We start from the raw sequence: 54,348 nt of genomic DNA on the forward strand, positions 1-54,348 counted from the left end.
CGCGCCGCAGCCGATCGCGCCGCAGCCCGCCGCGCCGCAGTCGTTCGCGCCCCCGGTCGTTCCCGTCGAGCCTCCGGTGGCGTCGACCGGTCCGCAGCCGCCGGCGCCGCAACAGGGAGAGCCGCCCGCATTCCCGCCGCCCCCGCCCGCGCCGCAGCAGCCGACACCGTGAGCCTCGCGCTCGAGCTGGGCGAACTCGCGGCCGAGATCGCCCGCGAGGCGGGGGAGCTCGCACGCACGAGGCGGCAGGAGGGAGTGCGCCTCGCGGCGACCAAGTCGAGCCTCGCCGACATCGTGACGGAGGCCGACCGTGAGGTCGAGGCGCTCATCCGCGAGCGACTGCGCGCCTCGCGTGCCGACGACGGATTCCTCGGGGAGGAGTCGGGTGCCGAGGGCGGTGCCAGCGGGATCACCTGGGTCGTCGATCCCATCGACGGCACCGTGAACTACGCGTACGGGATCCCCGCATACAACGTGAGCATCGCCGCTGTCCGAGGCGAACCGGATCCCGAGTCCTGGGAGGCGCTCGCCGCCGCGGTCAACGCGCCCGCACTCGGCGAGATCTTCACCGCGGCCCGAGGACACGGGGCGTGGTCGGACGGCATCCGCCTCGCGGTCACCGAGGAGACGCCGGCCGGGGCGCTCCTCGCGACCGGCTTCGGGTACGACCCCGCCACGCACGACGGCGACCTGGCGACGGTGGGGCGCGTCATGCCGATGGCCCGCGATCTGCGGCGGATGGGCTCTGCCGCGCTCGATCTGGCGTACGTCGCCGCGGGGCGACTCGACGGCTACTTCGAACGCGGACTGAAGCCGTGGGATCACGCGGCGGGAGCGCTCCTGGTCGCCGAAGCGGGCGGCATCGTCTCGAGGATCGACGTCGATTCCCCGCGTCCCATGCTGATCGCCGGGGGGCCCGACGTCCACGCTCGACTGCGCGTGATCCTCGATGCAAAACACTGACCGATCCATGGCATTCCCAGGCTGATCAGGGTAGGGTTTTACGCGATCGTCACTTTCCCCACCCGAAGGTGGAAGGTGAGTTTGCGCCCCCGAGCTTGACGCACGACCGAGAGAAACGCTTTGCCCTTCGAGAATCCCCAGGCTGCCTCTGCGCCCACGCGCCGGTCCAGCCGACTCCGCATCGCGGCCTCCGAGGCCCCCGCGGCGGGAACGACGGCACCCATCTCCGCCGCTGAGTCCGCTCTGGCCCTCGCCGCGGTCGCACCTCTTTCCCGACGTGCTGCTCGCGAGCGGAAGGCTTCCGACGCCCCCGTCGTCGAGGCGCCGCTCGTGCCCTTCATCGCTGAGAGCCCGGCGCCGGTCGTCACCGACGTCCCGGCCGTGCCGGTCGCCACCGAGACCGACGTCGTCGAGGAACTCATCGAGGTCGCAGCGGCCACGGAGGTCCCCGCCGTCTCGGACGTATCCGACTTCCACGACATCACCGAGCCCGTCGATGCTGCGGCATCGTCCGACGCGCCCGCACGAGATCTTCCGGCCGACGACGACGTCGATGCCTTCGAGCGCGCCTCCCGCGCCTTCCGCGACACGGGATCGGTCTCGACCGTCTCCGCTTTCGTGCGGACGGCCCCGGCCGCCGAGTCCGTCGAGGTCGACGCGCCCACGCACGTCGCTCCCCGTCGTCGCCGCAACATCCGCAAGATCGTGGCCGTAGGTGCGACCGTCGGCGTGATGAGCCTCGCCGGCCTCCTCGCGGTGTCCATGACGCTTCCCGCCGAGGCTGTGGCCGCGGTCCAGGGCGGCAAGGCAGCCTCCGCGATGTCGCTGGTCACCGCCGGTGCAGCCGACGCCAAGGGGACGGCCGCCGACGAGATCCAGGCCTTCGTCGCACCCTCCGGCGTCGAGAACGAGTCCCTCGCCCGTGCCGACGACTTCAGCACCGTGTCGCTGGTCGAGGTCGCCGCCGAGCAGGGCATCAACTACTCGGGGGAGATCTTCACGAACGACCCCGAGGCCGCGATCCAGTGGCCGTTCCTCGTCGGCGTCGGCATGAGCTACGGGTACGGCATGCGCAGCGGTCGTCTGCACGAGGGCATCGACTTCGTCCCCGGTAACGGCGCACCCGTCCAGGCCATCGCCGACGGAACCGTGCGCATCGCCACCGAGCAGGGCGGCGCCTACGGCGTCACCGTGTACATCGATCACGTCATCGACGGTTCGGTCATCACGAGCCACTACTCGCACATGCAGTACGGTTCGCTGCAGGTCAAGGCCGGCGACACCGTCAAGGTCGGAACCATCGTCGGAAAGACCGGAAACACGGGTCGTTCCTACGGTGCGCACATGCACTTCGAGCTCATCGTCAACGGATCGACCATCGACCCGATGCCGTGGCTCAAGGAGAACGCCGGTCGCACGTCGTACTGATCGGCTCGATTTCATGAGGACGCCACAGTGATGGTATTCTCGTACGGTTGCCCCGCGAGGGGCAGCACGCCCCGATAGCTCAGTGGCAGAGCACTTCCATGGTAAGGAAGGGGTCGTCAGTTCAATCCTGACTCGGGGCTCGCAGCATTCTTCTCACGCGGACGGATGCCTCGCGGCAGGGTAGCTCAGCTGGTTAGAGCGCACGACTCATAATCGTGAGGTCGCGGGTTCAAGCCCCGCTCCTGCTACAGATGAAAACCCCCGGACCTCCGGGGGTTTTGTCGTATCCGGGAGTCGTGCGGCTCCGGGCAGGGCGAGCTCGCCGATGGCGCTGGGACGCCGCGTCAGTCGACGACGCGCATGAGCCGGTCGCGGGACCGTTCGATGTGGGCGCGCATCGTCGCGGACGCCTCGTCGGGGTCGCCGGCGGTGATGGCGCGGACGATCGCCTCGTGCTCGTCGACGGTATCGGCGACATACGCGCCGGTGTAGGCCAGGCGGAACGTGTGCAGGTGGCAGTGGGTGCGGGCGTACGCCTGGCGGACCGTCTCGTTCTGCGCCGAGCGGAACACCAGGTCGTGCAGTCGCACGTCGTGCCGGGAGAGCAGACGGTAGGCGTCCGCTTCCCCGATCGCGGATCGGCCGGCCTCGACCTCCTGGGCGAGGTCGTCGACGTCGGTCGCGGATCGGCGGGCGGCGGCGCTGGCCGCGCTGCCCGGTTCGAGTAGGAGACGCAGTTCGAACAACTCCGTCAGCCGCGTGCGATCGAGGAGGTCCGTCGTGCGGTATCCGCGGAGGGGGAGCTTCTCGACGAGCCCATCGGACTCCAGGCGGGCGAGCGCTTCGCGCACCGGCGTCGGCGACACCTCGAACTGCCGCGCGAGTTCGCCGGCATTGATGCGGGCGTCCGGCGGGAACGTACCGTCGAGGATCGACTGCTGAAGCGCCCCGTACACCTCGTCGCCCAGCATCATGCGCGCGCCGGGGGAGAAGGAGGGCAGTTGACCGAGTGTAGACATCCGACCTTTCCCTTGACAGACTCGCTGAGTCCCGCAATCATATCCTTTGAAAGATCAAATACGATATTTCAAAACTTCTCCCTGGAGGCTCAAAGATGCGCATCAGAAAGAACGTGCGGCTCGGCGCCGTCGTCGCGGCCGCCGCCGCTCTCACCCTCGCGCTCGGCGCGTGTACCCCGCAGAACGCCGAGCCCGGCGCCGGCGGCGAATCCGACGGCGGTGACCTCTCCTCGGTCCGCGTCGCCCTCGTCCCCGGCGGTGCGCACCCGTACTTCCAGCCGTGGATCGCGGCGGGGGAGAAGGCCGCGAAGGACTTCGGCCTCGGCGAGGTCACCTTCAACGAGACCTCCGAGTGGGATCAGACCAAGCAGAACGACGTGATCAACTCCCTCGTCGCCAACGGCTACAACGCCTTCGGCATCTTCGGCGTCTCCCCGACGGACATCAACTCCACCTTCAAGAAGCTCACCGATGCCGGCGTCGCGGTCGGATCGATCGCCTCCTGCCCGGCCGGTGACGAGAACCTCGCCGCGTTCTGCCTCTCCACCGACACCGAGGAGGCCGCGTACCAGGCCGCCGCCGCGGCGATCGAGGCGATCGGCGGCAAGGGCACGATCGTCCACATGACCGGCAACAACGTCGACTCGAACACGCAGCGCCGCATCGAGGGCGTCAAGCGGGCGATCGACGAGACCGACGGCGCCGTCACCCTGCTGCAGACGATCACCGACGTCGACACCGACCTGGCCACCGCGCAGAAGGCCGCCTCGGATCTCCTGGCTGCCAGCGGCTCGGAGATCAGCGCGATCGTCACGACCGCGTACAACCCGGCGGTCGCGAGCGCCGAGGCCATCGCGGAATCCGGCCTCGACATCCAGCTCATCGCGATCGACGACGACCCGACCATCCTCGACGGCATCCGCGACGGCTCGATCTACGGCACCGTCGCCCAGAACCCGACCGGACAGGCCTACGTGGGCAGCTGGGTGCTCGGCCAGCTCGCGAGCGGCGCCTGCGAGATGGCGGACCCCGGCGTGATCGTCGACTCCGGATCGTTCGTCGTCACCAAGGACAACGTCGAGACCTACGGCGACGAGCAGAGCGCCTTCGCCGACAAGGTGAAGAAGCAGTTCGAAGACGAACTGCTCACCTGCAAGTGATCTGACCCCCACCCAGGAGATGTACCCGATGGCCAGTACGATCACCGATGCTCGCGCGTTCCTCGTGGACGTCGCCGTGGAGACCGAACGCACGGATGCCGTGCAGAGCTTCGTGTCCCAGGAGACGATCTTCGTCGAGCTCACCACGAGCGATGGCCTGCACGGCCTCGGATACTCCTACACGATCGGGACAGGGGGTCGCGCGGTGCTCTCGATGCTGCGCGACCACCTGCTCCCGATCCTGGTCGGGCAGGAGGCCGACCGCATCGAAGCGGTCTGGTTCCGCCTGTTCGCCTCGACCCGCGCCACGACGACCGGCGCCATCACCTCGCTGGCCCTCGCGGCCGTCGACACGGCGCTGTGGGACATCGCCTCCCGCCGTGCCGGTCTGCCGCTCTGGCGCCTCGCCGGCGGCTTCCGTCGCGACATCCCCCTCTACGACACGGAGGGCGGCTGGCTGCACCTGAGCACCGACGACCTGGTGGCGGGTGCCCTCGCCTCGAAGGATGCGGGGCTCAAGGGCGTCAAGGTGAAGATCGGGAAACCGAGCGGCCAGGAGGACCGTGAACGGCTGACCGCGGTCCGCGAGGCCGTCGGCTCGCACTTCGACATCATGGTCGACGCCAACCAGTCGATGACCGGTGCCGAGGCGATCCGCCGCGCCCGCCTGTTCGACGGCCTCGACCTCGGCTGGATCGAGGAGCCGCTGCCCGCGGACGACATCGAGGGCCACGCGCGGCTCGTCGCCTCCACCTCCACGCCCATCGCGGTCGGCGAATCGATGTACTCGATCGCGCAGTTCCGCGAGTACCTCGACCGCGGGGCCGCGGGGATCGTCCAGGTCGACGTCGCCCGCATCGGCGGCATCACGCCCTGGCTCAAGGTCGCGCACCTCGCGGAGTCGTTCAACGTGCACGTGTGCCCGCATTTCCTGATGGAGCTGCACGTGAGTCTCGTCGCCGCTGTGCCGAACGGCCGCTACGTCGAGCACATCCCGCAGCTGCGCGCGATCACCCGCACCGGGATGGCCATCGAGGATGGTCGTGCCCTCGCCCCCGAGACCCTCGGGCTCGGCATCGACTGGGACCGCGACGCCATGGACGACAGGATCGTCCTCTGATGTCCCGTCTGCGTCACGCCGCCCGCGCCGAGATCCGCTCGCCCCGCGCGCTCCTCGTCATCCTCATCGTCGTCCTGGTCACGACCCTCGCGATCCTCAAGCCGGCTTTCCTCAACGGGCCCTTCGTCATCGCGCCGCTGCTCACGACGATCGCGATCTTCACCGTGGTCGGCCTCGCCCAGATGGTGGTGCTCTCGATCGGGCACATGAACCTCGCCGTCGGGCAGCTCGCCGGGGTGGGCGCTCTCGTCATGGGGGCGGCCTTCGAGAACCTCGGGATGCCGCTCCTCGTCGGCCTCGCCCTCGGCGTCCTCGCCAGCACGGCACTCGGTGCCCTCGCGGGGTGGATCATCGCCAAGACCGGGGTCAACTCCTTCATCGTCACCCTGGCCATGAGCTTCACGCTCCTCGGATTGATCCCCACGCTGTACAAGTCGTGGAGCACGGGCCAGGCCTTCACCGTCTCACCCGCGGGTTTCGAGACCATCGGCCGCGGCACCTTCGCCGACGTGTGCATGTTCGGCTACTGCGGATCGAACGCGGTTCCGCTCATGGTGCTCCCGGCCCTCGGATGCATGGCCGTCATCTGGTACTTCTACACCTGCACACGCAGCGGACGCGAGGTCCTGATGACCGGCAGCAGCGTGAAGGCGGCCGAGCTCTCCGGTATCCCGACCGCACGCCGGACCATCCTCGCCCACGCGCTGTCCGGGCTGCTCGCCGCGATCGCCGGGTTCCTCCTGGCCGCGAGCACGGGCTCGTTCACCCCCGCGATCGGGAGCGAGTTCATGCTGTCGTCGTTCCTCGGACCGATCCTCGGCGGGACCCTTCTCGCCGGAGGACTCGTGTCGATCGTGGGCACCGCGCTCGGGATCACCCTGACCTCGGTCATCCGCAAGGGACTGGAGCTGTTCGGCGTCGGGCTCGAGACGCTCAACGTCCTGCTCGGCTGCATCCTCCTCGCGGCGCTCGCCACGGATCGTCTGCGGCTGGTCTTCGCCCGGCGCCGCCCGGCCAAGGCGACGGAGTCCGCAGCGACCCTCGCCGTCGAACTGGATGAGGCGGAGGCCCACCGATGAAACGCATCATCAGCGCGAACAACCTCCTGCTGGTCGGGATCGTCGTCGTCGGCGCAGTCATCCTGGGCCTGGCGACCTCCGGCCAGTTCTTCGGTCCGGTCTCGATGACGAGCTTCTTCCGGTTCGTCAGCGTGCCGATCCTCATCGGTCTGGCGCAGATGATCACCCTCTGCGTGGGTCAGCTCAACCTGGCGGTCGGTGCCATCGGCGGTGTGGCCGCGTGCTTCACCGGAGTGATCGTCACGTCCTGGGGCGTCCCGCCGTGGATCGGTGCGCTCGTCGCCGTGCTCACGGGCGCGGTGCTCGGCCTGGCGAACGGCCTGCTGGTCGTCGGCACCCGGATCAACGGCTTCATCGTGACCCTCGCGATGTCGCAGATCCTGATCGGCGTGCAGTACGCCCTCGTCGGCACCCGCACCATCGAGCGGAAGGCGTGGCCGGAGCTCGCCGCCTTCGGCCGGTCCGACATCCTGGGCATCCCGACCATCTTCCTGATGACGCTGGTGGTCGCGGTGATCGTCGCCCTCTACTTCGCGCAGACGGTGTCCGGACGCAAGCTCCTCGCCAGCGGCGGCAACGCCTCGGCCGCGCAGCTCGCGGGCATCTCGACCGACCGGGCGCTGATCGTCGCGCACACCCTCTCCGGACTCCTCTGCGGCGTCGCGGCGATGGTGAGCATCTCGTTCCTGCCCGGCGTGAACACCACGGTCGGCGGGGACTGGCTCCTGCCGAGCTTCGCGGCACCGATCATCGGCGGCGTCGCCCTCGCCGGCGGCACGGTGGCCGTGCTGGGCACGGTGCTCGCAGCGATGGTCGTGCGCCTCGTCGACGCGGCCAGCCCGATCTTCCGGTTCGATGCCGAGGTCGTGAACTTCGTGGTCGGCGCGGTCGTGTTGGGCACGGTGGCGCTCGGCAAGCTGCGCGAGGTGCAGGCGTCGCGGCATGCCAGCAGGATCAGATCGTTGCGCGCGGAAGCCGCACTGGCGGAGGTGAAGCGATGACCGTCGCACTCGAAGTCCGGAACCTGCGCAAGACGTTCCCCGGCGTCACCGCGCTCGCCGATGCGAACCTCACCCTGGAAGCGGGCTCCGTGCACGCGCTGATGGGCGAGAACGGCGCCGGGAAGTCCACGCTCATCAAGATCGTCACGGGGGTGCAGGGCGCTGACTCCGGCAGCCTGATCCTCGACGGCGAGGAGGTCTCGTTCGCGAATCCCCTGGAGGCCATGGCCGCCGGCATCGGCGTCGTGCACCAGGAGCGCAACGTCGTCCGCGAGTTCACGGTGGGGGAGAACATCGCCCTGTCCGCCGTGCCGAGACGCGCGGGCACCGTCGACTGGCGCCGGGTGTGGCGGGAGTCCCAGCGCTGCCTGGACATGCTCGACCTCGACATCGATCCGCGCACCCCCATGCGCGAGCTGTCGGCCGCCCAGATCCAGCTCGTCGAGATCGCGCGCGGCCTGTACCGGAGCGCGAAGGTGCTGCTCCTCGACGAACCGACCGCGTCTCTCAGCAACGACGAGGCCGAGCGGCTCTACAAGGTCGTCCACCAGCTGAGCGCCGAGGGCACCGCCATCGTGCTCGTGAGCCACAAGCTCGACGAGGTCTTCGCGCACTGCGACGCGATCACGGTGCTCCGCGACGGCAGCACCGTGATGCCCTCGCAGCCGATCGCGGACACGACGCACGACGAGGTGGTCGCCCGGATGGTCGGGCGCACGCTCGCCGACCTCGAGGTCGAGGAGCGCGAGGTCGACCGGACGGTCACCCCCGCACTCGAACTGACCGACGTGAGCACCGCCGCCGGGCATCGGCGCATCTCGCTCGCCGTCCACCCGGGGGAGGTGCTCGGCATGTACGGCCTCGTCGGCGCCGGTCGCACCGAGCTCGCCCGAGCCATCCTCGGGCTGGACCGCGTCATCGGGGGCGACGTGAGGGTCGAGGGGAACGCCGTGCGGATCCGCTCCGTGCGCGACGCGCTGCGGCGCTTCCGCATCGGCTACGTCACGGAGAACCGCAAGGAGGAGGGGGTCTTCCTCCTCCAGTCGATCACGCGCAACGTGGCCGTCACCGTGTGGTCCGAGATCTCCAAAGTGCTGGGCTTCGTGCCCGGCCGCGCGGAGCGGAGCGCGGTGCAGGCGCAGATCGAGGCCCTCGACATCAAGATCTCCTCGCAGGACCAGCTCGCCGGGCAGCTGTCCGGCGGCAACCAGCAGAAGGTCTCGCTGGCCAAGTGGCTCGCCGCCCGGACCAAGGTGCTGATCATCGATGAGCCCACCGTCGGGATCGACGTCCGCACCAAGCGCGCCTTCTACGAACTCATCTGGCGCCTCGCCGACGACGGGATGGCGATCCTGCTGATCTCCAGCGACCTCGCCGAGATGGTGACACTCGCTGACAGGATCGTCGTCATGGACCAGTTCATCGTGCGCGGCGTCGTGGAGAACACGCACGACTATCAGCCGATGAGCGCCGCAGTGATGAGCCACATCCACGGATCAGCGGTGGAGGCGTCATGATCCCCGTCCGGACGCACCGCGGTCTCGATCTCACCGTGCTCGGGATGGGATGCGCCCAGCTCGGCAACCTCGGCACCCGGATGACGGACGAGGAGGCGGAGGCGACGGTCCACGCGGCCTGGGACGCCGGCATCCGCTTCTTCGACACGGCTCCGCACTACGGGCTCGGGCTCTCGGAGCGGAGGCTCGGGCGCGCGCTCGCCGCGTATCCTCGGGACGAGTACGTGGTCTCCACGAAGGTCGGCCGTCTGCTCGTGCCGAGTCCGGAGACGGCTCACCAACGGGACACGGACAACCTCTTCGACGTGCCGTCCGACCACCGGCGCGTGTACGACCTCAGCCACGACGGTGTGCTGCGGTCGCTCGAGGCGAGCCTGGAGCGACTCGGACTCGATCGGATCGACGTCGTCTACATGCATGACCCCGACGACCATGCCGAGGCCGCGCGGACGACCGGCGCGCAGACGCTGTCGGCTCTCCGCGAAGAAGGCGTCATCCGCGGATTCGGTGCGGGGATGAACCAGGCGGGGATGCTCGCCGATCTCATCGAGCAGACCGACGTCGACATCGTGATGTGCGCCGGCCGGCTGACGCTGCTGGAGCAGGAGAGCAGCCGGCGGATGCTGAGGCTCGCCGGGGAGCGCGGCGTCGCGGTGGTCGCCGCAGCCGTGTACAACTCGGGGCTCCTCGCCCGTGACGCGGTGCCCGACCGGGTGACCTACGACTATGCCGACGCGCCGACGGAGATCCTGGAGCGGGCGCGCGAGATCGAACGCCTGTGCCGCGCGCACGGGACGACGCTCCCCGCCGCCGCCGTGCAGTATCCCCTGCGATTCCCGCCGGTGGTCTCGGCCGTCGTCGGGATGCGGGGACCGACGCAGGTCGCGGAGGCCGTCCAGCGGATGGCGGCGCCGATCCCGGACGAGCTGTGGGATGCCCTCGAGGAGTCCGGGTTCATCATCTCGCCGGATTCCGTCTGACCGAGCCCGAACCGCGAAGGAGAGCCATGCGCATCGCCCTGCACTCGATCATCGTCGAGGGCGCGGTCGACGATTACCGCTCGCACCACGCCCGCGTCCCCGACGGGCTCCGCGACCTGTTCGCCGACGCCGGCATCCGAGACTGGACCATCTGGCGCTCGGGCCGCGATCTGTTCCACCTCGTGGAGTGCGACGACTTCGATGCCGCGATGCGCATCGTCGACGCCTCCGCGATCAACGATGCCTGGCAGGCGGACATCGGTCGCTTCGTCGAGGGATTCCGCGGCCCGGACGGCGACGACGGCTTCACGCCCATCGGGCAGGTGTGGGCGCTCTCGGCGCAGCGCCGCGCCGAGCTCTGAGCGCGCCCCGCCGTCAGGGCTTCGCGTCCGGAGCCGCTCCGAGCGGTGCGGTGCTCTCCCGGGGACCGCGGAGCACGAACCACACGACCGCCAGCCCGAGGACGCCCGCGAGCAGGTACACCAGGTTGGCGATGGAGGCGATGCTGCTCGCGGTGCCGACCCCCGTGGCGAAGACCGAGAAGTCCCACACGCCGTGCAGCACCATCGCCCAGATCAGCGATCCGGTGACCCGACGCAGGATGTAGAACGCGGTTCCGCCGAGGAACGCCGCGCCGACCTGGCTCGCGGTGCCCGCGACGGGCGAGCCGAGCAGGATGTTGACGAAGTGCATCAGCGCGAACAGAGCCGATGTGAGGAACCACACCCAGACCTCGGAGAGCCGCGACCGCAGCGCCGTGAGCAGCAGTCCGCGGTGGACCAGCTCCTCCGTGAAGCCGACGAGGAGCAGGGCGAGGGACGCTCCGAGGAAGGCGCCGCTGTACGCGCTCCAGTCCGTCGCGGAGAGGTTCAGCGCGGCCGCGACGGCGATCAGGATCGGGACGAAGATCGGCCACTTGTGATGGCTGCGCTGCGCGTCGAAGAGCGCGGGGCGCCACCAGCCCAGCAGGCTCGTGGTGATCGCGAGGAGCACGGTCGCGACGATGAGTGAGAGTCCGGCCCCGAGGAAGAGGTTCTCGGCGGTGTCGCCCCAGTCGGCGTAGGGGATCCCGGTCGACTTCTGGATCGCGAACACCACGACGATGTACCCGACCCAGATGGCGAGTCCGATCCAGATGCGCGGTGTGACGCGGAGCGTGGTCTCGGTCATGCGGAGCGCGTCTCCGGGTAGGTCGGCTCGGTGTCGGCACCGGCGACGCGCCCGCGGATGAAGAAGATCATCACGAGGCCGGCCACGATCACGGCAATGTTCCCGAAGGCGGCGAACGGCGTGAGCGCGCCTGCGGACGGGTACGCGGTGAGCAGGAAGATGCTCGGGTCGGTGCTCGCGTGGAGCAGGATCGGCGCGAGGATCGTGCCCGTGACGCGGAGCGCGAGATACATCAGGATGCCGAACGCGAACGTGTACAGGAGCTGGATCATCGTCGGCAGCAGCTCCTGCCCGGAGAGCAGGTTGCCGGCGTGCAGGAGAGAGAAGAGCGCAGCGGAGACCAGCGCGACGGCGATCTCCCGGTGGCCCGCCTTGCGCATCAGGTTCACCACGAGACCGCGGGTGAGGACCTCTTCGGAGAACCCGATGAGGAGGCCGGTCAGCAGCCAGGTGAGGACCACATCGACGCCGACCTTGTCGTAGTCGATCGCCACGAACCGGAGGACGTTGAACAGCAGCACGACGACGATCGCGATCCACATCCACCCGCGGCCGCGGATGGGCTGCCGCCCGAAGACCTCGCGCCACCAGCCGACGGACAGGGTGAACGCCGCCAGCAGTGCCGCGCCGATGAGCTCGGGCAGGAGGTAGAACACCGCGACCCCGGCCGTGCCGTCCGGATCGGTGACCTGCACGGCCAGCGGGGTGAGCAGCAGCGAGAGCAGCTGGAACAGCGCGAAGTAGACCGCGGTGAGCAGGAGGGCCCGCCACCAGCCTCCCTGTTCCCAGAACCTCTTCCACAACGAGGGGGCGGTCGCGGGTGCGGACATGGGGGCTCCAGACGGATGGGGGACGGCCGACTGTTCGTCAGTTTGACGTATCCCGGCTCGTCACGTCCACCTCGGCGTCTCGGCGGGTCAGCGCGGCGCGGACCTGCCCCGGTCCGGATTCCGCGGTGGCGGACGATGCGGGATGGGGATCGGTCGGGTGGCGCGGGACGCGTCCTGGAACGTCTGCACCGCGCGGAGCACATCCTCGGCGGTGGAATAGCGCAGCGCCAGTGGGAGGTCGCGCCGCCAGAGGACCTCGACCTCGGTCGGCGCGTCCTCGAAGACCGTGCACACGATCCGGCGGTGGTCGCGCTCCGGGTAGTGCAGATCGTGGATCGCCCAGTCGGTCGTGCCGACCTGTACCAGCACGAACCTCTGGTCCGGGTCCTGCTCCATCATTCTCCTGACTGTCCCCAGCTTGAAGAATGCGCGATCACGCCGTGGAACGAGAGCCCCTTGACAGGAAGAGGCCCCCGCCCCAGAGAGGGAGCGGGGGCCACCTGCGGGTCAGCGCGACACGGGAGTGGAACCGGTGTCCGCCCGCTCGGTGTCCGTGACGGCGACCGCGTGCCCGACGCCGCGCTGCTCGGCCTCCAGGCGCTCCGCCTCCTCGCCGCTGATGGCTTCCCCGCGGGCGACGAGACCGGCCTGGTCGGAGAGCGGGATCTGCTTGAGGAACAGCGAGAGGAGCAGGGCGATCGCGATGAACGGCACGAGGTACCAGAACACCGGGGCCAGGGCGTCCGCATACGCCGTGACGATGCCCTCGCGCACCTCGTCCGGCAGCGAGCTGAGCGTCGACGGGTCGATCGTCGATGCAGCCTGGGACGCGGCGTCGGGAGAGGCGCCGGCACCCGCGAACACGCCGAGCAGGTTCTCGGTCAGCCGGGTGGTGAAGATCGTCCCGAACACCGCGGTGCCCAGAGACGCACCCACCTCCCGGAAGTAGTTGTTCGTGCTGGTCGCGGTGCCGATCTCGTTCGCGGGGACCGCGTTCTGCACCACGAGGACGACGACCTGCATGATGAGGCCGAGCCCGGCGCCGAACACGAACAGGAAGACGCAGATCAACCAGATCGGGGTCGCGGCGGAGAGCGTGGTCATGGAGACCATCGCGACGCCGGTGATGATCGTGCCGAGGATCGGGTAGATCTTGTACTTGCCCGTCTTCGAGATCGCGATGCCCGAGAAGATCGACGTTCCCATCAGGCCGACCATCATGGGGATCATCAGCAGACCCGATTCGGCTGCCGAGGTGCCCGACGACATCTGCAGGAACGTGGGCACGAAGCCGATCGCGGCGAACATCCCGATGCCGAGCACGAGACCGATCGCGGTGGCGTTGATGAAGATCGGGTTCCGGAACAGGCTGAGCGGGATGATCGGGTCCTGCGCCCGCGACTCGGTGATGACGAACGCGGTGGCCGCGACGAGGAGTCCGGCACCCCAGGCCCAGGTCGCGAGCGAGTCCCACCCGAACTCCTTGTCGCCGCCGAAGTCAGTGAAGAAGATCAGGCACGTCGTCGCGATCGACAGGAAGATGACGCCGAAGATGTCGATCGGCTTCTCGGCCTTCTTGCTCGGCAGCTTGAGCGCGACCAGGGCGATGATGAAGGCGGCGATGCCGACCGGGATGTTGATGTAGAACGCCCACTGCCACGTCAGGTGATCGACGAAGTAGCCGCCGAGCAGCGGACCGGCGACGGCGGACAGGCCGAAGACGGCGCCGAGCGGGCCCATGTACTTGCCGCGCTCGTTGGCGGGGACGATGTCGGCGATGATCGCCTGCGACAGGATCATCAGACCGCCGCCGCCGAGACCCTGCAGGGCGCGGAAGATGACGAACATCCAGAAGTCGGAGGCGAACGCGCAGCCGACCGAGGCGAGCGTGAACAGCGCGATCGCGACGAGGAACAGGTTGCGACGGCCCAGCACGTCGCCGAACTTGCCGTAGATCGGCATCACGATGGTGGTCGCGAGGAGATACGCGGTGGTGATCCAGACCTGATGGTCGACGCCGCCGAGCTGTCCGACGATGGTCGGCATGGCGGTGGAGACGATGGTCTGGTCGAGGCTGGAGAGCAGCATGCCCGCGATGAGGGCGCTGAAGATGATCCAGATGCGGCGCTTCGTGAGCAGGAAGGGCGCATCCTTCGTGGCGGTGGCGGACATTCAGTGGTCTTTCTGTGACGGTGCGTAGAGGGAGCGGGCGAGGCCGAGGCGTCGCGTGATGAGGTCGCCGAAGGGCTCGGTGGACTGGTGGTGCAGGAGCTGGTCCATGCTCATGCGGACGAGGGCGCCGACCGTGTGCACGACGACCTCGGCGCGGAGCTCGGCATCGGGCGCATCCTCGATGCGGCGCAGGATGAGGCCCACATCGCGCCGCTCGTTCTTCGCGATCTGCTCGAATGCGGCCTTGATCAGCCGCGGCTCCTGCTCGATCACCGCGAACAGGGCGGGGGCGTCGTCGACCGGGTTGAACAGCTCGAAGCGGCGGATCGTGAGCTGGATGAAGTCGTCGAGCAGGTCCCCGTGCTGCGCGGTGAAGTCCTCCTCGAGCGCCTCCTGGCGGGAGTCGATCGTCGCGAATCCGAAGACCGCGTTCTCCTTGCTCTCGAAGTAGTTGAAGAAGGTGCGGCGGGAGACGCCCACATCGGCGCACAGCTCCTCGATGGTGAATCCGGCGAAGCCCCGCTCCGTCGTCATCCGGCGGGCCGCATCCGTGAGTCCCCGGGAGGTCTCGCGCTTGCGCTGCTCTCGCAGGGAATCTGCACTGTCGCTCATGAAGTGCAATCTTGCACTCTGTTCCTTGGAGTGCACTGTGAGTGCGTGTGCACGCGGCGGAGGAATTTCTTCCGACGGATCTGTGACGTTCTTCCCTCGGCATCCGTCCTAGTGGTGTCGCTGAACTGCGGCCCGCGCTCCACACCGGAGGCGGAGACACGGATGAAGGAGCTCACAATGGCGAACGTGACTGGTGGCACCCAGCCCAAGGCTCAGATCGTCGCACCGCAGCTGGGGACCGCTGCGGGCAAGACCACGATCGAGGATGCGGTGGTGGCGAAGATCGCCGGCATCGCGGCTCGTGAGGTCGACGGTGTCTATGCGCTCGGCGGGGGCGCCGCGCGCATGGTGGGGGCGATCCGCGACGCGCTCAACACGACCGACCTCTCGCAGGGGATCAGCGTCGAGGTCGGCGAGACGCAGGTCGCGGTCGACGTGACGATCGTCGCGGAGTATCCGGTCTCGCTGCAGAAGGTGGCGGACGAGGTCCGCGCCGCGATCCACCGCGCCATGGTGGAACTGGTCGGCATGGACGTCGCCGAGGTCAACGTGACGGTCAACGATGTGCACATCCCCTCCGACGACGAGGGCGACGGCACGCAGGAGACGCGAGTCCAGTGAACACCTCGGTGATCGGTGCGGCGGTCGCGGCGGTGCTGGCGTTGACCTGGGTCGTCCTGGGCTTCTGGGCATTCCTGCTCGTGGCGCTGGCGATGTTGATCGGCGCGGTCGCCGGCCGCATCATCGATGGACGACTCGACGTCCGCGCGCTCGCCGAGGTCTTCCGAGGCCGGCGCTCCTCGTCATGAGCGGCGATCGGGGCGCCGACGCGGTGGGGGGCGACGTCGTGGGGACGACGACCTTCACCGCTCGAGCGCTGCAGAGACTGGCGGTCGGCATCGCACATGATGCCGCTCACGTCGCGGTCCGCGACGTCGGGGTGCAGCTGTCCGACGAGCGGGGCACGCTGCGGATCACCGTCACGGTTCCGGCGGCTGTCGCCACGGGAGCCGGGACGAACCTGATCGACAGCGGTGAAGAGCTCCGGCGCGGACTCATCGAGGGGATGCGGCGACTGGCGGGCCGCGAGGTCGGCACGGTGGACGTCCGGTACTCGGGCATCCACCGGAAGAGGGAGAAGAGGGTGCGATGACGAACGAACGGGTGATGTACCGACGCCTCCTGCGTCGCGAGACCCACGCGCCGCGCACGGTTCCGGCCGTGGTGGTCGCGTCGATCGGCGCCGTGCTCCTTCTCGCGCTGCTGGCGGGCGGGGTGTGGTGGCTCGTCGACGAGGCGTTCCGCACCGAGGCGATGCGCCGGATCGACGACGTCGCCGTGCTGGGGCAACAGCAGGCTCTGCCCTGGGGCGTCGGCGCCGGACTCGCGCTCGTCGCGCTGGTGCTCGTCGCCCTCGCCGTCCTCCCGGGGAGACGGGCTCGTCGTGCGCGGATGACCGATCGGACCGCGCTGCTCGTGGACGACGGGGTGCTCGCGGATTCGGTCGCGGCCTCCGTGGCCCGTCGCACCGGCGTCGATCGCGGCCGCGTGTCCGTGATCGTCGGGCGCCTTAGCGTCACGGTGCGGATCACGCCGACCAGCGGCGTCCCGGTGGATCCCGCGGCGGCGGAGTCGGCGGTGGTCGAGACCCTGGCGGGGATCGGCTTCACCGCGGAACCACGCGTCGTCATCGACACGAACGGGGTGGTCGCATGAACGCCACCAACAGGGGCATGAACCGCGTCCTGCTCTTCTGCACCGGTGCGGTCCTGCTGATCGCGGGCGCGGCGGCGCTCGCCGCGGGAGCCCTCTCGACCGGTGCGGCGCCGACCTGGCTGCGGGGGACGGCATCGGCAGCCGCCGACGTCTGGTCCTCCATCGCCGGCCTGACCTGGGAGATCACGGGCATCGGCAGCGTGTCGGTGCTGATCCTGATCGCCGTGGCGGCGCTCGTGCTCCTCACGCTCGTGCTCATCGCCTTCCTCAGCAGCCGCACGCGGGGGCGCTCGAAGACGGTCCTCGAGGTCGACACCCCGGGTGGGCGGACGGTCGTCGATCGAAGCGTCGCCGACGCGGTGCTCACCGCGGCCCTGAGCAGTCGTCCGGATGTGCTCTCCGCACGTGCCGACGCCTATCGCGTCCGGGGGACGCGCGCGCTCGAGCTCGCCGTCGTCGTGCAGCCCGGAGCCTCGCTGGGCGCGGTCGTCGCAGCGGCCGAAGGCGCGATCCGCGAGTGGGATGCGCTCCTGGGGGCGCGCATCCCGATCCTGCTGCACCTGTCCGACCGACGCTGGCGCGATGCGCTCCGGTCGACGACGAGAGTCCGCTAGACGATGCGCGGACACACGAGACGAACGCGCGGAATCCTCCGCGTGTGAACTCGGCCCCGAGAGCCGGGGCTGTGACGAAAGGAGACGCCATGGGCGCTGACGACAAGATCAAGGCCGCTGCGGAAAAGCTCGCCGGTAAGGCGAAGGAGACCGCGGGCAAGGTCGTCGGAGACGACAAGCTCGTCGCCGAGGGCAAGACCGAGCAGGCCAAGGGCGAGGTCCGGGATGCCGCGGAGAACGTCAAGGACGCTTTCAAGAAGTGACGGTGCGGGGAGGGGCTCGAACGAGTCCCTCCCCGATCCCTTTCAGGTCGGTGAGAGAGGATCCGATCCGGTGGGGCGTCCGTTCCGAATCTCTTCGGGGATCGGAACGAGGAGTGGGGGACATGGAAGAGCAACGCTTTCGAAGGGCGCTCGAGCATGCGGATGACGGCATCGTCGCCGGGCGCGCGATGGACGGGGACGTCGAGGCGTTCGCCGTCCTCGTGCGCCGGTACACGCCGATGATGCGCGCATACACGCAGCGGATGCTGAACGCCTCGGCCGACGTCGATGACATCGTGCAGGAGTCGTTCGTCACCGCCTGGCAGCGGTTCGGCGAACTCGAGGACCCGTCGAAGGTCAAGAGCTGGCTGATGCGGATCGTGAGTCGCAAGGCTGTGGACCGCATCCGCGCCATCCGCCCGGCGGTGGACATCGACTCGATCGACCGCCCGGCTCCGCTGCACGCCTCGCCGTCCGCGGTGGTCGAGGTGCGGGCGGGAGTCGCAGCCCTGGGCGCCGCGCTGCGGGAGCTCCCCGATGCGCAGCGCGAGTGCTGGGTCCTGCGGGAGATCGGCGGGTACTCGTACGACGAGATCTCCGAGGAGCTCGACATCCCGGTTTCGACCGCACGCGGACTGCTCGCACGGGCACGGAAATACATGATCGTACGGATGGAGGAGTGGCGATGACCGAAGAGGAGAACCCCGAAGTCCGCCGACTCGGCCTGGACCCGACCGATCTCGACGGGCACACGCTCGACGAGCTCACCGACTACCTCGAGGCGGGCCGGCAGCCCGCCGACCGCTCGATCGACGAGTCGCCCGGATGCCAGCTGGCACTGGACGCCCTGGAGCGGCTCCACGGGCTCGGAGCGGAGCTGATGGATGCGGAGACCGCGGCGGAGCCGGATGTCGACCAGAACTGGGTCGACCGGATCCTCAGCGGGATCGCGTTGGATGCGCGCTCCGGACGACGCATCCCCTTCGAGTCGGCCGACCCGGGGGTGGAGCTGGCGATCACCGAGGGCGCCGTCCGCGGCCTGGTGCGTGCGGCGGAGAGCGCGGTGCCGGGACTGCTCATCGGCCGCTGCCGACTCACCGGCGATGTGACGATCGCGGGGGCGCCGATCACCGTGGAGATCGACGCGAGCGCCCTCCACGGTGAGCCGATCCCGCTGATCGCCGATCGGCTGCGGGCCGAGATCGATCTCGGTCTGCGTCGGCACACCGAGCTGAACGTCGTCGCGATCGACATCGCGATCCGAGACCTGCGGGAGGTGTCCTCATGGACGGACGAGATCTGACGGACGAGGGAGCGCCGGACGACCTCGCCGCCGCGATCGAGGCGGCGGTCCGCGCCACTCCGGGCGTGCGGAACGTCTACCGTTCCGGCTCCCTGATCTCCCACCTGCTGCGGGTGGGAGCGGCGGCCATCGGGGTGCGTGCGGACGATGCTCCGATCGTCTCGGTCGTGCGGGCGGAAGACGGCGCCGCCGTGGAGGTGTCGATCGGCGTCGACGCGGACGCGAGATCGGCGGAGGTCCTGAGCGCCGTACGTGCGGCGATCGACGGGCTGTTCGCGGCGCGGGGGCTCCGGCGGACCGGCCTCACTCTCACCGTCGTGCACGTGCCGTCTCGGGAGGCGGCCTGATCCCGCGGTGAGACCGCAGCGCACCGCTCTCCGAGGAGGCGGTGCTCTGCGGTCCGGGACGGTCAGACGGCCGCGCGCAGCCCGTCGACGAGCGGGGTGGTCGGACGCCCGATCAGGCGCGAGAGGGTCCCGTCGGTGTCGGCGAGGGCACCGTCCTTGATGCCGGCGTCCAGCGCGGCGACGAATCCGGCGGTCCCCTCATCGAGTCCGGCCTCGACGAGAGCGGCCACCTGGTCGTCGAACGCGACCGGCACGTACGAGACCTCGCGTCCGGTGATCTCGGAGAACGCGGCGGCCAGGTCGCGGTAGGTCCAGGCGACGTCGCCGCCCAACTCGTAGACCTCGCCGAGGTGTCCGTCCTCGAGCGCGACGACAGCCGCGGCATCCGCGAAGTCCTTGCGACTGGCCGAGGCGACGCGGCCGTCACCGGTGCCGGCGGCGAGCACGCCGGTCTCGGCGGCGCGGGTGAGGTCGGCGGCGTAGTTCTCGGTGTACCAGTTGTTGCGCAGGATTACCGCCGGCAGCCCGGACGCGGCGATGAGCTCTTCGGTCGCCTTGTGCTCGGGGGCGAGGACGAGGTCGCTCGTGGTCGCCTTCGGGGCGCTGGTGTAGACGAGCTTCGAGACGCCGGCGGCCTTCGAGGCGTCGATGACCGCCCGGTGCTGGGCCACGCGCTGGCCGACCTCGGATCCCGAGACGAGGACGACGGTGTCGACACCCGCGACGGCGGCCGCGACGGAGGCGGGATCCGTGTAGTCGAGGTGCACGACGGGGACACCCAGGTCGGCGCCCTTGGCGGTGTCGCGAGCTCCGGCGACGATCGACTGCGGATCGGCGCCGCGCTCGATCAGGGCGGCGATGATCAGGCGGCCGAGGTTGCCGGTCGCACCGGTGACGAGAATGGTCATGAGGGTCCTTTCGTAGGTGACACCCTCGACAACCGGCCGAGGGGTCTCATGCATTCCAGTCCGCAGGTACCCACTTTGAAGTAAGGTACCCACATGACGGTTAGTTTCGCGCAGATAAAGGAATCCGTACCGTTCGCCTTCGATCAGAACTGCGGCACGCGGGTGGTGCTCGACCACATCATGAGCAAGTGGGGCGTGCTGGTGCTCTCGTGTCTGTCGGACGGCACGCGCCGCTGGGGCGAGCTGCGCCGGGAGGTCGACGGCATCAGCGAGAAGATGCTCGCCTCGACCCTGCGCACCCTCGCCGAGGACGGTCTCGTGCACCGGGAATCGCTCCCGACCGTGCCGCCGCACGTGGAGTACAGCCTCACACCGCTGGGTCGCGATCTGATGGAGCGGATGCTGCCGCTGATGGAGTGGGTCGCCGACCATGCCGACAGCATGCTCGGAAGGGCCTGAAACGACGGATTCCGTCGAACGTCACCGTGCGAAGCTGCGGATTCAATCGGTCGAAGAAACCCGTTGACGCGATAACCGTTGTGGCTCTACTGTTCTGAACATGGCTACGACGCCCATTCACCTTGAACGACCCGACGGCAAGGGACTGGCCGCAGGCACCCTGGGCCTGTGGGGATCCACCGTCATCGGTCTCGCCTCCACGGCGCCCGTGTACTCGCTGGTCGCGACGCTCGGCTTCGTCGTCATGGCCGTCGGCGCGCAGGCCCCCATCGCGTTCATCATCGCGTTCGTCCCGATGCTCCTGATCGCCTTCGCGTACCGGGAGCTCAACAACGCCGTGCCCGACTGCGGCACGACCTTCACCTGGGGGACGAAGGCGTTCGGACCGTGGGTCGGTTGGATGGGCGGATGGGGCGTGGCCGTCGCCGGCATGGTCGTGCTCGCCAACCTCGCGCAGATCGCCTCGGTCTACTTCTGGTCGCTGATCGGCCAGGACCTCGAGAACGACGACTGGCGGGTCGTCGTGGTCGCGGTCGTGTTCATCGCCGCTATGACCTGGGTGAGCTGGCGCGGGGTCGAGATCGGCGAGCGGATCCAGAACATCCTCCTCGGGATCCAGTACCTCGCCCTCGCGATCTTCGTCGTCGCCGCGCTGTGGCAGTTCTTCGCCGGCACGGCTCCGAACCCCACCCCCTTCGACTGGGAGTGGATGAACCCGTTCGCGTTCACCGACTGGTCGGGCTTCACCGAGGCCATCCTGCTCGCGCTCTTCATCTACTGGGGCTGGGACACCTGCCTCGCCCTCAACGAGGAGACGAAAGACCCGAAGCGCATCCCGGGCCGCGCCGCGCTGCTGACCACCGTGATCCTGCTGTTCACCTATGTCGCCGTGACCATCGCGGCCATGATGTACGCGGGGCTGGGGGAGAGCGGCACCGGCCTCGGCAACGAGAAGAATGCGGACGACTTCTTCCTCGCCATCAAGGACGGCCTGCTCGGCCCGTTCGGCTGGGTGCTCGTGGTGTCGGTGATCATCTCGGCGATCTCGTCGACGCAGACCACCATCCTGCCGACCGCCCGCGGCACGCTCGCGATGGGCGTCTACCGCGCCCTGCCCGCGAAGTTCAAAGAGGTGCACCCCACCTACAAGACGCCGTCGTTCTCGACGATCGTCATGGGCGTCGTCGCCTCCGTCTACTACATCGGCATGACGCTGATCAGCGACAACATCCTCCAGGACTCGATCCTGTCGCTCGGCCTGGCGATCGCGTTCTACTACGCCATCACCGGCTTCGCGTGCGTCTGGTACTTCCGCAAGGACCTGACCGCCTCGCCGCGGGAGTTCTTCTTCAAGGGACTCTTCCCGCTGCTGGGCGGGCTCATGCTGACCTGGGCCTTCATCCAGTCCGCGATCGACATGTGGGCCGTCGACTACGGCTACACGGAGCTGTTCGGCATCGGCGGCACGTTCGTGATCGGCGTCGGCTCGCTGGCGTTCGGCCTGGTGCTGATGTTCGTCTGGTACGCGTTCCCGCGGTCGAAGCGGTTCTTCCGCGGCGAGAGCCTGAACCGCGACACCGAGGTGATGGTGCCCGACGAGCCGAACGTGACGATCCGGTCGATCGACGGCGGCATCTGACGATGCCGGTCTCCACGGCCGACCTGTACGACGAACTCGAAGAGGCCATCCAGTCGCTGTCGCTGCCGTTGCGCTCATTCGGGGCGCGGTCGGCGTTCGACGGTCCGATCCGCACGGTGCGCTGCTTCGAGGACAACGCGCTGGTGAAGGCGGTGCTGGCGACGCCCGGCGACGGTGCCGTGCTCGTCGTCGACGGCGGCGGCTCGCTGGAGCGCGCGCTCATGGGCGACCTGATCGCCGCCTCGGCGGTGGCGAACGGCTGGGCGGGAGTCGTGATCCACGGGGCGATCCGCGACCGTGTCGCGATCGACGGGCTCGACCTCGGCGTCAAGGCCCTCGGAACCAACCCCCGCAAGAGCGTGAAGCTCGGCGCGGGAGAGGTCGACGCGATCCTCGAGTTCGGAGGAGTGGTGTTCCGGCCCGGCGCACGTCTCTACAGCGATGAGGACGGCATCCTCGTCGAGCGCTGAGGGTCGCCGGGGCGCGGCGGCGAGGTGTCCTAGGCTTGCTCCGTGCGCATCCGGCTCGACATCGCCTACGACGGCACCCACTTCCGCGGGTGGGCGAAGCAGCCGACGCTCCGCACGGTGCAGGGCACGCTGGAGGCCGCTCTCGCCCGGATCGTCGGCTCCGACGTGCAGTTCGTGGTGGCCGGCCGCACCGACGCCGGCGTGCACGCGAGCGGCCAGGTCGCACACGTCGATCTCGACGAGAGGCAGTGGGCGCGCATCGAGGCCCGGCAGGGGCGTACGCCGCAGGACCCGGTCGAGGCCATCGCCGGGCGCATGCGCGGCGTGCTCGGGGCCTACTCCGACGTGACGGTCACCCGCTCGTCGATCGCGCCCGAAGGGTTCGACGCCCGGTTCTCCGCGGTGTGGCGCCGCTACCGGTACCGTCTCGCCGACGGGCAGACCGGATTCGACCCGCTGCGTCGCCACGACACGACCACCGTCCGCGGGCGCCTCGACGAGCGGGCGATGGATGCCGCCGCCCGAACCCTCATCGGGCTGCACGACTTCGCGGCGTACTGCAAGCCTCGTGACGAGGCGACGACGATCCGCACCCTGCTCGACTACCGCTGGGATCGCGACGCCGAGGGTGTGCTCGTCGCGGAGGTCAAGGCCGACGCGTTCTGCCACAGCATGGTGCGCGCGCTGGTCGGCGCCTGTGTCGCGGTGGGGGAGGGACGCCTCGATGTGGACGACCTCGTGGTGCTGCGCGATGCGCTGACCCGGACGAGCGAGTTCAAGGTGCTGGCGGCCCGCGGACTGATCCTCACCGAGGTCGGGTATCCGGCCGACGAGCTGCTCTCCGCCCGGGCGGAGCAGACGCGGGCACGACGCGACGGCACCAGCGGCGGCGACTGACCGCGTCAGGGTCCTCTTCCCTGCACCGCTCTTCCCGACACCCTCTGCCTTCGATGGGGAGTTGTCCCCATCGAAGGACGCGCATCCGGCGTTCTATTGTGGGGGAGGTCGACGCGACGGGGGAGGACACGATGGCCGGCGAAGGTGTGAAGATCCCGCTGACATCCATGGCGGAGCTCAGCGATGCTCTGGCGGCGATCATCGCCGAGTACTCGGACGCCGCAGGGCGCACCGCGGAACTCGAGGGTGCGATCGGTTCGCCGCAGGGCGACAGCAGCCTTCGGGGCGCGGCCTCGGCGTTCGAGGCGGAGTGGGACGACAAGCGCGAGACGCAGCGCCGCCACCTCGAGGAGATGAAGAAGCGCATCGACGACACCCGTCAGGCATGGGAAGACGTCGACCGAGAGCTGACGAAGATGATGGAGCCGAAGGCATGACGGAGAACTCCTACCTCTTCGCCCGGGACCAGATGCCCCGCACGCCCGGGTCCCGCGAGGTGATCAAGATCGTCGGCGATCCCTCGACCATCACGCGCCGGGGCACCGACATCGTCGAGCTCGGCGACATGATGAGTCGTGCCGCACGCACGCTCGAACTCTTCGCGAACGGCACCATCGGCAAGGGCGAGTCCTTCGATTCCGTACGCGATCAGGCGTCGGAGGTGCACGGGGATCTCGCGACCGCGGCCAAGCGCTACGGGCCGAGCGGCGATGCGCTGGTCGCCTACGCGTCGGCGCTGTCGACGGTGCAGGCCGCCACGGACGCCCTCGTGGATCAGGCCGCGGCTGCATGGTCCGAGGTGAACGAGGCCTCGCACGCTCTCGGGCAGGCCTCGAGCGCGCAGAGCACCTACGATTTCGAGGCGAACCACGACCAGGACCCCGCGGGCGACCGCCCGTCGACCGCGGCGCAGCAGCAGGCGTTCGATACCCGCGTCGGCGACTTCCAGTCCTACCTGAATCAGTACGACGCGCCCGTCGAGGTGTGGGAGAGCGCCTACGACACCGCGCTGCAGAAGCTCGAGAAGACCACGGCCGACGGCATCAGCGACGGCTTCTGGGACAACGCGATGCCGTTCATCGAGGGGCTGCTGAAGGTGCTCACCGTGGTGTGCGTGATCCTCATCATCGCGGCGTTCGTCCTGACGGGGCCGCTGGCCGCCATCGCGGCCGCCCTCGCCGTCGTCGTGGGCGTCGTCTCGCTCCTGGGAGAGCTCGCGCGTCTGCACACCGGGCGCGGCAGCTGGGGCGAGGTCGCCCTCGCGGCGATCGGCGTCTTCCCGTTCGGAAAGCTCGCGAAGCTGGGCAACCTCGCGGACTTCGCGGCCGTCGGATCGAAGTTCCCGCGCCTCACCGGCAGCATCCGTCTGATCGGCTCCGAGTTCAGCGACGCCCGGGCGGGCTTCAAGGCCTTGGACGGACTCCTCGAGCAGAAGCTCAACCTGCGTCTGTTCGACTACGGGCTCAACACCCGCAACATGCTCCGCGGCCTCTACGGTCCGAGCCTGGCATGGGAGGCGAAGGCGTTCACGGGCAGCCTCGGCAACGGGTGGCGGGCGCTGGCCGGCTTCGCGCCGGGGTCGATGCCGCAGACGCTCGGCCAAGCCTTCGCCGGCTCTGCGCAGGCGTACGCCCAGGGCCTCGTCGGCCTCATGGGCATCAAGAGCATCGCGGGCTGGGGCGGCGTGGGCTAGTAGGCTCAGGCCCCGTGCCCGGACGATCGAGGAAGCAACACCATGTCACTTCGCGCTGAGCTGATCGCGCCCACCGAACTCATTCCCGGATTCGCGATCCTCCTTCCCGAGGGGTGGGGTTCGTTCGACGGTGATCAGGGAGCCTTGCGCGGACGGCTGACGGAAGCGCTGGCCGCACTCACACCGGCGCAGCGCCCACTGCTGGCCCCACGGCTCGAGGAGCTGGTCACGACCGCCGCAGAGAACGCCGAGTCCGGAAAGGTGATCCGCACCTTCGCGCAGCAGTCCACACCCGCCGACGCCTTCCTGCCGCTCTCGCTCGTGGCCTCGCGGCTGGAGGCTCCGGTCGGCAGCACGATCGCCGCGCTCGGCGCGCAGCTCATCGCCGCCAACGGTGCCGCACCCCTCGACGAGACCGGGACGATCCTCCGCTGGAGCACGACGTCGCAGACCCGGGTGGATGATGCGGCGATCGCCATCGAGACCGTCAACTACCTGCTCCCGGTGCCGGAGCGCCCCACCCGAGGGCTGCTCTTCCAGGCGGGCATCCTGCGCGGAGCCGACGGTGCGGCCGTGGATGAAGACGGCATCACCGCGATGAGCGCTCTCTGCGACGCGATCGTGTCGACCGTGCGTTGGCGACGCGATGCCTGAGCTCTCCGTCTCACCCGATCCGTCGGTCTGGTCGCTCGTCCCGCAACGCGACGACGCCCCCGCGTGGATCCACGCGCTCACCCGGGACCTGCCGGATGCGCAGAAGGTCCAGGTCGCCGGGGCCGCAGAGCTGGCGCTGCAGACGCGGGAAGCGGTCGGAGAAGGGATGGTGCTGCTGCTCAGCGAACCCACGTCCGGGCTCGCTGCCGCACTCACTCTCCTCGTCACGGCCGCGCCCGCCGTCACCGACGTCGCCCGCGCGACCGAGCTCGCGCTCGCGGTCTCGCCGTCGGCCTGGACGCCGGCGGTCGCGCCGTTCGAACTCAACGACATGCCGGGCTGGCGGGTGAGCGTGCTCGGCACCCGGTCCGGGGTCGAGGACGCCGCCGACCCCGTCACCCTCCTCGACGAGGCGCGGGTCACCTATGTGTTCGCCCTCTCGGACAGGCTGTCCATCGCGCAGCTGTCCCCTCTCGCCCCCGCAGCCGCCGCCGTGGCGATGGCGCTCACCGAGCAGATGCTCCCGACGCTGGAAGTGACCGACCGTGACTGACCGCACGCCCGACGACCTCAACGCCATCGCCCTCGTCCGCCAGGACCTCGGCGCCCAGTCCCCCCGGGACGCGAGCGCGGCCCGGATCGATGACACGGTGCTGCGGATCCATGGGCTGAAGGAACTCGGCAGCAGCCTCTGGGCGGAGGCGTCGAAGGTGAGCGATCGCGCGAAGGCGGCTGTCACCGCACGCGTCAAAGCCGAATACGGCGTGCGGAGCCCCCGGAACGGCCTCATCCCGACCCTGGTGCTGATCCTCACGTTCGCGGGCGCGATCCCGATCGGATTCCTCAACGCGATACGCCTCGGCTCGGCGGGCGGCGAGATCATCGCCGCCGTGCTCACCGCGGGAATCGGCATCGCCCAGCTGGTCCTGTCGCTCAGCACCGGGATCCGCCCGGTCGCCCGACCCACGGTCTTCCAGTCCCGGATCTCGGTCGTCGTGCTGCTGGTGTCGGTCGTGATCGGCTTCGTCCTCACCGACGGCGTACCCCGCATCCTCTTCATCGTCGGCGCCCTCGGCACCCTGTGCGCCGCGATCATCTACACGATGGGACGGGCACGCGACCCCGAGGCCACCGAGCGGATCGACGACGCGGAGCGTCGGGCGCGCATCGAAGTGACCCGTGACGTCGATGCCGAGCGGCGACGCATGCGGGCAGAGCTCGAGAGCGCGCTGGCAGGACGTGATGACCTCGACACGATGCGGCGCACGCGCTCGCTCGCGATCGCGGCCTTCCGGGAGGAGGGCGGGAAGGCGGAAGACGCCGATCCGACGGCTCTCCCCGGCGAGTACATCATCCGCGACAACACGAATCGGTGGCTGCCGCTGACCGAGCAGGGGCTCTGGCCGCCGTCCGGTCGATGACCCCGCGACGACGAAGAGGGCCGACCGTGATGGTCGACCCTCTTCGTGAAAGCGTGCGGCGTGTCAGCTGCCGGCGAGCTGCTGGTCCAGGTCCTGGATCGCGCGCATCATGCCGAGCAGCGACTCGGACATGTCGTTGATGCCGTCGACCGCGGTCTTCAGACCCGTCGTCAGCTCCGTGTAGCCCTCACCGAACTTCCCCGACGCGTGCTGCGTCTTGAAGTCCTCACCCAGCAGGGTGTCCACCTGACCCTTCAGCGTGTCCAGCTGACCCTGAATGTCATCACGAGCCTGCGACAGCGACGACGCCACCTGCTCCATCTCTGCATAAGACGCACCGAAATCGGCCATCGTCCACACCTCCGGAAATCGAGAGAACCGGACCCCTCCGGCCCGAATACACCCCACACTACGGAACCCCACCCCACACCGTCGATGGGGACAACTCCCCATCGAGCGGAGAACGGCCCTCGCGAGAGCTCCGCCCGATCGGTCAGAGCTTCCCTCGGCTGTTCTTCCGCTGCGCCAGGAGTCGGGGCGTTCGCGTCAGCGCCGGACGAAGGCCGAACGGATCCGCACCCACAGCGGGTCGGCCTCGGAAAGACCGGAGACGAGATGCATCACGCCGCCGATCTGGCCGATCCCGGCCACCAGGGCGATCAGGCCGACGACGGCCGACGCCGCCGTCATCGAGGTGACCTGCTCGTTCAGATCGCGGACGAACAGCGCGATGCCGCCGACGGCGATCAGCAGCGCGAGGGCCGCGGAGACGAGGCGCACGAAGACCCGCGGCTCGAAATTCACCGTGCGCGCCCCGAGCCACCCGCCCGCGCGGCGCTGCCGGCCTCCTGTCGTGTACGGCACGCGGAGCCACCACGACGCGGCGGACAGGAGCCGTCGCCCGCTCCACCACAGCGCGACCAGGAGACCAGCGCCGGCGAGCCCGACGATCGCCGCGACCACGATCACCACCAGATCGACCGCAGCCGGCGACCCCCCGAGCATCCGCACGGCTTCGATCATTCCCGCCACGACGAAGGCGCCGCCGATCGCCAGCACGAAGCCGAGCAGGCCGAGGCCCCATCGCGACCAGCGCTCGAAGTCGGAGCGCAGCGCGGCGGCGGCGCGATCCGCGTCCAGGGGCCGGGCGTCCGGCGTGCGGGCCGCATCGATGAAGGGACGCGACTCGGGTCGGATCAGCGCAAATGCCATGGACTCAGGTTATTCGCCGTCCAGGGGCGCCTCGAACCGTGCGCCCTCGGGGAGCTGCGGTTCGACGCCCTCGGGCAGGTACTGCGTCATCGAGAGCGCGAAGGCGGTCAGCACCGCGAGCTCCTGACGCTGTTCGGCATCCGAGCACATCCCCATGATGAGCACCGTGCCGGCATCGTCGGGGAGCCGGATCTCGCCGACGGTCATGACCGCATCGACGCCGCCCTGCGACAGGGCCCCGCTCGAGACCGTGCCGACCCGACCGTCCGGCGAGGTGAACGTCTCGGCGGTGCTGTCCTCGCCGAACCGTCCCAGCGGGAGGAGCCGATGCAGTGCCACGGAGTCCGCCACCTCGTCGGCTGTCGTGGCCACGACGTGCGTGCAGAGGAACGACACGGCCGGACGTTCGCCGAGGACGATCGAGACCCCGGCGAAGTCGAACGGGACGTCGGAGAACGTGCGCACCCCGGCGTGGAAACCCTCGGTGATCGCCGCGCGCGCCTCGTCGGGGAGCCAGCCCTCGCCGCTCTCCAGATAGCGTTCGATCCACTCGTCCGGCGACCGGTCGCCGAGGGCGCGGAACTCGATCCAGCCCTGCGGCATCCGCTGCCACACCCGATGCCGGGTCTGCGATGCGGCGGTCACAGCTCGTCGTCCGTCTTCGGGCCTTCGCCGCGGATCGTGTTCGAGGCCCGCTCGGCGAGGTTCTGCCAGGGACCGCCGAGGCTCTCGACGAAGCTCTGACCGTTGTCGTGCGCATCCTTCGCGGACGACATCATCCAGTAGGTGTTCGCCACCATGTTGCTCATGTTGATGTTGAGAGTGACGGCCAGCGTTCCCGCGGCGGTGCCACCACCGGCGAGTGCCGGCGTCATGCGCTGGATCGAGGGGATCAGCACCGCACCACCCGGGCCGATCAGCGACTTCGCGGCGGCACCGAGCGCGCCACCCGCGAGCAGTCCGAGCGCACCGACCGCGAAGTCCGTCCAGGACCCCCGGCCGGTGAGTGCCTGGAGGCCGTCGATGGCGACGAGGGCGATCGACATGATCAGAGCGACCGTGCCGAGGACGGGGAAGAAGATCGAGAGGATCGCGATGATCGGGAGCGCCGCCCGGAGGATGTCCTCCAGGATCGGCACGACGTTGTCCATGAGCCACTCGCCGGCGTCCGCCAGCCAGTTGCCCGCTCCTTCGAGGAAGTTGGAGAACGCGTTGCCCTTGTAGGCGCTGAGCGTCTCGCTCGCGCCGACCAGCTGCTCCGCGGCGACGGCCGCATCCGAGTCGACCTCGCTCTTGAGCCGGTGGGCCGCGGCGATGACGTCGTCGAGGTCGCCCTGTGCGGTCGCGAGCGCGGTCGTCGCCGCCGAGAGCGCATCCGGGTCGGCGTCGTCGGCGTCGGCCGCATCGGCGGCCTTCGACTTCGCGGTGGCCTTGCTGTTGACCGTCGCGGCGGCAGCGGCCGCCTGCTCCTCGAGGGCGCGCGCCCGCGTCTGGTAGCCGGAGAGCTGAGTGGCCCAGGTGCCGAGGGCGTCCCGGGAGGTGCGCAGCGCCGATCCCGTGTCGATCAGGTGGGGGCGGAAGTCCTCACTCATCGCCGAGCGGAAGGCGACGGCCGCCTCACCGGTCCAGGCGGCGTCATCGTCGCCGTTGAGCATCGCCAGCGCGTCTTCGACGCTGTCACAGCCGGACGAGAGCCCGGTGACGAACTCCTCGAGCTGCCCGACGTCGCCGGGTGCCGGGTCGAAACCCAGAGCGGGGAAGGCGCTCACGATGCTCCCCCTTCCGGTTCCATGCTCGCGGCGAGCTCGGAGTCGAGTCCGCGGAACGCCTCGAGGATGCCCTGCAGCCCCTTGCCGGCGTCTTCCGCGTAACGCCCGAGCTTGTCGAGACCGCCGCCCCAGGAGTCGTGCAGATCGTCGAGACGCCGACGCAGCTCCTCCTGCGGCACCGCGGCACCGGAGACGGAACCGAGTCCGCTCGTCGCCGCGTCCAGAGACGAGCGCATGTTCGCGTACGCGGTCCGGCTCGCCTCCATGGCGGCGTAGTCGATACTCACATCAGGCATGGTTCCCCCCTCAGTCGGGTCGAGAGGGACGACGGCTCTCGGCCGTCGTCCCTCTCGATACTGCGTGTCAGCTGCCGGCGAGCTGCTGGTCCAGGTCCTGGATCGCGCGCATCATGCCGAGCAGCGACTCGGACATGTCGTTGATGCCGTCGACCGCGGTCTTCAGACCCGTCGTCAGCTCCGTGTAGCCCTCACCGAACTTCCCCGACGCGTGCTGCGTCTTGAAGTCCTCACCCAGCAGGGTGTCCACCTGACCCTTCAGCGTGTCCAGCTGACCCTGAATGTCATCACGAGCCTGCGACAGCGACGACGCCACCTGCTCCATCTCTGCATAAGACGCACCGAAATCGGCCATCGTCCACACCTCCGGAAATCGAGAGAACCGGACCCCTCCGGCCCGAATACACCCCACACTACGGAACCCCACCCCACACCGTCGATGGGGACAACTCCCCATCGAGCGTCGACCGATGACGGGTGCGGTGTCGGCGTCGCGAACGTGCCCAGGACACGCCGTCGACGGGCCGCGCGAAGCCCACGCACAGCGGCCGGGAGTAGCGTGGGGACGATCATGAAGGTCATCTCGTACAACCTCCAGAAGCACCGGGCGGCCGGCGAACTCGCGGCCCTGGTGCGCGAACACGACCCCGACATCCTGTGCCTGCAGGAGTGCGACGTGCCGGAGCTCCCGCGCGAGATCGGCGATCTCGCGCTCGCGGATGCGACGCAGGGCAACCGCCTGGGACTCGCGCTCTTCTACCGGTCGAGCACCTATCACCTGCAGGCGTTCCGTGCGCTCGGACTGAAGAAGTCGCTGCACGACCGCATCGCGAAGCCGGCCCACGAGCGCGTGCTGGGCGCCCGGCTGCGCGACATCGACGACGGACAGGACTTCATCGTCGCGTCGTTCCACGCCGCACCGCTGACCGCGCTGAACTCGCTGCGACGCCACCAGATCCGCGCCGCGCTCACGGAGCTCGCGACCCTCGGGGAGGGCCTGCCGCAGCTGATGGTCGGCGACTACAACTACCCGGTGTTCAAGGAGAATCTCGGTCAGGCCGTGCGCGATCACGGGTATGCGCTCTCGCTCAGCGACGACCACACCTACACGCGCTACCGCGTGTTCCGCGGGCACTACGATTTCGCGACGTCGACCGGGTTCGAGATCGAGCGCATCACGACCCTGCCGCAGGGAGCGAGCGACCACCGTCCGATCCTCGTGACGGTCAAGCCCGACTGAGCCGGCGGTTTGGGCATACGGCTCCCGGTGGCGTATGATCTCCCTTTGGTGCCTTTCTCTGTCCGCAGAGGAGGGGCATCGTCCGAACGTGAGCCCTCCACTGGCGTGTTCCGATTCTCGACCGGCTCGATGAGCTGGAGATGAAGAACCACCCCGGAGTGGGATTCACGAACTCCTCCGTTCGACACAAGAAAGCAGCACTATCGTGACGCGCACTTACACCCCCAAGGCTGGCGAAGTCCAGCGCGACTGGGTCGTCATCGACGCCACCGACGTCGTTCTCGGCCGTCTGGCTTCGCACGCCGCTACGCTCCTGCGTGGCAAGCACAAGCCGACCTTCGCCAACCACATCGACTCGGGTGACTTCGTCATCATCGTGAACGCAGAGAAGGTCGCGCTCACCGGTCAGAAGCTCCAGAAGAAGCTGGCCTACCGCCACTCCGGTTACCCGGGCGGCCTGAAGTCGGTCACCTACGCCGAGCTCCTCGAGAAGAACCCGGTCCGCGCTGTGGAGAAGGCCATCCGTGGCATGCTCCCCAAGAACAGCCTCGGCCGCCAGCAGCTGTCCAAGCTCAAGGTGTACGTCGGTGCCGAGCACCCGCACGCCGCTCAGCAGCCCCAGCCGTACACCCTCGACCAGGTCGCCCAGTAAGCGCCGTAAGACTTAAGGACATACTCGTGGCTGACATCCAGGACACCACCGAAACCCCCCAGAACTTCTCGACGTCGACTCCCGAGACCGACGTGGTCGAGGCGGCTCCCCGCCCCGTCCTCAGCGTCCCGGGTGCCGCTGTCGGCCGTCGCAAGCAGGCCATCGCCCGCGTGCGCATCGTCCCCGGCTCGGGCACGATCACGGTCAACGGCCGCACGATCGAGGACTACTTCCCGAACAAGCTGCACCAGCAGCTGATCAACGACCCGTTCACGGTGCTCAACCTCGCCGGCGCGTACGACGTCATCGCACGCATCTCCGGTGGTGGCCCCTCGGGTCAGGCCGGTGCACTGCGCCTCGGCATCGCTCGTTCGCTGAACGGCATCGACGAGGAGAACAACCGTCCGACCCTGAAGAAGGCCGGCTTCCTCTCGCGCGACGCTCGCGTCAAGGAGCGCAAGAAGGCTGGACTCAAGAAGGCCCGTAAGGCGCCTCAGTACTCGAAGCGTTAAGGTCAACTGCTCCGATGCCGATCTTTGGCACGGACGGTGTGCGAGGACTCGCCAATGGCGTCCTCACCGCCGACCTGGCGCTCACCCTGGCCCAGGCGACTGCTGTCGTCCTGGGCCAGGGCCGTACTGCGGAGGCTCGCAAGGCCGAAGGCAAGCGACTCACCGCAGTGGTCGCCCGGGACCCTCGGGTCTCCGGACACTTCATCGCCGCGGCCGTCGCCGCTGGTCTCGCCTCCTCCGGAGTCGACGTGCTCGAGGCGGGGGTCATCCCGACGCCCGCGCTCGCGTTCCTCGTCGCCGACCGTGACGCCGACTTCGGCGTGATGATCTCGGCGTCGCACAACGCCGCACCCGACAACGGGATCAAGATCTTCGCGCGCGGGGGTCGCAAGCTCCCCGACGTGGTCGAGCAGCGCATCGAAGAGGCCCTGCATGGCGACATGCTGCGCCCCACCGGTGCCGGCGTCGGCCGCATCGACCGGTTCTCCGACGCCGAGGACCGCTACGTGGTGCACCTGCTCGGTTCGCTGCCGAACCGTCTCGACGGCATCCACGTGGTCCTCGACTGCGCGCACGGCGCGGCATCCGGCGTGTCCCCGGAGACGTTCCGCGACGCGGGCGCCGAGGTCACCGTCATCGGTGCCGACCCCGACGGCTGGAACATCAACGACGGAGTGGGCTCCACCCACCTCGACAACCTCGCCGAGGCCGTCGTGCGTCTGGGCGCCGACATCGGCATCGCTCACGACGGCGACGCCGACCGCTGCCTGGCCGTCGACGCCGAGGGCAAGGTCATCGACGGCGACCAGATCATGGCGATCCTCGCGGTGTCGATGAAGGAGCGCGGTCATCTGACCGACGACACCCTCGTCGCCACCGTGATGAGCAACCTCGGTCTGCACGTCGCGATGCGCGAGCACGGCATCACCGTGCGGCAGACCGCCGTCGGCGACCGTTACGTGCTCGAGGACATGAACGAGGGCGGCTACGCGCTCGGTGGTGAGCAGTCCGGTCACGTCATCATGAGCGAGTACGCCACCACGGGTGACGGCATCCTCACCGGCCTCCACCTGGTGGCCGAGATGGCGCGGCAGAAGAAGACGATCGCCGAGCTCGCCTCGGTGATGACGGTCTATCCGCAGGTGCTGATCAACGTCCGCGACGTCGACAAGGATCGCGTATCCGACGACGAGGTCGTGCAGCAGGCCGTCCGCGACGTCGAGGCCGAACTCGGCGACAGCGGCCGCGTGCTGCTGCGCAAGTCCGGCACGGAGCCGCTGGTGCGGGTCATGGTCGAGGCCGCCGACGCGGAGTCGGTGCACGCCTACGCCGGTCGTCTCGCGGAGGTCGTCCAGGAGCGCCTGGCCCTCTGACGGTCGCAGGAACTCGAAACCGGCCGGTCGCTGATCTCAGCGGCCGGCCGGTTCTCCGTCTGCGGACGACGCCGGAGACGAGTCGTCAGGGGGCCGCGCAGATCCGGTATCCGCCGCTTTCGACGAGCGTCTCGGTCGTGCACGGCACGGTGGTGAGCCGGGGCACGTCGGCCATGGCCGGGGCGTCGAAGAGGCCGAGGTGCGCACCGGTCAGCACGATCGGAGCGACCGCGTATCCCCAGGGATCCGCCGCCAGCCACTCGACGTCGTTCTCGACGACCCAGTCCGTGAGCGGCTCGACGGCGACGCGCTGGCTCTGCAGGGTGGTGTGGGGTCCGTACGTCGACACCACGTGGCCCACGGCACCGGCGGCGATGACGGCGGCCAGCGCGGAGGCGGCGGTGATGCCGATGACACGCACTCCGCTGCGCCGCGGCAGGGCGGCGACGGCCCACAGGGCGACGGCGGCGATGACGGGGAAGAACGCCAGGATGCCGGGTGCAGGGTGCCGCACCCACAGCGGCAGGCGGGAGGCGGTCGCCCACCAGCCCACGAAGGCGAGCGCACCCACGAGCGCCGCGAGGGCGTACGCGATGACCAGGCGGTCCGCCGCGCTCGCGTCACGCCAGCGGAGCACGATGCCGGTGATCGCGAGAGCGAGGGCGATGACCGCTCCGATCACCGCGACGACAGCGGGCAGCGACCACGAGTCGGCCAGGGTGCCGAGCTTCTGCAGCACCGTGGTCGCGGCGTCGCCCTGACCGCCGCTGAGGACGAAGCGTGCGAGGTCGCGCAGGTGCTGCACATAGCCGGAGAGCCCGAGCGACAGCAGCGCGCCCAGCTCGAGGAGCAGCGTCGGAACGGCGACCAGCAGGAGGGGGAGGCAGGACCGGCGGAGGGTGTCGCGCACGCGTGCCCAGCCGCTGCCGTCGGAGAGCACCCAGAGAGCGATGGCGAACGCCGGCAGGGCGAGGGCCGCGATGAGCTTCGCCTGGATCGCGAACCCGACGAGGAGCCCGGCCAGCCATGCGCGACGGGGGAGGAGGATGAGCGCCCACACGATGAGCGCGGCCGCGGGGATCTCACCCAGCAGGTCGGCGGGACCCTGGATGGGGGACACCCCGGCGTCGGCCGTGAAGGCGAGCGGGACGGCGACCGCGAGGAGCGCGGCCCAGCGTCCGGCGATGCGCCGACCGAGCACCGCGAGTCCGGCGAGCAGCGCGACCCAGAAGGCCAAGGGGACGAGCCGGGCCGCCAGCACCGGGTCCATGCCGGTGGCGAGCAGCGCGGCGACCGGCAGGAGCACGACCGGGCCGGTGGAGATGCGCGGGTCGAAGGGCGTGATGGTGGAGCCGGAGAGCGCGCCGTCACTGGAGTATCCGAGCCCGGCGAGGAGGTTGCGCGGGACGGTGAGGTTGAACGCCTCGTCCTCCCAGAAGCGCCACACCACGAGGCTGTGCCACGCGACGATGACGTGCCCGATCAGCAGGGCCGCCGCGGCCGCCCAGAACAGGATCGTGCGGGTGCGTGTCATCGCGTGACGGGCTCCGGTCGGCGGATGTTGCGCAGCGGTGCGGCGGGCCGCAGGGAGAGCGTCCAGGCCTCGACCAGGGCGACGCGCACGAACCGGCGCAGACGCTTCGGGGGCAGTGTCACGGCGTTGCCGCGTCCCCACATCGTGCCCGTGCTCGACTCGCCTCGTCGCGGGATGCTGGCGACGCGCAGGTAGCGGACCGTGAAGCCGGCCCGCGCCTCGGCGAGGGAGAAGTGCACGTGCGGCACCGACGCATCGGCCGGGGTCGCGTCGACGAGCACGCGCAGCGCGGCGGGACGGTAGGCACGCAGAGGAGTGTTCACGTCGGGGATCCGGCGCCCCGCAGCGACCGCGATGAGCAGGCCGACCGCGCCCGTGAGCACCTTGCGGTACCAGGGGTCGGTGCGACCGTCGCGCACGCCGTGCACGACGTCGGCGTCCGCCTGCAGGAGCGCGGCGATCAGACGCGGGAAGTCGCTGCCGTGGAACTGGCCGTCGCCGTCGACGTGGACGAGCACCTCGGGGTCGACGGCGAGGCCCGCGCGGTAGGCCGCGAGAGCCGTCGGACCATGGCCGCGGTTGAGCGGCTGCACCTCGACGGTCACATCCGACACGTCGTCGAACACCGTGGCCGTGGCATCCGTCGAGCGATCGTCGGCGATGTGGAAGCTGACGCGGTCGGCCAGCGGAGACACCTGGTCCCGGACCTCGTCGATGAAGCCGCGGATGCCCTCGACCTCGTTGAAGGCGGGCATCACGACGGCGAGGTGGCGGAGAGTCACGGGGTCCTTGAGGTGGCGGGGCGCGGGGAGATCAGCAAGTAGCCTAGTTGAGCCATGAACCCTCCCTCTCGACTGCGCCGCCTCGCCGGCGTGGGCAGCCGCTTCCTCGTCGTCGGCGCCCTGAGCACCCTCATCGAGGTCGGGGTCTTCAACCTTCTGGTCTACGTGTGGGGATGGGACGTCGTCGCGGCGAAGATCGTCGCCTCGCTGGTCGCGCTCGTGAACGCCTACATCGGGAACCGGGAGTGGACCTTCCGTCACCGTGACCGTCGCGGACGCGTGTCCGAGATGGTGCTGTTCCTCGTGACGAACGCCGTCTGCACCGCGATCGGCGCGGCTCTCGTCTGGGTCGGCGTCGAGCTCGTGACCGTCATGCTCGACCGGCAGCCGGGCGCGGTCGCCGTCAACATCGTCAACCTGACGAGCATCGTGATCGTCGTGCTGCTGCGATTCGTGCTCTATCACGGCATCGTCTTCCGGGTGTCGCCCACCAAGTAGCGGGGCGTGAACGGACGGGTCAGGCCCGTACCTTCACGCGCTTCCTGGCGCTCTTCGGCTTCTTCGCGCTCTTCGTCCGCTTCTGGTGGGTCGAGGAGTCGCCGTCGGCGTCGTGGGTCGACCCGTAGGTGTAGGCGCCGTAGCCGTAGCTGTCGGGGCCCTTCGTCGGGAGCATCGTGACGACCACTCCGAGCATCGGCACGCCGGCGTTCTCGAGAGCGCGGAGCGCACCCGAGAGCTCCTGCTTCTTCGTCTTGCCGGAGGCGGCGGCGAGGATGACTCCGCGGGTCTTGCCGCCCACCACGGCGGCATCCGTCACCAGCAGCAGCGGCGGCGCGTCGATGAGGACGTAGTCGAAGTAGTCGCCGAGCGACTTCAGGACCTGATCCATCGCGGCGGAGCCCAGCAGCTCGCTCGGGTTCGGCGGCACCTGGCCGCTGGGAAGCACGTCTTCATCTCCATCCTCTCCAGCGTCACCTCGCTGGGGTCGGCGGTGAAGCTGCGCACGATCGGGCTGTCGAGCGCGTTCTGGCTGCTCCTCACCAACGCGATCGCCATCGTGCTCACGCTCGCCGTCGCCCTGAGCGTCGGCCTCGGACAGGGCGTGCAGCTGGAACTCAGCGAGGGCAGCGGCGACACGCTGACCGGATTGATCAAGCCGCTCGACGAGGTGCTGCTGGGCCTGTTCCCGTCGAACATCGCCGGCGACTTCGTCTCGAACAACATCACCGGCATCATCCTGTTCGCCCTGCTCTTCGCCGTCGCCTACCTGGTCGCCAACCGGACGGACGACCCGAACCTGCGCTCGTTCAAGAGCGTGATCGACGGCACCAAGAAGGTCATCATGACCGCGGTGGGCTTCATCATCGAGCTCACCCCGTACGCGGTCCTCGCCCTCGTCGCCACGACGACGGCCACCGCCGTCACGCGCATCGAGACCGTGCTCGCGACGGCACCTACGCGTTCCTGCTCGGTGGTCCGAGCGATCCGACCACCGTCGCGACGGCGGCGGAGATCGACCGGGTCGCGCAGCAGTACGGCGTCGACGCGATCTACACGTTCGACCCACTCCTGGACGGCGCCTCCGTCGACATCCGGACCTTCGTCACGGGAGTCGCCGGTGAGGCCGCGGGCGCCCTCTACACGCGCCTCGTCGACGGGTACCTGAACAAGGACACCACCCCCGAGTTCGGTGCGGGCACCGACCCCTACCTCTTCGTCTACGACGGCGACCGTCGCGTGGAGGGTGTCGAGGATCGCATCGTCTCCTCGCTCGGCGGCAGCGAGGACGCCGGCTCGGCGACGACGGACGGCTACCGCCAGAAGGTGGCCTCGGTGTTCGACGCCGTCGCCGTGAACGGTCAGGCGAAGCTGGACACGCAGTCGCAGTACGACTTCTTCTCGACCGCGGTCAACTCCCGCCACCGTGCGGCGTACAGCACCAACCTCACCGCCTACGGCGAGACGATCTTCACGGCCGCGGACGCCGACGACTTCGTGCTCCAGTCGATCACGTACCCCGAGCTCGTCGACCTGCTCGAGTCGGACGGGGAGCACACCATCCTGTTCGGCGGCACCTGGTGCCACAACACCCGCGCCGTGATCCGCGACGTGAACCACAAGGCCGCGCAGTCCGGCGTGCAGACCGTGTACGTGTTCGACCTGCGGCTGGACGGCTGGAGCGGGGCGAACGCGCACATCCGCGACACCAACTCGTCCATCGCGCACCTCTACGGCGACCTGGTGCAGAAGCACCTCCCGAACCTCAAGACCCAGTACGTCCTGAACGGCAGCGCGGGCCAGCGGGTCGACTACCACCCGGGCGGCGACACCGCGGCGGAGAAGGTCGCGGCCCGCAAGCTGCAGGTCCCGTACCTCTTCGACTACGACGGCTCCGACACGGCCGCGCCCATCACGAAGAACTGGATCCAGGACAACGGCGAGGCCGGATTCCGCGAGTACATGACCGAGTGGTGGTGGATCTCCGACCTGCAGGGCCCCGCGAAGCGCCCGAACCAGACCGACGAGCAGTACGAGGCCGGTCGCGCCACGAACCTCGCGTTCGCGGACGAGGCGCTCGCGAAGCTCGACGAGTTCTTCGGCCTCGGGATCGAGCCCGTCGCGACCGCTCCCGCCGCACCGTCGGCTCCGACCGTGACCGCCGCGGGCGATGCCGTCACCGTCAGCTGGACCGCTCCGGCGTCGGACGGCGGATCGCCGCTCACCGGATACTCCGTCACGCTCGGCTCGACCACGGTCGACACCGCGGCGGGGGTCACCAGCCACACCTTCACCGGTGTCCCGGTCGGCACCCACACCGCGTCGGTCACGGCGCAGAACGAGATCGGGCGCTCGCCCGCTTCCGGCACGGCCTCCGTGACCGTGGGCGGCGACCAGCCCGGTGGCGGCGAGCCCGGCGGCGGCGAGGAAGGGGAGCTTCCCGAGGCGGGAGACGCCTCCGTCACCGTGACCGGCGACCTGCGTCCCGGCGGCGAGATCACGGTCCGCGGTGAAGGGGTCGACCCCGACTCCGACGCCGTGCGCGTCGAACTGCACTCCACGCCCACGGTGCTCGGCAGCACGACCGCCGCGGCCGACGGCACCTTCGCGCTGCGGGCCACGATCCCGGCATCCGTCCCGGCCGGCGGCCACGCGGTCGTCGTGTTCGTCGACGGCGTCGAGGTGGCCCGTGCCTCCGTGACGCTGGGCGCATCGGGCCTGGCGAACACGGGAGTCGACACCGGGCTGCTGATCGCGGGCGGCGTGACCGCTCTGGTCCTGCTCGGTGCCGGTGGTCTCCTGGTGGCCCGTCGTCGCGCGATGTCGGCATCCTGACGGACGTATGCCGCAGCCGGACGCCCCTTCCCTCGCACCGGGGAAGGGGCGTCCGGCGCGTCCCGCCCGCGAGCACGCGGATACGATGTACTCCGTGACCACCGCCGACCCCACGCTGCCGCTGTCGCCCTATCGGGAGATCGGCCGAGCGGAATGGGCACGGCTCGCCGCCGGCCTGGACCAGCCGCTCACCGAGACCGAGGTCGTCGAGCTCCGCGGCATCGGGGACCGGCTCTCGCTCACCGAGGTGCGCGAGGTGTACCTGCCGCTGAGTCGACTGCTCAGTCTCTACGCGACCTCGACGAAGCGTCTCGGCGCGGCCACGTCGTCCTTCCTCCAGGAGGACGACACCACCACGCCGTTCGTCGTCGGCGTCGCAGGATCCGTCGCGGTGGGCAAGTCGACGATCGCGCGACTGCTCCGCGAGCTCATGAGCCGATGGCCGGGCACGCCCCGTGTGGAGCTGGTGACCACCGACGGCTTCCTCTATCCCAACGCCGAGCTCGAGCGCCGCGGGATCATGGACCGCAAGGGCTTCCCGGAGTCGTACGACCGACGCGCGCTGATCGAGTTCCTCACCGAGGTGAAGAGCGGCGCGACCGAGGTGCGGGCGCCCTTCTACTCGCACATGCGCTACGACATCGTGCCCGATGCGAACGTCGTGGTGCGTCGCCCCGACGTCGTGATCGTCGAGGGGCTGAACGTGCTGCAGCCGCCGCCCGCCCCGAACGACGTCGCCGTGAGCGACCTGTTCGACTTCTCGATCTTCGTCGACGCCGACACCTCGCACATCGAGAAGTGGTACGTCGACCGCTTCCTCGCACTGCGCCAGGCCGCGTTCAGCAACCCGTCCTCCTACTTCAACGTGTTCGCGCACCTGACGGACGAGGAGGCGATCACCACGGCGCTCGGGTACTGGAACGAGATCAACATGCCCAACCTCGTGGAGAACGTGATGCCGACCCGTCACCGCGCGCGTCTGGTGCTGCGCAAGGGCGCCGACCACGACGTGGAGACCGTGCTGCTGCGCAAACTCTGAGCGCCGTTCGGGGCGAGAGAATGTACGGACGACTCGCAAAAATCCCGCCTTACTCTTGTTCCCATGTGTGGAATCGTCGGATACGTGGGCCCGCGCCCCAGCCAGGACATCCTTCTCGCCGGGCTCGCCCGCCTCGAGTACCGCGGGTATGACTCCGCGGGCGTCGCCGTGATCGACGGCGACGGCTCGCTCGGCATGCGCAAGAAGGCCGGCAAGCTCGCCGTGCTGCGCGACTCGCTCGCCGACGCACCGCTCCCCGACGGGTCGACCGGCATCGGTCACACCCGCTGGGCGACGCACGGTGGTCCGACCGATGTCAACGCCCACCCGCATCTGGCCGACGGGGACAAGCTCGCCGTCATCCACAACGGCATCATCGAGAACTTCTCCGCACTGCGGGACGAACTGCTCGCCGACGGCGTGGTCTTCCGCAGCGAGACCGACACCGAGGTCGCAGCGGCGCTCCTCGGTCGCGAGTACGCGGGCAACGGCGGCAACCTGCAGCTGGCCTTCCGCAGCATCGTGAACCGCCTCGAGGGTGCGTTCACGCTGCTGGCGATGCACCAGGACCACCCCGGTCTCGTGGTCGGCGCCCGCCGCAACTCCCCGCTCGTGATCGGACTCGGCGAGGGCGAGAACTTCCTCGGTTCCGACGTGGCCGCCTTCATCGAGCACACCCGCAAGGCGCTCGCGATCGGGCAGGACCAGATCGTCTCGATCACCCCGGACGCCGTCGAGGTCACCGACTTCGCCGGCACGCCGGTGCAGCCCGAGCCGTTCGACGTGTCGTGGGACGCGGCTGCCGCCGAGAAGGGCGGATGGTCGAGCTTCATGGCCAAAGAGGTCGCGGAGCAGCCGGAGGCGGTCGCCAACACGATCCGCGGCCGCATCCAGGACGGTCAGGTCGTCATCCCCGAGCTCGACGGGCTCGATGAGCTCTTCACCGGCATCAACCGCGTCATCATCACCGCGTGCGGCACGGCCTCGTACGCCGCGCTCGTGGGCAAGTACGCCATCGAGCAGTGGGCGCGCGTCGCGGTCGACGTCGAGCTCGCCCACGAGTTCCGCTACCGCGACCCGGTGATCGGCGCCGACACCCTCGTCGTGTCGATCAGCCAGTCGGGCGAGACCATGGACACCCTGATGGCCGTGAAGTACGCCCGCGAGCGCGGTGCCCGCACCCTCTCGGTCTGCAACACGCAGGGCGCGACGATCCCGCGCGAGTCGGATGCCGTCGTCTACACGCACGCCGGCCCCGAGGTCGCCGTGGCCTCGACCAAGGCGTTCTCGGCGCAGATCACGGCGCTGCTGCTGCTCGGCCTGCACATGGGCCGTGTCCGCGGCACGGTCGCCGACGCCTCCACCGACGTCGAGGAGCTCGCCGCACTGCCGGAGAAGATCGCGAAGGTCCTGGAGAGCGAGCAGGAGCACGTCACCCAGCTCGCCGGCTGGATGGCCGACACCCGCTCGGTGCTGTTCCTCGGTCGCCACGTCGGCTACCCGATCGCCCTCGAGGGCGCGCTCAAGCTCAAGGAGATCTCCTACATCCACGCCGAGGGCTTCGCCGCCGGCGAGCTCAAGCACGGTCCGATCGCGCTGATCGAGCCGGGACAGCCCGTGTTCGTGCTGGTGCCGTCGCCGCGCCACTCCGCGCTGGTGCACTCCAAGGTCGTCTCCAACATCCAGGAGATCCGGGCGCGCGGCGCTCGCGTGATCGTGGTCGCGGAAGAGGGCGACGCCGCCGTGCTGCCCTTCGCCGACGAGGTCATCCACATCCCGCTCGCCGGCGCGATGTTCGAGCCGCTGCTCGCGGTCGTCCCGCTGCAGATCTTCGCGATGGCGCTCGCCACCGCGAAGGGCCTCGACGTCGACCAGCCGCGCAACCTCGCGAAGTCGGTCACGGTCGAGTAGGTCGATCGTCGAATCGCTGGAATGGCCTCGTTTCCAAGGAAACGAGGCCATTCGCACGATTACGACCGGATGCATGCTCGATAGGCTGAACGGGTGATCATCGGCACCGGCATCGACCTCGTGGACATCCCGCGATTCGAACGGACGATGGCCAGGACCCCGCGTCTCCTGGAGCGGCTCTTCGCTCCGTCCGAGCGGTCCCTCCGCCTTCCGTCGCTGGCGGCGCGCTACGCCGCCAAGGAGGCGCTGATCAAGGCGCTGGGCGGTTCGGACGGCGTGCACTGGATCGAGATCGAGATCGCGTCGGAGCCCTCGGGACGCCCGCACTTCGTCCTCTCCGGGTCGACCGCCGCGGTCGTCGAGGAGCGCGGCATCCTCACCCTGCACCTCACCCTCACCCACGACGCCGGTCTCGCCGCCGCGTTCGTCGTCGCCGAAGGAGCACCGCTGTGACCGTCCCGTTCCGCGAAGCGACCATCGACCTCGACGCGATCGCCGACAACGTGCGGCACTTCCGCCGGCTCACCGGCGTCGAGGTGATCGCGATCGTCAAGGCGAACGCCTACGGGCACGGTGCGGCGGCAGCCGCGGTCGCCGCCCTCTCCGCCGGAGCGACGCGGATCGGCGTCGCCGAGATCCCCGAGGCGCTCGAGCTGCGCAGGCAGGGTGTGCACGCGCCGATCATGGCGTGGCTGCACGCGCCGGGGGAGCGGTTCGAACAGGCGGCTGCGCAGGACATCGAGGTCGGGATCTCGTCGTTCGACCAGCTCGAGGCGGCTGCCGCGGCGGCGGCCGTCGACCGGCCGGTCGGGGTGCACCTCAAGTTCGAGACCGGCCTGTCGCGCAACGGCATCGCCCCGGCCGACTGGTCGCGGGTGCTGGCCGAGGCCGCGCGTCTGGAGCGCATCGGACGGCTGCGTGTCATCGGACTCTTCAGCCACCTCTCCAACACCTCGGTCGAGGACGACCGGGCGGCGCTCGCCCGGTTCGAGGAGGGGGTCGCCGCGGCCTCCTCGTTCGGCATCCACCCCGAGATCCGCCACATCGCCGCGACGGCCGCCGCGATCGACCTGCCCGAGATGCGGCTCGACGCGGTGCGGATCGGCGTCGGGCTGTACGGCCTGTCGCCGTTCGACGACCGCAGCTCGGCAGAACTCGGTCTGCGTCCCGCGATGACCCTGCGCGGAGCCATCGCCGCGGTCCGCCGGGTGCCGGCGGGCACGGGGGTCTCCTACGGGTACGACCACCGCACCGATCGCGACACCACGCTGGTCCTCGTGCCGCTCGGATACGCCGACGGTGTGCCGAGGAACGCCTCGGGCAGGCTCCCGGTCTCGATCGGCGGCCGCCGCTTCGTGAACGTCGGCCGGATCGCGATGGATCAGTTCGTGGTCGACGTCGGTGACACCCCGGTCTCGATCGGCGACGAGGTCGTGCTGTTCGGCGACCCGACCCTGGGCGTGCCCTCCGCCGCCGACTGGGCCGCCGCCGCCGACACCATCAACTACGAGATCGTGACGCGCATCGGCCCCCGAGTACCCCGGCGGACGTCGTGAGCCTCGACGAGGCCCTCCTCGGCCGCCGCGAGATCGCGACCGCGGAGGAGATGGAGCAGCTGGGCCTCCGGATCGGTGCGCAGCTGGAGGCGGGCGACCTGCTCATCCTCACCGGGCCCCTCGGCGCCGGGAAGACCACGTTCACCCGCGGCCTGGCCGAAGGGCTCGGCGTGCGCGGTCCCGTGCAGAGCCCGACCTTCGTGATCGCCCGCACGCATCCGTCGCTCGTCGGCCGCGCCCCGCTGGTGCACGTCGACGCGTACCGCCTCGGCTCCGCGGCCGAGCTCGACGACCTCGACCTCGATCTCGCGCATTCCGTGGTCGTGGTGGAGTGGGGGCGCGGCATGGCGGAGGAGCTCGCCGATTCGTGGTGGGACATCGAGCTGCAGCGCCCGGTCGGCGCCGCGGACGACGACGACCTCGACCCCGCGGAACTCGACGCCGACGCGCCGCGGATCGTCACGATCGTCCGCGAGAGCATCTCGTGAGCGCGGCCTCGACGCCCGAGCTCGTCGCCGTGATCATCGAGGACGATCCCGGGGTGCGCTCGCTGCTGGACGAGGTGTTCCTCGCCGCGGGGTTCGAGACCGTCCTCGCCGGTTCCGGACCGGAGGGTCTCGCGGCCATCGAGCAGCGGCACCCCGTCATCACCACCCTCGACATCAATCTGCCCGGCATCGACGGCTTCGAGGTCGCCCGCCGGATCCGCCGGATCAGCGACACGTTCATCATCATGCTGTCCGCGCTCTCGGACGAGTCGGACGTCGTGCTCGGATTGACCTCCGGTGCCGACGAGTACCTCGTCAAGCCGTTCCGGCCCCGCGAGCTGCGCGCCCGCATCGAGGCGCTCCTCCGGCGCCCGCGTGTCGCGGACCCGCGGCCGGCGGCCGGCATCCGGCAGGCGGCGGAACCCGCCACCGCACCCGACGGCGCCACGGTCCTGACCTGGCGCGGCCTCGTGCATCGCGACCTCAGCCTCGATCTCGACACCCGGCTGGTCCTGGTCGGGCAGAAGCGGATCGACCTCACGCCGACCGAGTTCGACCTGCTCGCCGCCATCCTCGAGGCGAAGCTCCGCGTGTGCAGCAAGGCGGAACTCGCGCGCGGCCTGCGCGGCGCGCCGGACGGCTCGAACGACTACGTGAGCGAGCCGGACAAGCGGGCGATCGAGACGCACATCGCGAATCTGCGGCGAAAACTCGGCGACAGCACGGCCCATCCGCGCTACATCGAGACGGTCCGCGGAGTCGGGTACCGACTCACCCCGGCCGATGACACGGAGGGCTGACCGGGGCGGGGCCGCGGCTCCCCAGCCGCGGCCCCGGTGCCTGCGAATCCCCACTCGCGTGGCCCCAGCGTCTGCGTTGTTCCCCAGCCGCAGTGTCGGCCCCCACTCAGAATGCTAGGGGCGGGAAGTCGCCTGAAGAGCGGGCTCGACCGATCTTTGAGTAATCTTGCGGGAAACCTGAGGTTCACCGGAGAGGGCAGGCGTCGATGATCCGCACCGCGTCGATCTGGCGCTGGCAACTCGTGTTCACGGGCAGCATGGTGGCGATCGTGGTCATGATCGCGGCGTTCAAGCCGCAGACCCTCGGCATCCCCTTCTTCCTCGCCGGACTCACCCTCATCGTCGTCACGACGCTGGTCACGCTGCTGGTGCCGTGGCAGCGCCTCCCGCGCACCGCGGTAGTCATCCTGCCTCTCCTCGATGCGCTCGCCGTCGGGCTCACGACCAACGCCCCCGACCTCCGACTCGGCTTCCTCTGGGTGTTCCCGGTGGTGTGGCTCGCGTCCTACTTCTCGATGCCCTGGGTGTTCGGCAGCATCGCGTTCATCAGCGTCTGCCTGGTGATCTTCAGCGACCACACCGGCACGCCCGAGAACGTGCTGCTCCGCGTCCTCACCGTGATCATCACGCTGAGCTTCCTCGGCGTGACGGTCCGGATCGGTGCGGAGCGCGCCCAGGCGTCGCGACGCCTCCTCCAGCGCCGCTCGGAGCAGGTCGACCGCGCCGCCGAGCGCGCCGAGACGAACCAGCAGCGGGTGACGCAGATCATCGACGCGCTGGGCGTCGCGCTCGTCGTGGTCACGGCCGAGGGCCGCATCCTGCAGATGAACGACGCCTACCGCGTGCTGTACGGCCGCGACCGCTTCGGCGCCGCGCTGCCGACCGCCGCCGTCGAGTACGACGGCCGACGCGGCGCGACCGTGCCCCCCGAGCGGACGACCCTCGCCCGGGCCGCCGCCGGGGAGAAGCTGCAGGACGAGCGCGTCTGGCTGTTCGACGGCAGCGGTTGCTGGCATGCCCTCGAGGTGACCACCCAGACCGTGGCCAGTGCACGGGAGGGCGAGCACATCACGCTCGTCATCATCGACGACGTCACCGTGCTCCTGGAGGCCGCGGAGGAGCGCCGGGCACTCAACGCGATCGTCTCGCACGAGCTGCGCAACCCCCTCACGGCGATCGTCGGACACATCGACCTGCTGCGCGAGCGCGAGGACCTGCCCGGCCGCGTCCCGGCGCAGCTGGAGGTCATCGCGAACGCCGGCGAGCGGATGCAGGAGCTGGTCACGAGCATGCTGGAGCAGACCGCTCCCGCCTCGGAGGAACCCTTCGAGCCCGTGGACCTCCGCCAGGTGTTCGAGGCGGCCGCCGCCTCCGCTGCGCCCCTCGTCGCCGCGAACCGGCAGATGCTGGAACTGGCCGGCGCCGACAGCCTGCTCATCTCCGGCGATTCCTTCCGACTGCGTCAGGTGCTCGACAACCTGCTCAGCAATGCGGTGAAGTACACACCGTCCGGCGGGCGCATCTCGGCACGGCTGCGGACCACGGACCGCCACGCCGAGCTCGTGATCGCCGACTCCGGCATGGGCATCGCCCCGGAGGACCTGCCTCGACTGTTCGAGCCCTACTTCCGCACCGACAACGCCATCCGCGGCGGGATCACCGGAACCGGGCTCGGCATGGGCATCGCGCGGGAGATCGTGACCGCGCATGAGGGCAGCATCGACGTGGCGAGCGAGATCGGGGTCGGCACCACCGTCACCCTGCGCTTCCCCCGGCGCCGGAAGAAGGAGGAGAAGGTATGACGCCTCTCGTGCCCGTGAACGTCGACATCACCACCAGCATGGTGGCCGTCGTGACCGTGCTGACCGTGCTGGTGCTCGGGCTGGCGACCCTCGCCCGTCCGTCGCGCGCGACCGTCGTCTGGGGCATCGCCTTCGGCATCGGGATGCTCGGGGCCTACCTGTGGCTCGCCGGGCATCACACCGGCATCCCCGCGCTCAGGGCGGCCGCCTCCGCCCTGCTGCTGTGCTTCGAGCCGCTGATCTGGATCGGCGTGCGGATGCACCTCGGCAGGAGCGTCCGCTGGTGGCCGGTGCTCGTGTTCGTGGCCGTGGCGCCGACGCTCCTGGTGCTGACCTCGGGTTCGCCCTGGTACCTGCCCGCCTTCCACGTGGTGTTCATCGGCAGCGGCGTCTTCGCCTGTCTGGTGGCCTACGAGCTGCTGCGCGGGCAGCCGGCGGCCAGGGACATCGTGCTGCCGCTCGCGCTGGCGTCGTGCGGATTCGTCGTCGTCGCGGTCTCCAGCGCCGTCGTCGCGCTCTTCATGGGGCCGACCAGCACCGGGGAGCAGTTGAGCGCGCTGCGCGGGATGAACGCGATCGGCACGCTGGTCGTCAGCACCTGCGCGGCGTTCACGCTGGTGCTGATGGTGCGGGCGGGGGCGCCGACGACCGCGGAGGTCGACGGGGTGGCCGCGCGTGCCCGCCGCCGTCTGCGGAAGGCCGAGGCGCAGAACGACCAGGGCTGGTCGGTCCTCGCGATCCGTCTCGACGATCCCGCCGACCTGCGGCAGGCGTCGAGCGGCGCGGAGTTCGCCCGCATCGTCGACCGCTTCCACGAGGACATCCAGGAGGCGCTCCCGCCGCTGGCGGACGCCGAGCGCGTCGCCGACGATCGGGCGATCGTGGTGATCCGCGCCAGCGATGAGGCGGTCCGCTTCCACATCCGCGCCGTCCTGACCCGCATCTCGGAGATGGACCGCGAGGGTGCGGACGGCGGCATCCGCGCCTCGGCGAGCATCGGGTGGGCGACGGCCACGACGACGGGCTTCGACTACGACGTGCTCGTGGCGGCGGCCGGACAGGCGGCTGCGCGGGCACGAGAGGCCGGCGGCGACCAGTGGAAGCGTGCGGCGCAGCCCGACACCGCCGTGATCTGACCGGCGGGACAGCCCGGCAGGTGATCGCTCGCTACGGCGTGCGGGTCTCCCGACCCCGGGCGAGGGCGGCGGCGATCGCGTCTTCCGCGTCGGCACCGGTCTCGGCGGCGGCGGACACGTTCTCCGCGACGACCGCGTCGATGATCTCGGTGCGCTGGATGCGCGTCTCACGCGGGGCCTTCACACCGATGCGCACGCTGTCGCCCTTGATCTCGAGCAGCGTGACCTCGATCTCGCCGTCGATGCGCACGCTCTCACCGATCCGCCTCGTCAACACCAGCATTCGTTCAGCCTACTGCCGCGGACACGGCGCCGACCGACGGTGATGCCGCGTCGCGGACGACACCGACGGTCTCGATCGTGAGTGCGGCGGCGGTCGCCTCCGAGTACGAGAGCACCGGGAGCCCGTCGGTCTGGGCGGACACGAGTCGTCGCACCGCGGGGCGCAGCGACGGGGCGCACACCAGCACCGGCTCGCCGCCTTCGCGCACGGAGGAGACGGCCTGCTTGACGGACTCGACCACGGCTTCCATGCGCTGCGGGTCGAAGACGATCTGCGTCCCCTCGTCGCCCGGGCGGAGGCTCTCCAGCATCGCCTGCTCGAGGAGCGGATTGATCATCACCACCCGCAGGACGCCGCCGTCCGCGAACCGTGCGGCGATCGCGGGGCCCAGCGCCCCGCGGGCGGCCTCGATGAGTCCCTCCGGATCGGTCGAGGTCCGGGCTCGCAGGGCGAGCGCCTCGTAGATCCGGCTGAGGTCGTTGATCGGCACCCGTTCGGCCAGCAGGCCCTGCAGCACGCGCTGGACCTCGGCCAGCGAGAGCAGGGCGGGCGTGAGCTCCTCGACGGCGGCGGGGGAGGCCTGCTTGAGGGCGTCGGTGAGCTGGCGCACGTCCTCCCGGCTCAGCAGGCGTGCGGCGTGCGCGTGGATGACGCTGGAGAGGTGCGTGATGATCACGCTCGCGCGGTCGATCACCGTGGCTCCGGCGAACTCGGCGCTGTGCCGCATCTCCAGCGGGATCCACTTGCCCTCGAGCCCGAAGACCGGATCGAGGGTCGCGGTGCCGGGAAGGCTCTCCAGCCCCTGCCCCAGCGCGAGCACGGAACCCACCGGGGCGGTCCCGCGTCCGGTCTCGACCCCGGCGATGCGGATGACGTACGTCGCCTGCGGAAGCTCGATGCTGTCGCGGGTGCGCACCGGAGGGGTGATCAGGCCGAGGTCGAGGGCGACCCGGCGCCGGAGCGCCTTCACCCGCGCCAGGAGATCGTCGGGACCGCCGGTCACCAGGTCGACGATGTCGGGGGAGAGGAGGATCTCGAGCGGATGCACGCGCATCTTCTCGATCAGCTCCTCGGGCTGGTCCACGGGGGCGGCGGTGGGCGTCCGGGCGGCTTCCTCCTCCTCGCGCTTCTGGGTCGCCTTGATGCGCTGCGCGATGAGCAGCAGGAGCGCCCCGATCGCGACGAACGGCAGCATCGGCATGTGCGGGATGAGCGACATGATGATCGCGGCGCACCCGGCGATGATGAGCGCGTTGCGGGACTGGCCGAGCTGCGCCGACGCGGCGGTGCCCATCTCGGCCTCCGCGGTCGAGCGGGTCACGATCATGCCGGTCGAGACGGCCATCAGCAGCGCCGGGATCTGCGTGACGAGGCCGTCGCCGATCGTGAGGAGGCTGTAGGTGCTCACGGCCTCGTCGATCGACATGCCGTGCTGCACGAGGCCGATCGCGATGCCGCCGACGATGTTGATGATGATGATGACGAGGCCGGCGATCGCGTCGCCCTTCACGAACTTCGAGGCGCCGTCCATCGCGCCGTAGAAGTCGGCCTCCGCCGCCACCTCCGCGCGGCGCTCGCGAGCCTCCGTGTCGGTGATGAGCCCGGCGTTCAGATCGGCGTCGATCGCCATCTGCTTTCCCGGCATCGCGTCGAGCGTGAACCGGGCGCCGACCTCCGCGACGCGCTCGGCGCCCTTCGTGACGACGACGAACTGGATGACGACGAGGATCAGGAAGACCACCGCGCCGATGATGAGCGAGCCGCCCACGGCGATCGCGCCGAAGGCCTCGATCACCTGGCCCGCGTACGCCTCGCCGAGCACCAGACGGGTGGATGCGACGTTGAGGCCGAGTCGGAACAGCGTCGCCACGAGCAGCAGCGAGGGGAACACCGAGAAGTCCAGCGGCTTCTTCACGAACATCGAAGTGAGCAGGATCACCAGGGCGAACATGATGTTCAGGATGATCAGGATGTCGAGCAGGAACGGCGGCACCGGGACGACGAGCAGCATGATGATGCCGACGACCCCGATGGGCACCATGAGCTTGACGAACAGCTGTCTCATGCGGTCCTCCGGTAGGGGAGAGAGTGGATGCCGCGGGCGGCGCCGCGCCGACGCAGGGCGTCGACGAACACGAGCACGCGCGCCACGGCGTTGTACAGGTCTTCCGGGATCTCCTGGCCCAGCTCGCACGCGGCGTGCAGGGCTCGGGCGAGCGTGATCTCGCGCACCATCGGCACCCCGGCTCGGGCGGCCTCGTCGCGGATGCGCTCCGCGATCACGCCGCTGCCCTTCGCGACGACCTTGGGGGCGGACCGGCCGGCCTCGTAGCGGAGCGCGACCGCGATGTGCGTGGGGTTGACCACCACGACGTCGGATCCGGCCACCGCGGCGATCATGCGGTTGCGACTGACCGCGAGCTGCCGGGAGCGCCGCTGCTGGCGGATGAGCGGGTCGCCCTCGGAGTTCTTGCTCTCGTCGCGGATCTCGCGCTTGGTCATGCGCGTGTGCTTGCGGTTGCGGCGCATCACGACGAACATGTCGACCGCCGCGAGGGCGAGGCCCACGGCGATCGCGGTCTGCAGCAGCGCGGTCGTGCCGTCGGTCGCGACGCCGAGCAGACGCGTGATCGAGTGCGCCCCGCTGGCGGTGAGCACCGGCATCAGACTCGCGATCACAAGCCAGAGCGCGATGCCGATCGCCGCGGTCTTCATCAGCGCCTTGGCCCCCTCCCACAGGGCCTGCATGCCGAACACCCGCCGCACGCCGTTGACGAGGTTGAACTGCTCGAAGCGTCCGGTCATGCGGCGCAGATGCACGCCGCCCTGGATCACGGCGCCGATCAGGGTGACGATCGCGACGGCGGCCAGCATGACCCCCAGGGTCGGGAGCACGGAGGCGAGGCCGCGTTCGAGCGCGCCGAGCGCGGCCTCCGGGGTGGGGGCGAGGACCAGCGAGGTCAGGGTCAGGAGCTGCTCGGTGCCGGCCGATGCGCCGAGGGCCATGGCGGCCGGCGTGGCGATCGCCGCGGCTCCGATCCCGAGCCAGGCCGTGAGGTCCTGACTGCGGGACAGGCGCCCCTTCTGTCGGGCTTCGCGGAGGTGCTTGTCGGTCGCCTTCTCACTGCGTTCCCCGGTGTCGGTGCCGCTCACTGTCCCACCCCCTGCATCATCTTCAGCGCCTGGGAGGCGAGGGCGTCGACGATGCCGGGGAGGGCGGCGTAGACGGCCCCGGCGAGCAAGAGCGTCAGCAGGATCTTCACGGGGAAGCCCATGGCGAACGCGTTGAGCGCCGGCGCGACGCGCGTGATCAGGCCGAGGCCCACATCGGCGAGGAACAGCACGAGCGCGAGCGGCCCGGCGATCTGCACGGCCGCGAGCACCATCTGGGACACCCCGTCGACGAGGAGCTCGGCGGGACCCGCCACGGTGAACACGCCGTCGACCGGCACGGCCTGGAAGCTGCGCGCGAGACCGGCCAGGATCAGCTGATATCCGCCGGAGGTGAACAACAGCGTCAGCGCCGTCAGGTGGAACAGCCGCGTGAACTGCGCGCCGTTGACGAGCGAGTGCGGGTCGAAGGCCTGGGCGAGCTGGAATCCGCCGAACACGTCGATCAGGCTGCCGGCGGCCTGGAGGGCCGAGAAGCACAGCAGCACGAGGAAGCCCAGGAGGGCGCCGGTCACGAGCTGGAGCACCAGCGCCCCGAGGAAGGGCCCGGTGTCGAGGTTCTCGTAGCCGGGGGAGACCGCGGTGCCCACCGCGAGCGAGAGGCCGATCGCCAGCATGGCCTTCACCCGCACCGGGATCGCCCCGTAGGAGAAGGGCGGCGCGATCATGATGAACGCCGTGATGCGCACGGCCGTCAGCATGGTCGCCTCGAGCCATGCGAAGTCGATGGGGATGTACACGTCGTCATCCGCTCAGCAGGGAGGGGATGCGGGCGAACATCTCGTTCGTGAAGGCGATCATCTCCGCGATCATCCAGTTGCCGGCGATGAGCAGCGCGATGCCGACCGCGACGATCTTCGGCACGAACGACAGCGTCACCTCCTGCACCTGGGTGATGGACTGCAGCAGCGAGATGGCGAAGCCCACCACGAGCGCGGTGACCAGGACGGGGGCGGCGAGCTTGGCCGCGATGATCAGGCCCTGGGCGCCGATGTCGAGCACGGCCTCCGGGGTCATCCGACACCCCCGTAACTCTCCAGCAGGGCGCGGATGATGAGCCCCCAGCCGTCGACGAGGATGAACAGCAGGATCTTGAAGGGCAGCGAGATCATGACCGGCGGGAGCATCATCATGCCCATCGACATCAGTGCCGCGGCCACGACGAGGTCGATCACCAGGAACGGCACGAAGATGACGAAGCCGATGATGAACGCGGCGCGGAGCTCGGAGATCATGAACGCCGGGATGAGCGTGTACATCGGGACGCTCGACGGGTCCTCAGGGTTCGGCTGACCCGCCATCCGCGTCATGAGGGCGAGGTCCTCCTCGCGGGTGAAGCGGAGCATCCACTCCTGCAGCGGCAGCTGACCGACGTCGATGGCCTGCGTGAACGTGAGGCTGCCGTCGATGTACGGCTGCACCGCGACCGTGTTGATCTCGGTCAGCACCGGCCACATGATGAACAGCGACAGGAACAGCGACAGCCCGGCGAGGACCTGGTTCGGCGGGATCGTCGGGAGCGAGAGCGCGTTCCGCGTCATCGCGAGCACGACGAAGATCTTCGTGAACGACGACATCATCAGCAGGAGCGCGGGAGCCACCGACAGCAGCGTGATGCCCAGCAGGGTGAGGATCGAGCCGGAGGGCCCGCCGTCGACCCCGTTGATGTCGATCGTGACGCCCTCGCCCGGATCGTCCGGTGTCACGGCCGCGTGGGCGGCGGCCGTGCCGGTGAGCAGGGTGAACACCACCACCAGCGCGACCACGGCCGCGAGGATCAGAGCGAGTCGTCGCAGCGGCCGGCCGTCGACGACCCCACGGGCGACGCTCATCGCGTGCGCCGGATGGCCTCGGCGGTCTGCCGCCAGGTTTCGGGGGAGAGGATGGAGCCGCGCAGAGGATCGTTCCGGTGACGCACCCGGCGCTGCGGTGCCGGATCGGCCGGGGAGGTGCCGGTCGTCTCGGTCATCGCCGTCGCGGCGAGGATGCGGTCGAACTCGGCGGCGTCGGATGCCGCCTCCGAG

The 54,348-nt window shown here is 69.7% G+C and carries 65 protein-coding genes, 2 tRNA genes and 2 pseudogenes (2 of these 69 cut by a window edge); 46 read left to right on the plus strand and 23 right to left on the minus strand.

Going from position 1 to position 54,348, the window contains the following annotated elements:
* The 5 genes from MME74_RS04265 to MME74_RS04285 all read left to right on the plus strand — a co-directional run.
* Positions 1-172: the 3' end of a hypothetical protein gene (locus MME74_RS04265; RefSeq protein WP_267417471.1), read on the plus strand. It extends 818 nt beyond the left edge of the window; the window shows 172 of its 990 coding nt (coding positions 819-990); the start codon falls outside the window, past its left edge; the stop codon is at positions 170-172.
* Positions 169-963: an inositol monophosphatase family protein gene (locus MME74_RS04270; protein ID WP_267417472.1), complete on the plus strand. Its 795-nt coding sequence runs from the start codon at positions 169-171 to the stop codon at positions 961-963. Before MME74_RS04265 ends, MME74_RS04270 begins: the two co-directional genes overlap by 4 nt.
* A gap of 330 nt (positions 964-1,293) precedes the next feature.
* A complete protein-coding gene (locus MME74_RS04275) occupies positions 1,294-2,391 on the plus strand; it encodes a M23 family metallopeptidase (RefSeq protein ID WP_267417473.1) in 1,098 nt (365 codons plus the stop codon).
* 68 nt (positions 2,392-2,459) lie between these two features.
* Positions 2,460-2,531 (plus strand) — tRNA-Thr (locus MME74_RS04280).
* Positions 2,532-2,565: 34 nt separating this feature from the next.
* A tRNA-Met gene (locus tag MME74_RS04285) sits at positions 2,566-2,639 on the plus strand.
* 96 nt (positions 2,640-2,735) lie between these two features.
* Here MME74_RS04285 and MME74_RS04290 read toward each other — a convergent pair.
* Entirely contained in the window at positions 2,736-3,410 is a 675-nt protein-coding gene (locus MME74_RS04290; protein ID WP_267417474.1) for a GntR family transcriptional regulator, read from the minus strand.
* Between the two features lie 95 nt (positions 3,411-3,505).
* On the opposite strand from MME74_RS04290, the gene MME74_RS04295 reads away from it, so the two are divergent.
* The 8 genes and pseudogenes from MME74_RS04295 to MME74_RS04325 all read left to right on the plus strand — a co-directional run bounded on the left by MME74_RS04295 (position 3,506) and on the right by MME74_RS04325 (position 10,629).
* Positions 3,506-4,570 (plus strand): sugar ABC transporter substrate-binding protein, encoded by a 1,065-nt coding sequence (locus tag MME74_RS04295; RefSeq protein WP_267417475.1) that lies wholly within the window; start codon positions 3,506-3,508, stop codon positions 4,568-4,570.
* 28 nt (positions 4,571-4,598) lie between these two features.
* Positions 4,599-5,690, plus strand: coding sequence for a mandelate racemase/muconate lactonizing enzyme family protein (locus MME74_RS04300; RefSeq protein WP_267417476.1), 1,092 nt, complete (start codon positions 4,599-4,601; stop codon positions 5,688-5,690).
* Positions 5,690-6,769: an ABC transporter permease gene (locus tag MME74_RS04305; RefSeq protein WP_267417477.1), complete on the plus strand. Its 1,080-nt coding sequence runs from the start codon at positions 5,690-5,692 to the stop codon at positions 6,767-6,769. Before MME74_RS04300 ends, MME74_RS04305 begins: the two co-directional genes overlap by 1 nt.
* Entirely contained in the window at positions 6,766-7,770 is a 1,005-nt protein-coding gene (locus MME74_RS04310) for an ABC transporter permease (RefSeq protein WP_267417479.1), read from the plus strand. The genes MME74_RS04305 and MME74_RS04310 overlap by 4 nt, the downstream gene beginning before the upstream one ends.
* Positions 7,767-8,261, plus strand: a pseudogene (locus MME74_RS18360) (ATP-binding cassette domain-containing protein); the annotation flags it as partial. The gene MME74_RS04310 and the pseudogene MME74_RS18360, both read left to right, overlap by 4 nt.
* 333 nt (positions 8,262-8,594) lie before the next feature.
* Positions 8,595-9,287, plus strand: a pseudogene (locus tag MME74_RS18365) (ATP-binding cassette domain-containing protein); the annotation flags it as partial.
* Complete coding sequence (locus MME74_RS04320; RefSeq protein ID WP_267417481.1) at positions 9,284-10,267, plus strand: aldo/keto reductase; 984 nt, start codon at positions 9,284-9,286, stop codon at positions 10,265-10,267. The pseudogene MME74_RS18365 and the gene MME74_RS04320, both read left to right, overlap by 4 nt.
* A gap of 26 nt (positions 10,268-10,293) precedes the next feature.
* A complete protein-coding gene (locus MME74_RS04325; protein ID WP_267417482.1) occupies positions 10,294-10,629 on the plus strand; it encodes an L-rhamnose mutarotase in 336 nt (111 codons plus the stop codon).
* Between the two features lie 13 nt (positions 10,630-10,642).
* Here the strand turns inward: MME74_RS04325 and MME74_RS04330 are convergent, their stop codons facing one another.
* The 5 genes from MME74_RS04330 to MME74_RS04350 form a co-directional block, all read right to left on the minus strand.
* Entirely contained in the window at positions 10,643-11,437 is a 795-nt protein-coding gene (locus tag MME74_RS04330; RefSeq protein WP_267417484.1) for a CPBP family intramembrane glutamic endopeptidase, read from the minus strand.
* On the minus strand, positions 11,434-12,267 hold the full coding sequence (locus MME74_RS04335) for a CPBP family intramembrane glutamic endopeptidase (protein WP_267417486.1): 834 nt from the start codon (positions 12,265-12,267) through the stop codon (positions 11,434-11,436). Before MME74_RS04335 ends, MME74_RS04330 begins: the two co-directional genes overlap by 4 nt.
* 87 nt (positions 12,268-12,354) lie before the next feature.
* Positions 12,355-12,666: a hypothetical protein gene (locus MME74_RS04340; RefSeq protein WP_267417487.1), complete on the minus strand. Its 312-nt coding sequence runs from the start codon at positions 12,664-12,666 to the stop codon at positions 12,355-12,357.
* Positions 12,667-12,774: 108 nt separating this feature from the next.
* Positions 12,775-14,439 (minus strand): MDR family MFS transporter, encoded by a 1,665-nt coding sequence (locus MME74_RS04345; RefSeq protein ID WP_267417488.1) that lies wholly within the window; start codon positions 14,437-14,439, stop codon positions 12,775-12,777.
* A complete protein-coding gene (locus MME74_RS04350; RefSeq protein WP_267417489.1) occupies positions 14,440-15,051 on the minus strand; it encodes a TetR/AcrR family transcriptional regulator in 612 nt (203 codons plus the stop codon). It abuts the gene before it with no gap.
* Between the two features lie 177 nt (positions 15,052-15,228).
* Here MME74_RS04350 and MME74_RS04355 point away from each other — a divergent pair, with 177 nt between their 5' ends.
* From MME74_RS04355 to MME74_RS04395, 9 genes are all read left to right on the plus strand, one after another.
* Positions 15,229-15,672, plus strand: a complete 444-nt coding sequence (locus MME74_RS04355; RefSeq protein ID WP_267417490.1) for an Asp23/Gls24 family envelope stress response protein — start codon at positions 15,229-15,231, stop codon at positions 15,670-15,672.
* Complete coding sequence (locus MME74_RS04360) at positions 15,669-15,860, plus strand: DUF2273 domain-containing protein (RefSeq protein ID WP_267417491.1); 192 nt, start codon at positions 15,669-15,671, stop codon at positions 15,858-15,860. The genes MME74_RS04355 and MME74_RS04360 overlap by 4 nt, the downstream gene beginning before the upstream one ends.
* Positions 15,857-16,204, plus strand: a complete 348-nt coding sequence (locus MME74_RS04365) for a hypothetical protein (RefSeq protein ID WP_267417492.1) — start codon at positions 15,857-15,859, stop codon at positions 16,202-16,204. The genes MME74_RS04360 and MME74_RS04365 overlap by 4 nt, the downstream gene beginning before the upstream one ends.
* Complete coding sequence (locus MME74_RS04370; RefSeq protein ID WP_267417493.1) at positions 16,201-16,767, plus strand: hypothetical protein; 567 nt, start codon at positions 16,201-16,203, stop codon at positions 16,765-16,767. Before MME74_RS04365 ends, MME74_RS04370 begins: the two co-directional genes overlap by 4 nt.
* Positions 16,764-17,381: a hypothetical protein gene (locus tag MME74_RS04375; RefSeq protein ID WP_267417494.1), complete on the plus strand. Its 618-nt coding sequence runs from the start codon at positions 16,764-16,766 to the stop codon at positions 17,379-17,381. Before MME74_RS04370 ends, MME74_RS04375 begins: the two co-directional genes overlap by 4 nt.
* An 89-nt stretch (positions 17,382-17,470) precedes the next feature.
* The gene (locus tag MME74_RS04380) at positions 17,471-17,644 is read left to right on the plus strand and encodes a CsbD family protein (protein ID WP_267417495.1); all 174 of its coding nucleotides are present in this window, start codon (positions 17,471-17,473) and stop codon (positions 17,642-17,644) included.
* 122 nt (positions 17,645-17,766) lie between these two features.
* Complete coding sequence (locus MME74_RS04385; protein ID WP_267417496.1) at positions 17,767-18,333, plus strand: RNA polymerase sigma factor; 567 nt, start codon at positions 17,767-17,769, stop codon at positions 18,331-18,333.
* Positions 18,330-18,947, plus strand: coding sequence for a hypothetical protein (locus tag MME74_RS04390; RefSeq protein ID WP_267417497.1), 618 nt, complete (start codon positions 18,330-18,332; stop codon positions 18,945-18,947). Before MME74_RS04385 ends, MME74_RS04390 begins: the two co-directional genes overlap by 4 nt.
* A complete protein-coding gene (locus MME74_RS04395; protein WP_267417499.1) occupies positions 18,929-19,294 on the plus strand; it encodes a hypothetical protein in 366 nt (121 codons plus the stop codon). The genes MME74_RS04390 and MME74_RS04395 overlap by 19 nt, the downstream gene beginning before the upstream one ends.
* 62 nt (positions 19,295-19,356) lie before the next feature.
* Here the strand turns inward: MME74_RS04395 and MME74_RS04400 are convergent, their stop codons facing one another.
* On the minus strand, positions 19,357-20,202 hold the full coding sequence (locus MME74_RS04400) for an SDR family oxidoreductase (protein ID WP_267417501.1): 846 nt from the start codon (positions 20,200-20,202) through the stop codon (positions 19,357-19,359).
* A gap of 93 nt (positions 20,203-20,295) precedes the next feature.
* On the opposite strand from MME74_RS04400, the gene MME74_RS04405 reads away from it, so the two are divergent.
* From MME74_RS04405 to MME74_RS04445, 9 genes are all read left to right on the plus strand, one after another.
* Positions 20,296-20,661 carry a winged helix-turn-helix transcriptional regulator gene (locus MME74_RS04405; RefSeq protein ID WP_267417502.1) on the plus strand — a complete coding sequence of 122 codons (366 nt, stop codon included), beginning with the start codon at positions 20,296-20,298 and terminating at the stop codon, positions 20,659-20,661.
* 100 nt (positions 20,662-20,761) lie between these two features.
* Positions 20,762-22,300 (plus strand): APC family permease, encoded by a 1,539-nt coding sequence (locus MME74_RS04410; protein WP_267417503.1) that lies wholly within the window; start codon positions 20,762-20,764, stop codon positions 22,298-22,300.
* Between the two features lie 2 nt (positions 22,301-22,302).
* Positions 22,303-22,770, plus strand: a complete 468-nt coding sequence (gene rraA / locus MME74_RS04415) for a ribonuclease E activity regulator RraA (RefSeq protein ID WP_267417504.1) — start codon at positions 22,303-22,305, stop codon at positions 22,768-22,770.
* 42 nt (positions 22,771-22,812) lie between these two features.
* Positions 22,813-23,667 (plus strand): tRNA pseudouridine(38-40) synthase TruA, encoded by an 855-nt coding sequence (gene truA, locus MME74_RS04420; protein WP_267417505.1) that lies wholly within the window; start codon positions 22,813-22,815, stop codon positions 23,665-23,667.
* A 131-nt stretch (positions 23,668-23,798) separates the two neighbouring features.
* Positions 23,799-24,104 (plus strand): hypothetical protein, encoded by a 306-nt coding sequence (locus MME74_RS04425; protein WP_267417506.1) that lies wholly within the window; start codon positions 23,799-23,801, stop codon positions 24,102-24,104.
* Positions 24,101-25,360 carry a hypothetical protein gene (locus MME74_RS04430; protein ID WP_267417507.1) on the plus strand — a complete coding sequence of 420 codons (1,260 nt, stop codon included), beginning with the start codon at positions 24,101-24,103 and terminating at the stop codon, positions 25,358-25,360. Before MME74_RS04425 ends, MME74_RS04430 begins: the two co-directional genes overlap by 4 nt.
* A gap of 42 nt (positions 25,361-25,402) precedes the next feature.
* The gene (locus MME74_RS04435; RefSeq protein WP_267417508.1) at positions 25,403-26,014 is read left to right on the plus strand and encodes a hypothetical protein; all 612 of its coding nucleotides are present in this window, start codon (positions 25,403-25,405) and stop codon (positions 26,012-26,014) included.
* Positions 26,007-26,567 (plus strand): hypothetical protein, encoded by a 561-nt coding sequence (locus MME74_RS04440; RefSeq protein ID WP_267417509.1) that lies wholly within the window; start codon positions 26,007-26,009, stop codon positions 26,565-26,567. Before MME74_RS04435 ends, MME74_RS04440 begins: the two co-directional genes overlap by 8 nt.
* Positions 26,560-27,435 (plus strand): hypothetical protein, encoded by an 876-nt coding sequence (locus MME74_RS04445; RefSeq protein ID WP_267417510.1) that lies wholly within the window; start codon positions 26,560-26,562, stop codon positions 27,433-27,435. Before MME74_RS04440 ends, MME74_RS04445 begins: the two co-directional genes overlap by 8 nt.
* A 63-nt stretch (positions 27,436-27,498) precedes the next feature.
* Here the strand turns inward: MME74_RS04445 and MME74_RS04450 are convergent, their stop codons facing one another.
* The 6 genes from MME74_RS04450 to MME74_RS04475 form a co-directional block, all read right to left on the minus strand.
* Positions 27,499-27,786, minus strand: coding sequence for a WXG100 family type VII secretion target (locus MME74_RS04450; protein ID WP_028501988.1), 288 nt, complete (start codon positions 27,784-27,786; stop codon positions 27,499-27,501).
* A 195-nt stretch (positions 27,787-27,981) separates the two neighbouring features.
* Positions 27,982-28,647, minus strand: a complete 666-nt coding sequence (locus tag MME74_RS04455) for a hypothetical protein (RefSeq protein ID WP_267417511.1) — start codon at positions 28,645-28,647, stop codon at positions 27,982-27,984.
* 9 nt (positions 28,648-28,656) lie between these two features.
* A complete protein-coding gene (locus MME74_RS04460; protein ID WP_267417512.1) occupies positions 28,657-29,292 on the minus strand; it encodes a hypothetical protein in 636 nt (211 codons plus the stop codon).
* A complete protein-coding gene (locus MME74_RS04465) occupies positions 29,289-30,416 on the minus strand; it encodes a hypothetical protein (protein WP_267417513.1) in 1,128 nt (375 codons plus the stop codon). The genes MME74_RS04460 and MME74_RS04465 overlap by 4 nt, the downstream gene beginning before the upstream one ends.
* Positions 30,413-30,712: a hypothetical protein gene (locus tag MME74_RS04470; protein ID WP_267417514.1), complete on the minus strand. Its 300-nt coding sequence runs from the start codon at positions 30,710-30,712 to the stop codon at positions 30,413-30,415. The genes MME74_RS04465 and MME74_RS04470 overlap by 4 nt, the downstream gene beginning before the upstream one ends.
* A gap of 67 nt (positions 30,713-30,779) precedes the next feature.
* Positions 30,780-31,067: a WXG100 family type VII secretion target gene (locus MME74_RS04475; RefSeq protein WP_028501988.1), complete on the minus strand. Its 288-nt coding sequence runs from the start codon at positions 31,065-31,067 to the stop codon at positions 30,780-30,782.
* A gap of 216 nt (positions 31,068-31,283) precedes the next feature.
* Here MME74_RS04475 and MME74_RS04480 point away from each other — a divergent pair, with 216 nt between their 5' ends.
* The 4 genes from MME74_RS04480 (at position 31,284) to glmM (ending at position 34,489) form a co-directional block, all read left to right on the plus strand.
* Complete coding sequence (locus MME74_RS04480) at positions 31,284-31,952, plus strand: endonuclease/exonuclease/phosphatase family protein (protein ID WP_267417515.1); 669 nt, start codon at positions 31,284-31,286, stop codon at positions 31,950-31,952.
* A 205-nt stretch (positions 31,953-32,157) separates the two neighbouring features.
* A complete protein-coding gene (rplM, locus tag MME74_RS04485) occupies positions 32,158-32,604 on the plus strand; it encodes a 50S ribosomal protein L13 (protein ID WP_102194388.1) in 447 nt (148 codons plus the stop codon).
* Between the two features lie 26 nt (positions 32,605-32,630).
* Positions 32,631-33,116: a 30S ribosomal protein S9 gene (gene rpsI, locus MME74_RS04490; protein WP_017828210.1), complete on the plus strand. Its 486-nt coding sequence runs from the start codon at positions 32,631-32,633 to the stop codon at positions 33,114-33,116.
* Positions 33,117-33,130: 14 nt separating this feature from the next.
* Entirely contained in the window at positions 33,131-34,489 is a 1,359-nt protein-coding gene (gene glmM, locus MME74_RS04495) for a phosphoglucosamine mutase (protein ID WP_267417518.1), read from the plus strand.
* An 85-nt stretch (positions 34,490-34,574) separates the two neighbouring features.
* On the opposite strand, the gene MME74_RS04500 is transcribed toward glmM, so the two are convergent.
* Together MME74_RS04500 and MME74_RS04505 are read right to left on the minus strand one after the other, a co-directional pair.
* Positions 34,575-36,023, minus strand: a complete 1,449-nt coding sequence (locus MME74_RS04500) for a hypothetical protein (RefSeq protein WP_267417519.1) — start codon at positions 36,021-36,023, stop codon at positions 34,575-34,577.
* Entirely contained in the window at positions 36,020-36,805 is a 786-nt protein-coding gene (locus MME74_RS04505; RefSeq protein ID WP_267417520.1) for a glycosyltransferase family 2 protein, read from the minus strand. Before MME74_RS04505 ends, MME74_RS04500 begins: the two co-directional genes overlap by 4 nt.
* A gap of 54 nt (positions 36,806-36,859) precedes the next feature.
* On the opposite strand from MME74_RS04505, the gene MME74_RS04510 reads away from it, so the two are divergent.
* Positions 36,860-37,303, plus strand: a complete 444-nt coding sequence (locus MME74_RS04510) for a GtrA family protein (RefSeq protein WP_267417521.1) — start codon at positions 36,860-36,862, stop codon at positions 37,301-37,303.
* A gap of 19 nt (positions 37,304-37,322) precedes the next feature.
* On the opposite strand, the gene MME74_RS04515 is transcribed toward MME74_RS04510, so the two are convergent.
* Positions 37,323-37,751, minus strand: a complete 429-nt coding sequence (locus tag MME74_RS04515) for a tyrosine-protein kinase family protein (RefSeq protein ID WP_267417522.1) — start codon at positions 37,749-37,751, stop codon at positions 37,323-37,325.
* A gap of 12 nt (positions 37,752-37,763) precedes the next feature.
* Between MME74_RS04515 and MME74_RS04520 the strand changes: the two genes are divergently transcribed.
* The 10 genes from MME74_RS04520 to MME74_RS04565 all read left to right on the plus strand — a co-directional run bounded on the left by MME74_RS04520 (position 37,764) and on the right by MME74_RS04565 (position 48,870).
* On the plus strand, positions 37,764-38,471 hold the full coding sequence (locus tag MME74_RS04520; RefSeq protein WP_416383338.1) for a cation:dicarboxylate symporter family transporter: 708 nt from the start codon (positions 37,764-37,766) through the stop codon (positions 38,469-38,471).
* 71 nt (positions 38,472-38,542) lie between these two features.
* Positions 38,543-40,138 (plus strand): fibronectin type III domain-containing protein, encoded by a 1,596-nt coding sequence (locus MME74_RS04525; protein WP_267417524.1) that lies wholly within the window; start codon positions 38,543-38,545, stop codon positions 40,136-40,138.
* 85 nt (positions 40,139-40,223) lie between these two features.
* Positions 40,224-41,177, plus strand: a complete 954-nt coding sequence (gene coaA, locus MME74_RS04530) for a type I pantothenate kinase (protein WP_267417525.1) — start codon at positions 40,224-40,226, stop codon at positions 41,175-41,177.
* Positions 41,178-41,240: 63 nt separating this feature from the next.
* Positions 41,241-43,088 (plus strand): glutamine--fructose-6-phosphate transaminase (isomerizing), encoded by a 1,848-nt coding sequence (gene glmS, locus MME74_RS04535; RefSeq protein WP_267417526.1) that lies wholly within the window; start codon positions 41,241-41,243, stop codon positions 43,086-43,088.
* 93 nt (positions 43,089-43,181) lie between these two features.
* Positions 43,182-43,541 (plus strand): holo-ACP synthase, encoded by a 360-nt coding sequence (locus MME74_RS04540; RefSeq protein WP_267417527.1) that lies wholly within the window; start codon positions 43,182-43,184, stop codon positions 43,539-43,541.
* On the plus strand, positions 43,538-44,644 hold the full coding sequence (gene alr, locus MME74_RS04545; RefSeq protein ID WP_267417528.1) for an alanine racemase: 1,107 nt from the start codon (positions 43,538-43,540) through the stop codon (positions 44,642-44,644). The genes MME74_RS04540 and alr overlap by 4 nt, the downstream gene beginning before the upstream one ends.
* The gene (gene tsaE, locus MME74_RS04550; RefSeq protein WP_267417529.1) at positions 44,641-45,132 is read left to right on the plus strand and encodes a tRNA (adenosine(37)-N6)-threonylcarbamoyltransferase complex ATPase subunit type 1 TsaE; all 492 of its coding nucleotides are present in this window, start codon (positions 44,641-44,643) and stop codon (positions 45,130-45,132) included. Before alr ends, tsaE begins: the two co-directional genes overlap by 4 nt.
* A complete protein-coding gene (locus MME74_RS04555) occupies positions 45,129-45,932 on the plus strand; it encodes a response regulator transcription factor (RefSeq protein WP_267417530.1) in 804 nt (267 codons plus the stop codon). Before tsaE ends, MME74_RS04555 begins: the two co-directional genes overlap by 4 nt.
* 206 nt (positions 45,933-46,138) lie before the next feature.
* On the plus strand, positions 46,139-47,734 hold the full coding sequence (locus MME74_RS04560) for a sensor histidine kinase (protein WP_267417531.1): 1,596 nt from the start codon (positions 46,139-46,141) through the stop codon (positions 47,732-47,734).
* Positions 47,731-48,870, plus strand: coding sequence for a hypothetical protein (locus MME74_RS04565; protein ID WP_267417532.1), 1,140 nt, complete (start codon positions 47,731-47,733; stop codon positions 48,868-48,870). The genes MME74_RS04560 and MME74_RS04565 overlap by 4 nt, the downstream gene beginning before the upstream one ends.
* A gap of 31 nt (positions 48,871-48,901) precedes the next feature.
* Here the strand turns inward: MME74_RS04565 and csrA are convergent, their stop codons facing one another.
* The 7 genes in view from csrA to MME74_RS04600 are tightly spaced (at most 4 nt apart) and all read right to left on the minus strand, a layout consistent with a single transcriptional unit that may run on beyond the window.
* The gene (gene csrA / locus MME74_RS04570) at positions 48,902-49,153 is read right to left on the minus strand and encodes a carbon storage regulator CsrA (protein WP_267417533.1); all 252 of its coding nucleotides are present in this window, start codon (positions 49,151-49,153) and stop codon (positions 48,902-48,904) included.
* A gap of 4 nt (positions 49,154-49,157) precedes the next feature.
* The gene (locus MME74_RS04575) at positions 49,158-51,218 is read right to left on the minus strand and encodes a flagellar biosynthesis protein FlhA (protein WP_267417534.1); all 2,061 of its coding nucleotides are present in this window, start codon (positions 51,216-51,218) and stop codon (positions 49,158-49,160) included.
* Positions 51,215-52,306: an EscU/YscU/HrcU family type III secretion system export apparatus switch protein gene (locus MME74_RS04580; protein WP_267417535.1), complete on the minus strand. Its 1,092-nt coding sequence runs from the start codon at positions 52,304-52,306 to the stop codon at positions 51,215-51,217. The genes MME74_RS04575 and MME74_RS04580 overlap by 4 nt, the downstream gene beginning before the upstream one ends.
* Complete coding sequence (locus MME74_RS04585) at positions 52,303-53,064, minus strand: flagellar biosynthetic protein FliR (RefSeq protein WP_267417536.1); 762 nt, start codon at positions 53,062-53,064, stop codon at positions 52,303-52,305. Before MME74_RS04585 ends, MME74_RS04580 begins: the two co-directional genes overlap by 4 nt.
* A gap of 4 nt (positions 53,065-53,068) precedes the next feature.
* On the minus strand, positions 53,069-53,341 hold the full coding sequence (gene fliQ / locus MME74_RS04590; protein ID WP_267417537.1) for a flagellar biosynthesis protein FliQ: 273 nt from the start codon (positions 53,339-53,341) through the stop codon (positions 53,069-53,071).
* A complete protein-coding gene (fliP, locus tag MME74_RS04595) occupies positions 53,338-54,156 on the minus strand; it encodes a flagellar type III secretion system pore protein FliP (RefSeq protein WP_267417538.1) in 819 nt (272 codons plus the stop codon). Before fliP ends, fliQ begins: the two co-directional genes overlap by 4 nt.
* Positions 54,153-54,348: the 3' end of a FliO/MopB family protein gene (locus tag MME74_RS04600; protein WP_267417539.1), read on the minus strand. The gene runs 269 nt beyond the window's last position; 196 of the gene's 465 nt are visible here — the last part of the coding sequence; its start codon lies off the right edge, out of view; its stop codon occupies positions 54,153-54,155. The genes fliP and MME74_RS04600 overlap by 4 nt, the downstream gene beginning before the upstream one ends.

The organism is Microbacterium oxydans (genome assembly GCF_026559675.1).
Classification (GTDB): Bacteria; Actinomycetota; Actinomycetes; order Actinomycetales; family Microbacteriaceae; genus Microbacterium; species Microbacterium oxydans_D.

Bases quoted from the DNA above. Each gene is read 5' to 3' on its own strand.
- glmS (WP_267417526.1), top strand. From the start codon at position 41,241: ATGTGTGGAATCGTCGGATACGTGGGCCCGCGCCCCAGCCAGGACATC.
- MME74_RS04435 (WP_267417508.1), top strand. From the start codon at position 25,403: ATGTCACTTCGCGCTGAGCTGATCGCGCCCACCGAACTCATTCCCGGA.
- MME74_RS04375 (WP_267417494.1), top strand. From the start codon at position 16,764: ATGAACGCCACCAACAGGGGCATGAACCGCGTCCTGCTCTTCTGCACC.
- MME74_RS04565 (WP_267417532.1), top strand. From the start codon at position 47,731: ATGACGCCTCTCGTGCCCGTGAACGTCGACATCACCACCAGCATGGTG.
- fliQ (WP_267417537.1), bottom strand. From the start codon at position 53,341: ATGACCCCGGAGGCCGTGCTCGACATCGGCGCCCAGGGCCTGATCATC.
- MME74_RS04300 (WP_267417476.1), top strand. From the start codon at position 4,599: ATGGCCAGTACGATCACCGATGCTCGCGCGTTCCTCGTGGACGTCGCC.
- rraA (WP_267417504.1), top strand. From the start codon at position 22,303: ATGCCGGTCTCCACGGCCGACCTGTACGACGAACTCGAAGAGGCCATC.
- MME74_RS04500 (WP_267417519.1), bottom strand. From the start codon at position 36,023: ATGACACGCACCCGCACGATCCTGTTCTGGGCGGCCGCGGCGGCCCTG.
- MME74_RS04330 (WP_267417484.1), bottom strand. From the start codon at position 11,437: ATGACCGAGACCACGCTCCGCGTCACACCGCGCATCTGGATCGGACTC.
- MME74_RS04425 (WP_267417506.1), top strand. From the start codon at position 23,799: ATGGCCGGCGAAGGTGTGAAGATCCCGCTGACATCCATGGCGGAGCTC.
- MME74_RS04325 (WP_267417482.1), top strand. From the start codon at position 10,294: ATGCGCATCGCCCTGCACTCGATCATCGTCGAGGGCGCGGTCGACGAT.
- MME74_RS04385 (WP_267417496.1), top strand. From the start codon at position 17,767: ATGGAAGAGCAACGCTTTCGAAGGGCGCTCGAGCATGCGGATGACGGC.
- MME74_RS04430 (WP_267417507.1), top strand. From the start codon at position 24,101: ATGACGGAGAACTCCTACCTCTTCGCCCGGGACCAGATGCCCCGCACG.
- MME74_RS04480 (WP_267417515.1), top strand. From the start codon at position 31,284: ATGAAGGTCATCTCGTACAACCTCCAGAAGCACCGGGCGGCCGGCGAA.
- MME74_RS04290 (WP_267417474.1), bottom strand. From the start codon at position 3,410: ATGTCTACACTCGGTCAACTGCCCTCCTTCTCCCCCGGCGCGCGCATG.
- MME74_RS04450 (WP_028501988.1), bottom strand. From the start codon at position 27,786: ATGGCCGATTTCGGTGCGTCTTATGCAGAGATGGAGCAGGTGGCGTCG.
- MME74_RS04295 (WP_267417475.1), top strand. From the start codon at position 3,506: ATGCGCATCAGAAAGAACGTGCGGCTCGGCGCCGTCGTCGCGGCCGCC.
- MME74_RS04340 (WP_267417487.1), bottom strand. From the start codon at position 12,666: ATGATGGAGCAGGACCCGGACCAGAGGTTCGTGCTGGTACAGGTCGGC.
- MME74_RS04320 (WP_267417481.1), top strand. From the start codon at position 9,284: ATGATCCCCGTCCGGACGCACCGCGGTCTCGATCTCACCGTGCTCGGG.
- MME74_RS04365 (WP_267417492.1), top strand. From the start codon at position 15,857: ATGAGCGGCGATCGGGGCGCCGACGCGGTGGGGGGCGACGTCGTGGGG.
- MME74_RS04470 (WP_267417514.1), bottom strand. From the start codon at position 30,712: ATGCCTGATGTGAGTATCGACTACGCCGCCATGGAGGCGAGCCGGACC.
- MME74_RS04475 (WP_028501988.1), bottom strand. From the start codon at position 31,067: ATGGCCGATTTCGGTGCGTCTTATGCAGAGATGGAGCAGGTGGCGTCG.
- MME74_RS04575 (WP_267417534.1), bottom strand. From the start codon at position 51,218: ATGAGACAGCTGTTCGTCAAGCTCATGGTGCCCATCGGGGTCGTCGGC.
- MME74_RS04440 (WP_267417509.1), top strand. From the start codon at position 26,007: ATGCCTGAGCTCTCCGTCTCACCCGATCCGTCGGTCTGGTCGCTCGTC.
- fliP (WP_267417538.1), bottom strand. From the start codon at position 54,156: ATGAGCGTCGCCCGTGGGGTCGTCGACGGCCGGCCGCTGCGACGACTC.
- MME74_RS04390 (WP_267417497.1), top strand. From the start codon at position 18,330: ATGACCGAAGAGGAGAACCCCGAAGTCCGCCGACTCGGCCTGGACCCG.
- glmM (WP_267417518.1), top strand. From the start codon at position 33,131: ATGCCGATCTTTGGCACGGACGGTGTGCGAGGACTCGCCAATGGCGTC.
- MME74_RS04400 (WP_267417501.1), bottom strand. From the start codon at position 20,202: ATGACCATTCTCGTCACCGGTGCGACCGGCAACCTCGGCCGCCTGATC.
- MME74_RS04395 (WP_267417499.1), top strand. From the start codon at position 18,929: ATGGACGGACGAGATCTGACGGACGAGGGAGCGCCGGACGACCTCGCC.
- csrA (WP_267417533.1), bottom strand. From the start codon at position 49,153: ATGCTGGTGTTGACGAGGCGGATCGGTGAGAGCGTGCGCATCGACGGC.
- MME74_RS04345 (WP_267417488.1), bottom strand. From the start codon at position 14,439: ATGTCCGCCACCGCCACGAAGGATGCGCCCTTCCTGCTCACGAAGCGC.
- MME74_RS04380 (WP_267417495.1), top strand. From the start codon at position 17,471: ATGGGCGCTGACGACAAGATCAAGGCCGCTGCGGAAAAGCTCGCCGGT.
- MME74_RS04510 (WP_267417521.1), top strand. From the start codon at position 36,860: ATGAACCCTCCCTCTCGACTGCGCCGCCTCGCCGGCGTGGGCAGCCGC.
- MME74_RS04310 (WP_267417479.1), top strand. From the start codon at position 6,766: ATGAAACGCATCATCAGCGCGAACAACCTCCTGCTGGTCGGGATCGTC.
- MME74_RS04355 (WP_267417490.1), top strand. From the start codon at position 15,229: ATGGCGAACGTGACTGGTGGCACCCAGCCCAAGGCTCAGATCGTCGCA.
- MME74_RS04560 (WP_267417531.1), top strand. From the start codon at position 46,139: ATGATCCGCACCGCGTCGATCTGGCGCTGGCAACTCGTGTTCACGGGC.
- MME74_RS04335 (WP_267417486.1), bottom strand. From the start codon at position 12,267: ATGTCCGCACCCGCGACCGCCCCCTCGTTGTGGAAGAGGTTCTGGGAA.
- MME74_RS04410 (WP_267417503.1), top strand. From the start codon at position 20,762: ATGGCTACGACGCCCATTCACCTTGAACGACCCGACGGCAAGGGACTG.
- MME74_RS04305 (WP_267417477.1), top strand. From the start codon at position 5,690: ATGTCCCGTCTGCGTCACGCCGCCCGCGCCGAGATCCGCTCGCCCCGC.
- MME74_RS04455 (WP_267417511.1), bottom strand. From the start codon at position 28,647: ATGGCATTTGCGCTGATCCGACCCGAGTCGCGTCCCTTCATCGATGCG.
- MME74_RS04350 (WP_267417489.1), bottom strand. From the start codon at position 15,051: ATGAGCGACAGTGCAGATTCCCTGCGAGAGCAGCGCAAGCGCGAGACC.
- MME74_RS04405 (WP_267417502.1), top strand. From the start codon at position 20,296: ATGACGGTTAGTTTCGCGCAGATAAAGGAATCCGTACCGTTCGCCTTC.
- MME74_RS04370 (WP_267417493.1), top strand. From the start codon at position 16,201: ATGACGAACGAACGGGTGATGTACCGACGCCTCCTGCGTCGCGAGACC.
- coaA (WP_267417525.1), top strand. From the start codon at position 40,224: ATGTACTCCGTGACCACCGCCGACCCCACGCTGCCGCTGTCGCCCTAT.